This is a genomic window from Helicobacter sp. CLO-3 (assembly GCF_001854545.1).
GTDB lineage: Bacteria > Campylobacterota > Campylobacteria > Campylobacterales > Helicobacteraceae > Helicobacter_B.
Genome location: NZ_MLQN01000009.1, coordinates 1 through 57,671, shown reverse-complemented (window position 1 = coordinate 57,671; position 57,671 = coordinate 1). Strand labels below are relative to the sequence as shown.

At 44.9% G+C, this 57,671-nt stretch carries 49 protein-coding genes and 1 pseudogene (1 of these 50 running past the window's edge); 35 read left to right on the top strand and 15 right to left on the bottom strand.

From position 1 onward, the window contains the following. From BKN38_RS03800 to BKN38_RS03790, 4 genes are all read right to left on the bottom strand, one after another. On the bottom strand, positions 1-291 hold the start of the coding sequence (locus tag BKN38_RS03800) for an MBOAT family protein (protein ID WP_066455475.1). Its footprint begins 1,137 nt before the window's first position; 291 of the gene's 1,428 nt are visible here — the first part of the coding sequence; the start codon lies at positions 289-291; the stop codon falls past the left edge of the window. Positions 292-986: 695 nt separating this feature from the next. Further along, positions 987-4,736 (bottom strand): vacuolating cytotoxin domain-containing protein, encoded by a 3,750-nt coding sequence (locus BKN38_RS03795; protein ID WP_066455473.1) that lies wholly within the window; start codon positions 4,734-4,736, stop codon positions 987-989. A 46-nt stretch (positions 4,737-4,782) separates the two neighbouring features. Next, on the bottom strand, positions 4,783-5,058 hold the full coding sequence (locus tag BKN38_RS10555; protein ID WP_143000196.1) for a hypothetical protein: 276 nt from the start codon (positions 5,056-5,058) through the stop codon (positions 4,783-4,785). Positions 5,059-5,348: 290 nt separating this feature from the next. After that, on the bottom strand, positions 5,349-6,497 hold the full coding sequence (locus tag BKN38_RS03790; protein ID WP_066455471.1) for a hypothetical protein: 1,149 nt from the start codon (positions 6,495-6,497) through the stop codon (positions 5,349-5,351). Positions 6,498-6,664: 167 nt separating this feature from the next. On the opposite strand from BKN38_RS03790, the gene glyS reads away from it, so the two are divergent. The 9 genes from glyS (at position 6,665) to BKN38_RS03745 (ending at position 23,230) form a co-directional block, all read left to right on the top strand. Beyond that, positions 6,665-9,085, top strand: a complete 2,421-nt coding sequence (gene glyS, locus BKN38_RS03785; RefSeq protein WP_066455470.1) for a glycine--tRNA ligase subunit beta — start codon at positions 6,665-6,667, stop codon at positions 9,083-9,085. Between the two features lie 39 nt (positions 9,086-9,124). Beyond that, positions 9,125-11,062: a hypothetical protein gene (locus tag BKN38_RS03780; RefSeq protein WP_066455461.1), complete on the top strand. Its 1,938-nt coding sequence runs from the start codon at positions 9,125-9,127 to the stop codon at positions 11,060-11,062. An 87-nt stretch (positions 11,063-11,149) separates the two neighbouring features. Then, positions 11,150-12,871 carry a TolC family protein gene (locus BKN38_RS03775; RefSeq protein ID WP_233712887.1) on the top strand — a complete coding sequence of 574 codons (1,722 nt, stop codon included), beginning with the start codon at positions 11,150-11,152 and terminating at the stop codon, positions 12,869-12,871. Further along, on the top strand, positions 12,871-14,001 hold the full coding sequence (locus tag BKN38_RS03770; protein WP_176754194.1) for an efflux RND transporter periplasmic adaptor subunit: 1,131 nt from the start codon (positions 12,871-12,873) through the stop codon (positions 13,999-14,001). The genes BKN38_RS03775 and BKN38_RS03770 overlap by 1 nt, the downstream gene beginning before the upstream one ends. Further along, a complete protein-coding gene (locus tag BKN38_RS03765) occupies positions 14,001-17,057 on the top strand; it encodes an efflux RND transporter permease subunit (RefSeq protein ID WP_066455459.1) in 3,057 nt (1,018 codons plus the stop codon). The genes BKN38_RS03770 and BKN38_RS03765 overlap by 1 nt, the downstream gene beginning before the upstream one ends. Before the next feature lie 57 nt (positions 17,058-17,114). Then, positions 17,115-17,414 (top strand): DUF3240 family protein, encoded by a 300-nt coding sequence (locus BKN38_RS03760; RefSeq protein WP_066455456.1) that lies wholly within the window; start codon positions 17,115-17,117, stop codon positions 17,412-17,414. A gap of 483 nt (positions 17,415-17,897) precedes the next feature. After that, positions 17,898-19,511: a glycosyltransferase family 39 protein gene (locus tag BKN38_RS03755; RefSeq protein ID WP_070957693.1), complete on the top strand. Its 1,614-nt coding sequence runs from the start codon at positions 17,898-17,900 to the stop codon at positions 19,509-19,511. 193 nt (positions 19,512-19,704) lie between these two features. Further along, the gene (locus BKN38_RS03750) at positions 19,705-22,137 is read left to right on the top strand and encodes a M99 family carboxypeptidase catalytic domain-containing protein (RefSeq protein WP_233712888.1); all 2,433 of its coding nucleotides are present in this window, start codon (positions 19,705-19,707) and stop codon (positions 22,135-22,137) included. 184 nt (positions 22,138-22,321) lie between these two features. Continuing rightward, the gene (locus tag BKN38_RS03745) at positions 22,322-23,230 is read left to right on the top strand and encodes a DUF815 domain-containing protein (RefSeq protein WP_066455808.1); all 909 of its coding nucleotides are present in this window, start codon (positions 22,322-22,324) and stop codon (positions 23,228-23,230) included. 351 nt (positions 23,231-23,581) lie between these two features. On the opposite strand, the gene BKN38_RS03740 is transcribed toward BKN38_RS03745, so the two are convergent. Then, positions 23,582-24,283 (bottom strand): Bax inhibitor-1/YccA family protein, encoded by a 702-nt coding sequence (locus BKN38_RS03740; RefSeq protein WP_066455810.1) that lies wholly within the window; start codon positions 24,281-24,283, stop codon positions 23,582-23,584. Positions 24,284-24,474: 191 nt separating this feature from the next. Between BKN38_RS03740 and BKN38_RS03735 the strand changes: the two genes are divergently transcribed. Together BKN38_RS03735 and BKN38_RS03730 are read left to right on the top strand one after the other, a co-directional pair. Further along, complete coding sequence (locus BKN38_RS03735) at positions 24,475-25,482, top strand: AraC family transcriptional regulator (RefSeq protein WP_066455812.1); 1,008 nt, start codon at positions 24,475-24,477, stop codon at positions 25,480-25,482. Positions 25,483-25,662: 180 nt separating this feature from the next. After that, positions 25,663-26,529, top strand: a complete 867-nt coding sequence (locus BKN38_RS03730; RefSeq protein ID WP_070957692.1) for an ATP-binding protein — start codon at positions 25,663-25,665, stop codon at positions 26,527-26,529. Between the two features lie 44 nt (positions 26,530-26,573). Here BKN38_RS03730 and BKN38_RS11025 read toward each other — a convergent pair whose 3' ends face one another. From BKN38_RS11025 to BKN38_RS03720, 3 genes are all read right to left on the bottom strand, one after another. Further along, positions 26,574-26,714 (bottom strand): hypothetical protein, encoded by a 141-nt coding sequence (locus BKN38_RS11025; protein ID WP_156528204.1) that lies wholly within the window; start codon positions 26,712-26,714, stop codon positions 26,574-26,576. A 167-nt stretch (positions 26,715-26,881) separates the two neighbouring features. Further along, positions 26,882-28,240 carry an L-serine ammonia-lyase gene (locus BKN38_RS03725; RefSeq protein ID WP_066455818.1) on the bottom strand — a complete coding sequence of 453 codons (1,359 nt, stop codon included), beginning with the start codon at positions 28,238-28,240 and terminating at the stop codon, positions 26,882-26,884. Between the two features lie 262 nt (positions 28,241-28,502). Beyond that, a complete protein-coding gene (locus tag BKN38_RS03720; RefSeq protein ID WP_066455821.1) occupies positions 28,503-29,789 on the bottom strand; it encodes an aromatic amino acid transport family protein in 1,287 nt (428 codons plus the stop codon). A gap of 216 nt (positions 29,790-30,005) precedes the next feature. Between BKN38_RS03720 and fabG the strand changes: the two genes are divergently transcribed. The 4 genes from fabG (at position 30,006) to accA (ending at position 33,510) form a co-directional block, all read left to right on the top strand. Further along, positions 30,006-30,749 carry a 3-oxoacyl-ACP reductase FabG gene (gene fabG / locus BKN38_RS03715; RefSeq protein WP_066455825.1) on the top strand — a complete coding sequence of 248 codons (744 nt, stop codon included), beginning with the start codon at positions 30,006-30,008 and terminating at the stop codon, positions 30,747-30,749. 72 nt (positions 30,750-30,821) lie between these two features. After that, the gene (gene acpP / locus BKN38_RS03710) at positions 30,822-31,055 is read left to right on the top strand and encodes an acyl carrier protein (RefSeq protein ID WP_066455826.1); all 234 of its coding nucleotides are present in this window, start codon (positions 30,822-30,824) and stop codon (positions 31,053-31,055) included. 61 nt (positions 31,056-31,116) lie between these two features. Beyond that, positions 31,117-32,364 carry a beta-ketoacyl-ACP synthase II gene (locus tag BKN38_RS03705; protein ID WP_066455828.1) on the top strand — a complete coding sequence of 416 codons (1,248 nt, stop codon included), beginning with the start codon at positions 31,117-31,119 and terminating at the stop codon, positions 32,362-32,364. 210 nt (positions 32,365-32,574) lie between these two features. After that, the gene (accA, locus tag BKN38_RS03700) at positions 32,575-33,510 is read left to right on the top strand and encodes an acetyl-CoA carboxylase carboxyl transferase subunit alpha (protein WP_066455830.1); all 936 of its coding nucleotides are present in this window, start codon (positions 32,575-32,577) and stop codon (positions 33,508-33,510) included. 72 nt (positions 33,511-33,582) lie between these two features. On the opposite strand, the gene BKN38_RS03695 is transcribed toward accA, so the two are convergent. After that, positions 33,583-34,407, bottom strand: coding sequence for a TSUP family transporter (locus BKN38_RS03695; protein ID WP_082942542.1), 825 nt, complete (start codon positions 34,405-34,407; stop codon positions 33,583-33,585). Between the two features lie 436 nt (positions 34,408-34,843). On the opposite strand from BKN38_RS03695, the gene dndC reads away from it, so the two are divergent. From dndC to BKN38_RS03675, 4 genes are read left to right on the top strand one after another with little or no spacing between them, the layout of a single operon-like run. Next, positions 34,844-36,523, top strand: a complete 1,680-nt coding sequence (gene dndC / locus BKN38_RS03690) for a DNA phosphorothioation system sulfurtransferase DndC (RefSeq protein ID WP_371113550.1) — start codon at positions 34,844-34,846, stop codon at positions 36,521-36,523. Further along, positions 36,523-37,401 carry an AAA family ATPase gene (locus BKN38_RS03685; protein WP_066455832.1) on the top strand — a complete coding sequence of 293 codons (879 nt, stop codon included), beginning with the start codon at positions 36,523-36,525 and terminating at the stop codon, positions 37,399-37,401. The genes dndC and BKN38_RS03685 overlap by 1 nt, the downstream gene beginning before the upstream one ends. Further along, positions 37,377-38,510 (top strand): hypothetical protein, encoded by a 1,134-nt coding sequence (locus BKN38_RS03680; RefSeq protein WP_066455834.1) that lies wholly within the window; start codon positions 37,377-37,379, stop codon positions 38,508-38,510. Before BKN38_RS03685 ends, BKN38_RS03680 begins: the two co-directional genes overlap by 25 nt. Positions 38,511-38,519: 9 nt before the next feature. After that, entirely contained in the window at positions 38,520-40,022 is a 1,503-nt protein-coding gene (locus BKN38_RS03675) for an FtsK/SpoIIIE domain-containing protein (protein WP_066455837.1), read from the top strand. Between the two features lie 53 nt (positions 40,023-40,075). Here BKN38_RS03675 and BKN38_RS03670 read toward each other — a convergent pair whose 3' ends face one another. From BKN38_RS03670 to BKN38_RS03655, 4 genes are all read right to left on the bottom strand, one after another. Then, entirely contained in the window at positions 40,076-40,777 is a 702-nt protein-coding gene (locus BKN38_RS03670; protein ID WP_082942546.1) for an FkbM family methyltransferase, read from the bottom strand. Between the two features lie 268 nt (positions 40,778-41,045). After that, positions 41,046-41,234: a hypothetical protein gene (locus BKN38_RS03665; protein ID WP_070957691.1), complete on the bottom strand. Its 189-nt coding sequence runs from the start codon at positions 41,232-41,234 to the stop codon at positions 41,046-41,048. Between the two features lie 251 nt (positions 41,235-41,485). After that, entirely contained in the window at positions 41,486-42,940 is a 1,455-nt protein-coding gene (locus BKN38_RS03660; RefSeq protein ID WP_066457037.1) for an ATP-binding protein, read from the bottom strand. Further along, positions 42,931-43,596: a response regulator transcription factor gene (locus BKN38_RS03655; RefSeq protein ID WP_066457034.1), complete on the bottom strand. Its 666-nt coding sequence runs from the start codon at positions 43,594-43,596 to the stop codon at positions 42,931-42,933. Before BKN38_RS03655 ends, BKN38_RS03660 begins: the two co-directional genes overlap by 10 nt. 212 nt (positions 43,597-43,808) lie before the next feature. Here BKN38_RS03655 and BKN38_RS11705 point away from each other — a divergent pair, with 212 nt between their 5' ends. The 3 genes from BKN38_RS11705 to BKN38_RS03640 are packed head-to-tail and all read left to right on the top strand — an operon-like array spanning position 43,809 to position 45,223. Further along, positions 43,809-43,937 (top strand): hypothetical protein, encoded by a 129-nt coding sequence (locus BKN38_RS11705; protein ID WP_256325525.1) that lies wholly within the window; start codon positions 43,809-43,811, stop codon positions 43,935-43,937. Next, complete coding sequence (gene hemE / locus BKN38_RS03645; RefSeq protein ID WP_066457025.1) at positions 43,937-44,980, top strand: uroporphyrinogen decarboxylase; 1,044 nt, start codon at positions 43,937-43,939, stop codon at positions 44,978-44,980. Before BKN38_RS11705 ends, hemE begins: the two co-directional genes overlap by 1 nt. A gap of 3 nt (positions 44,981-44,983) precedes the next feature. Then, entirely contained in the window at positions 44,984-45,223 is a 240-nt protein-coding gene (locus tag BKN38_RS03640; protein ID WP_066457021.1) for a hypothetical protein, read from the top strand. A 15-nt stretch (positions 45,224-45,238) separates the two neighbouring features. On the opposite strand, the gene BKN38_RS11015 is transcribed toward BKN38_RS03640, so the two are convergent. Beyond that, positions 45,239-45,415, bottom strand: a complete 177-nt coding sequence (locus tag BKN38_RS11015) for a hypothetical protein (RefSeq protein WP_156528241.1) — start codon at positions 45,413-45,415, stop codon at positions 45,239-45,241. Positions 45,416-45,555: 140 nt separating this feature from the next. On the opposite strand from BKN38_RS11015, the gene rho reads away from it, so the two are divergent. The 8 genes from rho to BKN38_RS03605 all read left to right on the top strand — a co-directional run bounded on the left by rho (position 45,556) and on the right by BKN38_RS03605 (position 52,943). Continuing rightward, positions 45,556-46,875, top strand: coding sequence for a transcription termination factor Rho (gene rho, locus BKN38_RS03635; RefSeq protein WP_066457019.1), 1,320 nt, complete (start codon positions 45,556-45,558; stop codon positions 46,873-46,875). 9 nt (positions 46,876-46,884) lie between these two features. After that, positions 46,885-47,808 (top strand): glutamate racemase, encoded by a 924-nt coding sequence (gene murI, locus BKN38_RS03630; protein ID WP_082942611.1) that lies wholly within the window; start codon positions 46,885-46,887, stop codon positions 47,806-47,808. Positions 47,809-47,960: 152 nt separating this feature from the next. Next, entirely contained in the window at positions 47,961-48,401 is a 441-nt protein-coding gene (gene nikR, locus BKN38_RS03625; protein ID WP_066457018.1) for a nickel-responsive transcriptional regulator NikR, read from the top strand. A gap of 9 nt (positions 48,402-48,410) precedes the next feature. Continuing rightward, on the top strand, positions 48,411-49,313 hold the full coding sequence (gene nadD, locus BKN38_RS03620) for a nicotinate (nicotinamide) nucleotide adenylyltransferase (RefSeq protein ID WP_066457017.1): 903 nt from the start codon (positions 48,411-48,413) through the stop codon (positions 49,311-49,313). Between the two features lie 28 nt (positions 49,314-49,341). Then, complete coding sequence (rsfS, locus tag BKN38_RS03615; RefSeq protein WP_066457016.1) at positions 49,342-49,704, top strand: ribosome silencing factor; 363 nt, start codon at positions 49,342-49,344, stop codon at positions 49,702-49,704. Between the two features lie 8 nt (positions 49,705-49,712). Beyond that, the gene (locus BKN38_RS11010) at positions 49,713-49,919 is read left to right on the top strand and encodes a hypothetical protein (protein WP_176754193.1); all 207 of its coding nucleotides are present in this window, start codon (positions 49,713-49,715) and stop codon (positions 49,917-49,919) included. Further along, positions 49,850-50,725 (top strand): histidinol-phosphatase, encoded by an 876-nt coding sequence (locus BKN38_RS03610; RefSeq protein ID WP_066457013.1) that lies wholly within the window; start codon positions 49,850-49,852, stop codon positions 50,723-50,725. The genes BKN38_RS11010 and BKN38_RS03610 overlap by 70 nt, the downstream gene beginning before the upstream one ends. A gap of 103 nt (positions 50,726-50,828) precedes the next feature. Continuing rightward, positions 50,829-52,943 (top strand): M3 family oligoendopeptidase, encoded by a 2,115-nt coding sequence (locus BKN38_RS03605; protein ID WP_082942610.1) that lies wholly within the window; start codon positions 50,829-50,831, stop codon positions 52,941-52,943. Between the two features lie 39 nt (positions 52,944-52,982). Here the strand turns inward: BKN38_RS03605 and BKN38_RS11005 are convergent, their stop codons facing one another. After that, positions 52,983-53,123, bottom strand: a complete 141-nt coding sequence (locus BKN38_RS11005; RefSeq protein ID WP_156528239.1) for a hypothetical protein — start codon at positions 53,121-53,123, stop codon at positions 52,983-52,985. Between BKN38_RS11005 and BKN38_RS03600 the strand changes: the two genes are divergently transcribed. From BKN38_RS03600 to BKN38_RS03580, 5 genes and pseudogenes are all read left to right on the top strand, one after another. After that, positions 53,117-53,641, top strand: coding sequence for a hypothetical protein (locus tag BKN38_RS03600; RefSeq protein WP_066457011.1), 525 nt, complete (start codon positions 53,117-53,119; stop codon positions 53,639-53,641). The two genes, BKN38_RS11005 and BKN38_RS03600, sit on opposite strands and share 7 nt — an antisense overlap. Positions 53,642-53,712: 71 nt before the next feature. Continuing rightward, positions 53,713-55,434, top strand: coding sequence for a DUF5644 domain-containing protein (locus BKN38_RS03595; protein ID WP_066457008.1), 1,722 nt, complete (start codon positions 53,713-53,715; stop codon positions 55,432-55,434). 9 nt (positions 55,435-55,443) lie between these two features. Then, positions 55,444-55,755 carry a hypothetical protein gene (locus tag BKN38_RS03590; RefSeq protein ID WP_066457002.1) on the top strand — a complete coding sequence of 104 codons (312 nt, stop codon included), beginning with the start codon at positions 55,444-55,446 and terminating at the stop codon, positions 55,753-55,755. A 220-nt stretch (positions 55,756-55,975) separates the two neighbouring features. Then, positions 55,976-57,070 (top strand): TerB family tellurite resistance protein, encoded by a 1,095-nt coding sequence (locus BKN38_RS03585; RefSeq protein WP_082942609.1) that lies wholly within the window; start codon positions 55,976-55,978, stop codon positions 57,068-57,070. A 105-nt stretch (positions 57,071-57,175) separates the two neighbouring features. After that, a pseudogene (locus tag BKN38_RS03580) lies at positions 57,176-57,671 on the top strand (hypothetical protein); the annotation flags it as partial.

The following is a 57,671-nucleotide window of genomic DNA, read 5'->3' as shown; positions in this document are numbered from 1 at the left end:
TTTGAAGCTCGCAAAATATTTGAAAAAGCTAAGATTTAGCACCACAAACGCCACGCAAGCAAGAAACACCGATTTGCTCTCACTCTGTGAAATCGCGTGACTCGCCGCATAGATAAACAGCGTAAAACACGCCAGCACCAGCACAAAATACACGCTGCCAAAATAACACAAAATCGCGTAGTTAAATGCCAGCAATAGCAGGTTTTGCAAGCGGTGATGCGCGCGCAGTAGCCAATACACCACAAAAAACGCCAAAAACGCCAAACCAAACTCTATGGAGAAAAAAAACATCGCTTCCCTAAGTGAAAAAATAAAGCGCATTATACGCAAAAAGTGCTAAAACGCAATAAATAGCTGACATCAAAATGACAAAGTGAGATAAATAAAAGACATTTTGCATTTGATAGCAACGAGCCATAGCTGGCAGGCTGCAAATTAGAATAAGTCCGTCATTACTAAAAAGCTACGTTTTGCTTCGTCAGCCTGTGGCTTCCTCGCAATGACGGAAGGAAAATTGCCACTATTTAGCCAATGCAGCTTAAATAGATTGCTTCGCCTTGCTAGTGCAAGCCTCGCAAGGCGAAGCAATCTATAAAAAAATTAGCGACCAAAAAGCTAGAATCTAAACAGCACAAAATCCACAATTGGCACAAAAATCTACAAATACGCAGAAGTTTAATCCATTTGACAAAATCTATAAAATCATAAATATTTAGATTCTGATATAAATTAAGAATCCAAATAGCGCTTTGTTTGTAGATTGCTTCGCCACTACGTTGCTCGCAATGACAAAAAAATGGGTGTATTGCTAAAGAAGCCCACCTTGCGAATAGCGAAGCGAGTTTCTTTAGCAATGATAAATAAAAATCTGCGTGGCTAAAACATCAAAATCTCTAAACTACTGCTCCATAAACCTAAACCAAAGCAACAAACAATCAAAAAATAAGCGCACAAACACAATCACCAAACAAGCAGACTAAAACCCTCTAAAACACATACCTTGCACCTAGGTTTGCGGTGATGTTTAGGTCTTTGTAGGTAAGTCCTGCGCGTCCGCCTAGCGCGAAATTGACAAATGTCTGTTTGCCTAGCATCACTTCACCCCCAGCTGTGCCTAGCAGATGCGTGTTTAGCATATCGCCTTGTTTGTAGCTTAGTGCGCCATTGCCGATGAAGCGCACTTCTGTCACGCTTCCAGATGAGATAAACAAATCCTTCTGCCCGCCGACATTGACAAACCAATACGAACCTTCAGAAAAATACTGCCTAGTTTCTAGTGTCAGATTTAGCGTCAGCATATTTTGCGTGATTTTTGGGCTTTGTATCGCGGTCTCATTGGTCTCAAAAGTATAGTTTGGATTCCCATACCCTGCGCCGCTAGCGCTCACTGGCGCGCTATCGCCTGTGATGCCTCCCACATGCATCAGATAGTAGCCAAGCCCCACTGCTGGCTTAAACACGAGCGAGCCATTTTTCACGCCAAATACATAGCCATAGCTGGCGTTTAGGTTCATCGTGTGCGTGTTGTAGCGATAGCTTTGGTCTAGCGCGCTTAGCCACACATTTTGGCGGGCGTGGATGTCTTCGTTATTCATGCCTATGGTGTAGCCGATGTTGAGGTCTAGCTCGCTGTTGCCTATGAAGGCTCTTGAGTAGATTCCGGCATTGACATTGTGGCTGTGGTTTTTGATGAGGTCGGCTGTGTATGAGCCATAGCCATACGCGCCAAACGCCCCCACGATGACGCCGCTTTCGCCCACTGGGATAAATCTATCATACCCGGTGTTTATCCCATATAGCGTGCCATGCCCGTTGATGACGAAGCTCGCACTCCCGATAGCAGTCGCCCAGATGTTGTTATTATAGTCGTGTCTGTTGGAAAATTTATACAAAAAAGCCGGGTCTAGCGCGCTAGATTCTGCGTAGTCGCTGGCCACCCCGCTAGTGCTAGCATCATTTGAAGCAAATCGCTTGCCTTTTAGGCTTTTTAGATACTCTGCAAATCTCGTATCGCCTCTATCCATGACATTGCTGCGCGATACTTTGACTAGGCGCTGGATTTTGGCGATGTCAGCGGCTAGGCGCGTGGAGCTTGCCATGCTGGATTTGCGCTCGGTGGAGGCGACTTGCCCTAGTGTGTTGTATAGCTGCGTGGCAGTATCATAGAAAAAGTCAATATCATAGTCCATGATATTAGTGCCAGTCCATGTGATGCCTTTGGAGTGGATGCTTAGGAATTGCATCCAGTCGAAAATATCGGAGTTTGCTACTTCTACCATCACCGCATTGCCATTGCTATCTAGCACTTTTTGCCCGTTTTGTATTTGCTCTATCGTCTCATTGCGCAGGCTTGTGGTTGAGATTCCGGCGATTTTGGATACATATTCATCGCCTCTGGAGGTGCCGCCTTTTTGCCATATATAGTAGCGTATGTCGCCGATGTCGTAGGGGTTGTCCGGATTGTCCGCAAGCGCTTTGATACCTATGGTTGAATAATCGACTACTTTTTCAAATCTTAGTCCAAGGTTGCTTCCTACAGTAGCTAGATCCACGCGCCCAGCGGTGTAGTCGATACTGCCATCGGTGTTAGTCGTCGGATTGACTTTATCGCCTTCATATATAGCTATGGAGTTTTTGATATAGGTGCATTTTTCTAGTGTATCTGCCCCGCCATCGCAGTGAAAAGTGCTTGTCGCGCCGCTTGCTGTAGTGAAAGTATAAGAAATCCCACCGCTTGCAGTGATAAAGCGATGTATTGTGCCAGCTTGTATATTGATATTTGACATATTGGCACCAGCATTCACCACATACAGCAGCGGTGTGCCAAAATTATCCACCGCATTGCCAGATTGTTTGACATCTACGCTGAAGCTTTGCTTGATATTTATCGTGCTATTTACATCCATGACGATAGAGCCGGCATCGATGATATTTAGCTGGTTGAAGTAAGCTTCGGCATCATATTTCAAGACTAGATTCTGTATATTAGTGGTTTCTATGTTGCTAGCGTTTATTGTGGCGAGGTTGTTAAGCGTTACATTTTTTGATGTGAGCGATGAGCCTGCTTTCATCCCGCTTTGGTTAAATCGCAAGCTTGCATTATGTCCGGAGTTATCAGCTCCACCGCCTTGTATGGTTATGGTGTCGATGGTTAGCTTGCTATTTTCTTGCGTGTTTATATCTGTAGTTGGATTCCCGGTAGTCCGGCGCACATAGAGGCTTTTTGCAGCGAAGTCGCTATTGGTGATAAATGTCCCCTTGCGCGCATACAAATCGCCAAGCGACACTTTGCCACTGACATTTGACATATCCACCACCGCGCCCCAAATACCAGAATCTAAAAGTTCCTCGCCAGTGCCCTCGCCATCGCGCCCCACGATTAGTTTGCCAGTATGTGTTAGGCTAGCCCCGCTGAAGTTTAGTCTGCCGCCTTTGCCAGAAGTGCCTAGCTGAATGTTTAGGTTTGTAGTGCCTAGATTTATGCTCCCGCTACTTTTGAAATCAATTTGCGAGTTGGAAGTAGAGGCTCCCGGTGTGGTGGTAATATTGCCTGATTTTATATCGATATTTGCGCCTTCAAATGTCGCGTGGGAGTAAGTCGCTGCTGTTATTAAGTCGAAGTTTAGATTTATTTTGTCAATAGTTAAATTCTCGCTCGCTTTCATATTTAGTGCGCCACTGCCATAATTTATTTTTATATCCGCATTGCCTAGTGTTATATTTTTATCAGAGTTAAAGTTTATATTTGCGTTAGTAGTCAATTCGCCAGAATTTATAACGGTGGTGCCAGCTAGATTTATACTTCCATTAGTTGATTTGAATATTACATTTTCGGTTTTAAAATTTGTAGTTGTAGAAGCATCAAAATTTATATCCCCACCCGTAGAGGTAAAGCTAGTAGTGCTATATACTCCGGCGGTGGAGGAAGTCCCAGTAGAAAGGCTGCCATTTTTTATGTCGATTTCTTTTGCGCTTATGTTTGCATTTATAGATTCTGTAGTGCCGGGCATCGATAGTGTGAATCCATTTGCGCTAAATTTGCCATTTGCCTTGGCTGTAAAATTGGAGTTTGAGCCATCTATGGTAAAGGTGGAGCTGTTTATGGTTATGTCTTTTTTGCTATTTAGCGCTAGCGTCGCACCTTGTGTGTTTGACCAAAAATTGGCATTAAATCCTTGAGTGGTGATATTTTCATTTGCGTTAAATGTCAAACTAGCACCCGCACCCGCACCTGTGTTGTTTCCTGTGGTTAGCGTGCCAGTAAAATAAGCCTCTTTAACATTAAATGTGCCATTAAGATACGCGGTGTGTCCGCCTCCACCACCACTACCAAGATGTATTTGCCCGCTACCTTGCTCCTTTTTGTCGTTTCCAAAGATTAGCGTCCCATTTGTATAATTGGTAGTAAAAGCAAATGTGCCAAATCCTTCGCGATAAGTTTCTCCACTTTTTACATAAAATATATCACTGCTAGAATTGTTGGTGTTTGGCGTGTAATTCCAAGAGCCACAATTTGTAAATGCAATACTGGAATTGTTATATAAGCAATACATATCTTTATTCCATATGTCCGTAGCCGCAACAGCCACGCTAGGAAATGCCAAACCAAGCAAAAGGAGTGATGATGACAGCGCGGCTTTGATAGTTTGCGCGGGCTTGGTGGCTTTGGCGTGCGCGGTATTTTGGGCGTGTCTGGTGCGCGTGATAGCTGGGGCGCTTTGGGCGTGCTTTATCATTGCTCCTCCTTTCGTAGTTTGGTGGTATATCGGCATCATCGCGGTATTATATCGTCATTTTGGATGACATTACGCTGCTTTTTGTCATTGCTAAAACCTCGCCGCGCTCGTTTTTATTTGTCATTGCGAGGAGCAAAGCGACGAAGCAAAGCGTCAGCTTCTTTAGTAATCTATACCAAAAATGGGTTGCCTTAGTAATCCATTTTGGTTTTTTAGATTCTGCTCCACTAAAAAATGCTAGATTGCTTCGTCGCTTCACTCCTCGCAATGACGACAAGAAAGTTTCTTTAGTGATGACGATTTCTTTTGCTCGTGTCTGCAAACGACATTCGGTTTATACTACCATTTTGGTGAATAAATAATAAATAGCGCGCAAAACCGCTCGAAGTTTTGCAAAACTTTGGATTTTAGCGCAATAACCATATATGCAAAAATTAATCCAAACTCGCACGAGGATAATAAATGCCAGAGTATCGCATGGATATGGCTTTGCAGTATCGGGCTGTTCCTTGGTATTTGCAATACAAAATACTAAAATAAGCTTCTAAAGCAAGTCTTGTTTGATTGTCGCTAAATGAAGCAAAATTTAGATTTGGCTATTGCTTAGATTGCTTAGCGGTTAAACATGAGGTTGAAATCCTCAAAGCTGGAGTCGAAGTTGTTGCTGCGCGGGCGTTTGGCGCTCATATCTTCTAGGGGCAATTCTACAAAATCATCCGGTTTTAGCATATCTTTGTAAGTTTCTTGCGGGGCTTTGGGTGTAGGCTTTGGAGTGCTTTTTGGCGGTTGTTTGGCGTTTGGCGCGGGGCTTTGGGTAGATTTTGGCGCGCTTTTTTGTGGATTTTTTTGTGTTTGCGGTGTAGCTTTATTGGCATTGGCGCTGGAACTGCTGGTGCTTTTATTTACTTTGGAGTCATTTACCTTAGAATCCTGCAACGCCCTAAAAGTCTGCTCTACTTGCTTATTTTTATCCGCGACTTCGATAAATGTGCTTTGATTACGCACGCGCGAGTATTTGGGGATATAGGATTCTAGCGCGCGCACTTTTTTGGAAATGCTTTGATAGTAGGATTCTGCTAGCGCGTTGCTGGCGTTATCGCCCTGCCATTTGAAGCCTTTGTTGTAGGATTTGATAATGTTTTTGTAGTTGCCTTTGTGGTGTTTGTGCCAATATATGAGATTATCTAGCGCGATTTGCGAGGCGAGCTTTCTGTCATTTATCAGCAGCTGCCCCATGACATTGCGCGTGAAAGGCGTGTCTTTGTAGCTAGAATAATACTTCAGCACCATCGGAATATGCGCGTGATACAGCCCAGCGGAAGGGTCGGAGAAATTCATCATATACTCGCCAGCGCAGGATTCTTGCCACGCGATAGCTGCCATCGTGTAGCCCATGCCATGCGGCGCGCCGAAATTGTAGGCATAGACTAGGTGGTCTCTTTGGGCTTTGGTGAAGCGCTTTGGGTTGTCGCATTCTACTTGCGGGAAGGTGGCGTTTTTTGGCGAGGTGGAGGCGTGCAAAATGGGCGCTTGTATCGCTTGTATCAAAAGGGCGCAAAGCAAGGCAAAGGCTAGCGCGTGGATTTTGAATTCTGGCGTTTTGGATTCTGTGCTGGAATCTACATCATAAAAATCCACGCCGCAAGAATCCGCTCTACAAAAATCCGCTTTGCAAGAACCCGCTTTGTGAGAATCCGCGCCACGAGAATCTAGCCACGCCGCAGCCGCGCGCAAATAATCATAAATTTTAATATATCGCAATGTTTTATCCTTCATATAAATCTACACAAAGCCATGCAGCCACGCACAAAGCCACACAGCGCAAACTTATCGCACCACAAATCGCCACCCTTGTTTTTTCGCTTCATTTTTTCGCCAGCTAGATTCTGCTATAATCCGCGCCAAACTTTAAATCACAAGGATATTTCGTGAAAACCTCATCATCTAAGCTTTTGGTAGAGATCCTTTGCGAGGAGCTGCCCGCACTCCCGCTTCTCAAAGAGTCTGCCAACTTCTCTGCCAAATGGCAAAACGCGCTAAGTAAGCAAAATCTCGAAGCGCCCGCGCAAATCTACTTCACACCGCGCAGAATCTGCATCTACACGCCCGCCTTCCCCGCGCACACCAAAGAGGTGGTAAATGAGCTTTTCGGTCCGCCAAAAGACATCGCTTTTATCGATGGCGAGCCAAGCAAAGGGCTAAGCAAAGCGGGCGAGGGTTTCATAAAAAAAGCAAATATCGCGCCAAATCAAATACAATTCGCGCAAAAAGATGGAAAAGAGGTGCTATATGCGCGCAGTGTGAAGCCCGGCGTGCCTAGTAGCGAGGTGGTGGCTTTAGCAGTGGAGGATTTTTTGCTTTCACTTCAGTTTGGCAAATCAATGCGCTGGGGCGGCGCAAATGTGGATTCTGTGGCAAATGTGGATTCTGGCGCTATGGATTCTGGTGCAGAATCTAGCGACAAAAGCGGCGCCAAAAATTCCGCGCAAAATACGCAAAATAGCCAAGCTACGCAAACTACACATTTTATCCGCCCGATAAGAAATATATTGATATTGCTAGAATCTAGCGCAGAATCCAAAGCAGATTCTGGCGCGTCGAGCGCAAAAGCAGAATCTAGCGCGTCGGGCGCAAAAGCAGATTCTCGCGCGCAAAACACCAGCGCAAAATCCACCACACTACACATCACCACCAGCGCCTACAGCCAGCCAAGCCGCCAAGCCACGATTTTACACCGCGATTTGATAGATTTGGATTCTGATAGCTCTTTTGAAAAATCTTGGACGCATATCGCTAGCATCGAAGACTATTTCAAAGCCCTAGAATCTGGCGGCGTGGAGCTAGATTTCGTAAAACGCAAAGAAAAAATCCTCACACAAATCAAGCAAATCGAGCAAAAAGAGCGCATAAAGGTTGAGCTAGATTCTGCGCTGCTTGATGAAGTGGGCGCTATCACGGAGTATCCGCGCGCGCTTTTGGGGCGCTTTGATGAGCGCTTTTTGCGCCTGCCAAGCGAGGTTATCATCACTTCGATGAAAGAAAATCAGCGGTATTTCGCGATTTTTAAAGATAATGCGCTTTATAATGGCTTCATCGTTGTTAGCAACTCGATGAGCGAGGATCTCTCACTCATCATCGGCGGGAATGAGCGCGTGCTGAAGGCTCGGCTAAGCGATGCGGAGTTTTTCTATGACAATGACAAAAAATCACCGCTAAACCCAGCACCCCTCGCGCAAGTCGCGTTTGTCGATGGGCTTGGCAGCATGCTTGATAAAACCAAGCGCGAGCAAGATATCGGCGCGTATCTGTGCGAAAAATATGGGCTAGATTCTAGCGCGCGCGAGGTGGTAAAAGAGGCGCTTTGGATTTCCAAAGCGGATTTGCTTAGCGAGATGGTGGGCGAGTTTCCGGAATTGCAAGGGGTGATGGGGTATTATTATGCGATGAGTGAGGGTAAATCGCAAGAACTAGCGCTTGCCATAAAAGAGCAATATCTGCCAAATGGCGAAGCTTCAGCGCTGCCAAGCACCAAAACTAGTGCCATAGTCGCGATGAGTGGGAAGCTTGATAGTCTGCTGGCACTTTTTAGCGTGGGAAAAATCCCAAGCGGTTCCAAAGATCCTTTCGCACTTAGACGCGCGGCAAATGGCGTGCTAAAAATCGCGCTAGAATTTGGACTCGCACTTGATTTGCAAAAGGATTTGGCAGCGCTTGCCAAAGGCTACAAGGCGTTTGATGTGGAGGGTTTGCGCTGGTTTATGCTAGAGCGGCTTGAGGCGATACTGCGCCTTAGCGCGCTGACTTTCCGCAGTGTCTCGCGCGGGCTTAGTAGCGAGGTGCTGCAAATCGCTAGCAATGCCTATGCGCTAGAATCCCTGCAAGAGCGCGAGGATAAAGACGCGCTTATCTCGATATTTAAGCGCGTGGCGAATATCACGAAGGATTTTGCGGTGGAGTCTAAAGGGGTGGATTCTAGCGGGGCGGATTCTGGGGCAGAATCTAAAAATGCGGATTCTGCGGGCAAAGTGGATTCTGGCGACTTGGATTCTAAGGGCGCAGATTCTGCGATAAAAATCGATGAAAGCCTGCTAAAACTTCCGCAAGAAAAGGCGCTTTGGGAGGCGTTTGTAAAGGTGCGAAGTCAAGATAATGGAATAAAAGATAAAACGATAGAGCCAAAAGTGCTTCTAGAAGGGCTTTTTGGGCTGAAAGGCGCGCTAGAGGCGTTTTTTGATAATGTGCTTGTGAATGATGAAAATCCAGCCTTGCGACACAATCGCAAGGCGATTATTTATGCGATTTATGTGGAGTTTAAGAAAATAGGCGATCTCAAAGAGCTTGCGGCGTAAGGCAAACGCGCGCCAAAAGCAAGGCAGATAGGATAAAGCATGTGGCGCGTGGTATATGTAGCCAAAAAATACATTGCGATGTTATGTGCCAAAATGGTGTGCGCTGGGGTGGCGTGCGTAATGCTAGAATCTAGCGTGATAGATGTGTCAGAATCTGCGGTTTTTTCGAATTCTAGTTTGCTAGAATCCAGCCTGCCAGAATCTAGCCTAAAAACCTTCCGCCAAAAGCGCGCGCAAAATTTTGCAGAATCCACAAATAGCCAAAAATCCGCCAATAACGCAGAATCTATAAATGATATAGATTCTATAGACAGCCAAGATTCTACGCCAAAAAATCAAGCGAAATCCGCGCAGGATACTGATTTGGATTCTAAAGCGGATTTTAAAGCAGAATCCGCGCAAGATTTTGATATAGATTCTAGTGCAGAATCCAAACTAGATTCCACCGCGACAAGCGCGCCAAACCAAAGCCAAATTTCCGCGCCAAGTGCTACCGCAGCGCAAAGCCAAATTTCTACACAAAGCACCGCCACACAAAACCACAGCGCGACAAACGCAAGCCAAGCTAGCGCGCCAGAATCTAGAGCGGAATCCAAATCAGATTCTGAAGCAAAATCCACCACAAAATCCACCGCGCCAAACGCAACCCGCGCCAAGCCCAAGCTAAACAGCTTTTTGCGCTTGCAAGAAATTGAGCTTTCAAGCTTTACTTCATTTGCCAACATCCACGCTGCGGGCTTAGTAAATCGTGCAAATCTCGGCTACAGCGGGCTTTTTGCCAGACTCACACTCCAAAGCGCATCATTTAATCTAGGCAAGGCAAATTTGCTTATAGGCTCGAGTGTCTCGGTGTTTGGGCAGATAGCGGATTTTAACCCGCGCCAAACTCCTAATCCAACTAGCCAAAATAACGCGACCCTAAACCAGAATCCACACGCGACCTACGCACCAGAAATCTACTCCTATCTTATCAACAACGACGAAGCCAAAGATGTGCTATTTACGAGCGATTTGGTGCATATTCCAGCGCTTTTTTTGCAGATTGATAGGGAGCTAAAAGGGGGTGATAATATCGGATTCCAAGCGGGGCGATTTGGCGCGGAGTATGAGTGGATAGGCGATTATTTGGAGGGTGCGGAGGTGTTTTATCATCACAAACATGCGCGCTACGCGCTCGGCGGATTCTACCGCCAAAGCTATGCCAACCCCGCAGAAAACACCTCATATCAATACATAAAAGACCTCTATGAAAAACAGCAAGGATACAATCTAGGCGCGCATTTTTACGCTGATGCAAACTATGAGCTAGAGCGTAGCGGCGTGCGCGCATATGCTAATTATTTCCAGAATCTCTATTTTATCACTGGGATAAAATACTATATAAATACGCCAGATAGCGAGCTCAATGAAAACGCGTTTTTAAACTACAAGGGCAAAAGGCATATTTTTGAGAATCTGCATTTGGGATTTTTGATGCATTTTGCTTTTGTGAGTGCGGGCGTGCAGGGCGCTAGATTTTGCGCTGATCCAGAGCGCGCGCAAAAAGCAGGGCTAAACTGCTACCAAAAAGGCAGCTTTGGCAAGCTAAATGGCGGGATGTGGCGACTAGAGGCAAACGCCAACTACAAGCACACGCGCCTCGTGCTAGGCTATGTGGGTAATAGCACCAATGGCGCGACAAACTTGCTACCAATCTATGCAGATAACAACCCGCTAGAATACAACACCTACATCTATAGCGAGGGCGCGCAGACGCTATTTGCGAGGCTTGGCTTTGGTAGCGGGCATTGGGGCGGGTTTGTGGGATATGGGAGAAGTGTGTTTTTTGACCCAAGTGTGCGCTATTCTAACCAAGCGCTATTTGAGCTAGAGGCGCGCACGGGCGTGGTGAATTGGCACTTGACGATGACTTATCTTGATGAGATGGATTCTTATCGGGCGTTTATCTCTAAGCTTTGGTTTGGATATAATTTTTGATTATTAACAAAGCGGTTATTAAAAATGTGTAGAATCTAGCTTTTATTTGATTTGCTTTGGGGGCTTTGTTTGAGGATTGATAGTTTTTTGTCAAAAATTTGTTTGTCTGTGGCGTGTGGCGCGGTGTTTGCTGCGGTGGCGTCTGCCAAGCCTGCGGGCGCGCAAGATGAGACGCAAAAAATCCTGCAAGATATCGCCAAAGACATAGCCAAAATCAACGCGCAAAAAATCGATACGCAAAATAGTGCTGCGAAAAATGATAAGGATGCCAAAAATTCTAAGGCTAAAGATAAGGATTCTAAAAATTCTGGGGGCGCTAAAGATTCTAGCAATACAGCAGAATCTAAAAACGCCAAAGATTCCAAACAAGACACAAAGCAAGATTTGGCGCAAGATTCAAAACAAGATTCTGAAACGAGCGCCAAACTAGATTCTGCAAAAGACTCAAAAAAAGATACCAAAGCAAATGCAAAAGATACCAAAAAATCCGCCAAAGATTCTGCTAGCAAATCCACCTCTAAATCCGACAAGAAATCTGCCAAAAAAGATTCTGCCAGCGCGAGCAACACCAGCACCAACAGCGCCGGCGCACTAGGCGCTAGCAACCACCTTAGTAAGCAGGCGTTTTTTGAAGCGGTGGAGCAAAATACGATTAACCTCGTGAAAAACAAAGCGCAGTTTGATAGCTTGATAGAAGCGCAAAAGGCGATGAATTCTTGGGATTCTCCATATACGGAGATAGAGACAGGATTTGCCAAAAATGCTATTGGCAGAAATGAGCTAGAAGTCACCGCGCTTTTTATGCTAAAGCCAAAGCTGCCGTGGGTGCAAACGCTTTTGCATCAAAGCTTGAAGCTCCAAACCGAGCAATATCAAAAAAGCTATGAGCTTTATAAAAATCTAGCCTTTATCTCTGCCAAACGCCTCTATCTCACCTATGAGCTAACCAAAGAAAAATACAATGTAGCAATCGCTAGAGAAAACAACTTCCTATCCCAGCTCCAAATCGCCAAAGCAAAGCTAGATGCGGGCTCGATGTCTAAAAAAGACTATATAAGCTTCAACAACTCCTACCTTGATGCCAAACTTTTAAAAATGCAGACACAAACGCAGCTGCTTGATTTGCAGCGCATGCTGCATCAGATTCTGGGATTTGTGGATGTGCATACGCAGATAAATCAAAACGACATAGATGCAGAGATTTTAAGCGTAGCGCATGATGTGAAGGTGGATGGCATGGCGTTTGGCTATGCGGATGTGGCGCCGGATTTTGCGCGCGAGTCGCTAGAATCCTCGCCCTATATCTCCATACTAGATTTGCAAGCCAAAAACTACCAAACAAACGCAAAGCTCGCCAATCGCGACAGATTTGACACGCTAGAGCTAGGCGGCGGGCTCGTGCATGCAGAATCTAGCAATGGCGCGCAGCTTAGATTCTCTATCCCCCTGCCTGTGACGCCTAAAAATACGCATCTCAAACGCAAATGGCTAGCACTTCATAGCGGGACTTTGCGCGAGGGCGAGATCACAAAAAACAATCTTTTGGTAAGTATGGATTCTTATCTAGACCAGCTTCATAGCAAAAAAAGCTTCATCGAACTCCAGCAAGAAAATATACAAAACAAAAAAGACCTCGTAGAAATGGGTAAAATCGCCTATGAAGCGCAAAAAATCAGCCTTTTTGAATACCTTGCGTATCAAAATTCTTATATGGATAGCCTCATCACGCTTGCAGATGCGAAGCTAGAATATGTAGGCATACAATCATTGCTAGAAGAAACTTTAGGCTCGATGATAGGAGATAAATGATGAAAAAGCTACTAATATGCGTATTTTGCGCTGTGTGCGCGCTTTTTGCTGCTGATACAAATAGCGCCAAAAATGCTAGCAGCGCCAAAACCGCCCATGCCAACAACGCCGGCTATTCTGAAGTAAAAGTCACGCCCATGCAAGCACAAGGCTTGGGAATCAAAGATGTGCCTATACAAAACCCAGCCATCACGCGCGGCGTGCCATTTAACGCGCTAATCGACTTTGATGACAAAGATTCTACCACGCAAAGCTCGACCTTTGATGTCGTCGTCGTGGCGATTTATATGCGCGAGGGCGAGCAGATAAAAAAGGGTAATGAGATTTGTGAAATAAGCTCTAATGAGCTCAATAATCTTTACTTTGAGATAGAAAACACGCAAAACAAATATCGCGTCGCTGAAGAAATAGCGCAAAAAGACAAAGAGCTTTTTGAAGCGGGCGTCATCTCACAGCGCGAATATCAAGCCAGCTATCTTGCTAGCAAAGAGCTATTTTTGAAGCTAACCCAGCTTAAAAATGTGTTTAAACTTTTTGGGATAGACCCGGATAAGCCGCGTGGCGTGTATGGATTCCGCATTATCGCAAATGACACTGGAATCCTATCTGTCGCACCAAAAAACACCGGCGAGAAAATCCCCGCATTTACCCCCTATGTCAGAATCTCCAAAAACAACAACCTCCTAGCGCGCATCAAGATTCCGCTCTCTATCTCTGATTATGTCCTGCCCGGCTCCAAAGTCTATAGCGAAGGCGGGCAATATGTAGGTGATATCTCTAGCGTGTCTGTAGTCGTAGATAAAAACAACAACTCGATTATGGCGATAGCCGATCTCAAAAAAGGCGTGTTTCGCGTGGGCGAAGTAGCAGATGTGTATATCGAGGGCAAACAGCCAGAAAACACCTTTGCCCTGCCTTCAGAAGCGGTGATAAAAAATGGCAAAGATAATCTCATTTTTGTAAAAACTGCTGGGGGCTATATGCCACGAGTCGTGCAAGTCGTAGAAAAACGCAGCAAATCATTTGTCATAAGCTCCAAAGGTTTCAAAGGCAACGAGCAAATCGCCTCTGGCGCGCTAGTCACGCTAAAAGGCTTAGTCAATAATATTGGCGATAGTGGAGCGCATTAATGCTGGTTAAGATTATAGAACTTTCATTGATGCAGCGCATCATTGTGATGATTTTCGCGTGCGCGCTTTTGCTTTTTGGCGGGTATAGTTTTTTGAGCATTCCTATCGATGCTTTTCCAGATGTCTCTTCTACGCAAGTGCGCGTCGCGGTGAAAGCTCCGGGTATGGCGCCAGAAGAGGTAGAAAATCGCGTCGTGCGTCCGCTAGAACTAGAGCTGCAAGGCTTGCCCGGGCAAAAGCTACTGCGCTCGACTTCTAAATACGCCATAGCTGATATCGTGCTAGATTTTGAAGATAGCGTAGATATCTATCTAGCGCGCCAGATGACAAATGAGCGGCTGGCAAATGTTTTGAGCGATTTGCCAGATGGCGTGGATGTGCGCTTGCAGCCTATTGTCACGCCATTATCAGATATGTTTATGTTCACCATTGAAGGCGATATTTCAGAGCTAGAGAAGCGCCAGCTGCTAGATTTTATCATCCGCCCAGAGATACGCAAGATAAAAGGCGTGGCAGATGTTAGCTCGCTTGGCGGCTTTGCCAAAGCATTTGTAGTCGTGCCGGATTTTAACGATATGGCGCGACTTGGAGTGACTATCACCCAGCTAGAAGATGTGCTAAAAGCAAGCCTCAAAAATGACGGCGCTGGGCGCGTGGATAGAGATGGCGAAAACTTCCTAGTAAAAATCCAAAACGCCGCATTAAGCCCTGAAGAGATAGCCGAGCTTGCGATACAAACGCGCGCTGGATTTGTCAAAATCGGCGATTTTGCCAATGTCACTACGAGCTATCTTACTAGGCTTGGCTTTGTCACCAAAGATGGCGTGGGCGAGACGACGCAAGGCATGGTTTTATCACTCAAAGGTGCAAACTCCAAAGAAACGATTGAAGGTATTTATAAAAAGTTTGATGAACTTACACCCATGCTGCCAGAGGGTGTGAGGCTCAATGTCTTTTATGACAGATCAGACCTCACACAAAAAGCGGTGGATAATGTCACAAAAGTGCTGATAGAGGCTATCGTGCTAATCATTGTGCTTTTATTTTTGTTTTTGGGCGATTTGCGCGCGGCGATTGCTGTGAGTATGATTCTGCCTTGTGCGCTTTCGGTGGCGTTTATCTGTATGCGGCTAAATGGCATGAGCGCAAATCTTATGAGTCTTGGCGGGCTTGCGATTGCTATAGGTATTTTGGTGGATTCTGCGGTGGTGATGGTAGAAAACGCCTATGAAAGGCTAAGCTCAAACACCACCACGACAAAGCTTCACGCCATATATCGCGCGTGCAAAGAGATCTCTGTATCTGTTGTCAGCGGTATCATCATCATCATCGTGTTTTTCGTGCCTATTTTGACGCTGGAGGGCTTGGAAGGCAAGATGTTTGCGCCATTGGCAAAAAGCATCGTTTTTGCGCTTCTTGGCTCGCTGGTGCTATCCATCACAGTGATTCCTGTCATGGCATCGCTAGTGCTAAAGGTATCCGAGCACAAAGAGACGCTTATCACGCGCTTTTTTTACAGAATCTACACGCCAACACTCCATTTTTGCCTAGATCACAGCAAGGCAGTGATTGCATTTGCGGTGGTGTTTTTGGTGGCGAGTCTTAGCATTTTTCCTTTTGTAGGGAAGTCATTTATGCCTTCACTTGATGAAGGTGATGTGGTGCTTATGGTGGAGACTACGCCTTCTATCTCATTGCCACAATCGCGCGACCTTATCTTGCGTATCCAAAAAGCGCTCAAAGATTCTGTCCCAGAGATAAAAGAAATAGTCGCGCGCACCGGGACAGATGAGCTAGGACTTAGCCTTGATGGGCTCAATCAAAGCGATATGTTTATATCATTTATCCCAAAGGATAAATGGCAGGTCAAAAACAAAGAACAGCTAATCGCCAAAATGTCTCATGCGCTCGATGAATTTGTAGGCATAAGCTTTACTTTCACCCAGCCCATAGATATGAGAATCTCTGAAATGCTTACCGGTGTGCGCGGGGATTTGGCGATAAAAATATTTGGCGATGATATAGCGATACTAAATGATCTTAGCAGGCAGATAAAAGAGATTCTGCAAGGTGTGCGCGGCAGCACGGAGGTATTTACCACGCTAAATGAAGGGGTGAATTATCTCTATGTCACGCCAGAAAAGCATATGATGAGTAATGTGGGCGTGAGTGTGGATGAGTTTTCTAAGTTTATGAAATCTTCACTGGAGGGCATCATCGTATCATACATCCCCATAGGCGTGGCGCGCATCCCTGTGCTTGTGCGCCAAGACCCAGAGATAGCTACAGATATTACCAAGCTAGAAGCACTAGAGATGTTTTCATCGCGCGGCTATGTGGTGCCGATTAGCTCTATCGCCGAGATAAAAGAAGTCGATGGGCCTGTGATGATAGTGCGCGAAAACAACCGCCGCATGAGCGTCGTGCGTAGCAATATCGAAAATCGCGACCTAGGCGGCTTCGTCGATGAAGCAAAGGCGAAAATATCCGAACAAGTCAATTTCCCGCCAAACTATTATGTAACCTATGGCGGGCAGTTTGAGAATCAGCAGCGTGCAAATGCGCGTTTTGCGCTGGTTATTCCTATTAGCATAGTCGTGATTTTCTTTATTTTGTATTTTACTTTCAAAAGCGCGCCGCTGGCACTTTTGATACTGCTAAACATCCCTTTTGCTGTCACTGGCGGGCTTATATCGCTATTTTTATCCGGCGAGTATATTTCAGTGCCAGCAAGCATTGGCTTTATTACGCTATTTGGTATCGCGGTGCTTAATGGCGTGGTGATGATAGGGTATTTCAAAGAGCTGATAAAGCAGGGCAAAAGTGTCGATGATGCGGTGGTGATGGGTGCCAAAAGGCGCTTGCGCCCGATACTTATGACAGCATTTATCGCGGCGTTTGGGCTGATACCGATGCTGCTTTCAAGCGGTGTGGGAAGCGAGGTGCAAAAGCCTTTGGCGATAGTCGTCCTAGGAGGGCTTGTGACTTCTAGCTCGCTTACGCTTTTGCTGCTGCCTGCGATGTTTAGAATCATCGCTAAGCGCATACAGATATGATGCGAAACACCTGCCACACCACACGCCACGCACGCGAGCTAAAATCAAGGAGTCATAATGTGTAGCTGCCTACAAATCTATGCAGATATAAAGCTAAAAGATCACATCGTAGATGCGCTTTTGGAGCAGAGATTCAATGACTTTTATTATGAAGACTGCGACAAATACGCGGTGCGAAACCTACTCATAAGCCAGCGCGAGCAGGTGAGCGGGCGCAAGGAATATGGCAAATTTAGCCTTTTTATCGACTATGATAGCGCGGTGGAATTGGTGGAGTTTTTGCACGAAGAGTATGGCAAAGATGATATCAAATGCTATATGATACAAAACATCGAAGAGCTAAAATCTCGAAGCTAAAGGGCTGGAATCTGAAAGCGCTAAAATCTAAAGCTTGCGCGGGAATACGAGAATCTGGATTCTGGAATCTAAAATTTGAGAATCTGACATCTAAGAATTTGCATGAGAGTCTGCAATTTGCACGAGGAATCAAAATTTACATGAGAATCTAATTGCATGAAGTGGCCAAACTTTGCGCGAGAATCCAAGCCTCGCACCAGAATCTAAACTTTTACGCTAGAATCTAAATCTTGGAATCTAATCCTTAAAATCTAGTTTTGAAAATCTAAAACTTTGCGCGAGAATCTAGTTTTCGCGCTAGTATCTATTTTCTCTTCTAGATTTTAGATTTTGGGCTTTAGGCTCTTGGATTTAGATTTTTAGATTTTGGATTTTAGATGCGAGATTTAGATTCTAGCCTTTTATGCTAGCCAGAATCCAAACTTTATAAGATATAATACCAAATCCAAATGCGCTATTTTTACATCCCCATTAGGAGAGACAATGCCCTCACACAAAACAGAATATTTATTTTCTAGAAAGCTCACTTTTTTGGATTTTGCGCTTGCTTTTGTGTTGGCGCTCATTAGCTGCGCTCTTTCTTGCGCGCAGCTATATGATGGACATGGGTGGGGAGGCGATTTTTCTCAATATATCGCGCAAGCTATGGCGATAATAGATGGAAATATAGCAGAACAAATCAAAAATAATACCTTTATGATGCAAAATAGCATCGGATTTGGTCCTTATGTGTATCCATGGGGCTTTCCTGTGCTTTTATCCCCAGCGTATGCGCTATTTGGATTTGATTTGATAGCTTTTAAATATATAGGTATATTGTGTTTTAGTGGCTTTGTATTTGCTTTTTTTATTTTTTGTGCTAAATTTTTGGATAGAAAAGGCGCGCTGATAGCCTCTTTATTTTTTGCGATTAATCCATTATTGACCGATTATGCGGCCAATGAGATTCTATCTGATATCCCTTTTTTATTTTTTAGTTTTTTGGCTGTTATTTTTCTATCTGCATTATTTCAAGCCAAAATACCAAATCAAAAAGATTTGATTGCTTCTAATACTGATGGGGGGGGCAACAAAATATATTTATACTCGATTCTAGGCGGAGTATTTTGCTTTTTTGCTTTTTGCACTAGGTCAAATGGTATTCTTATTTTTCTCACGCTATTTACTTGTCATTTTGCCCTTATTTTATATTTTTTATTGTCTAAATACTTTGATTGCAAGCCTGCCTTGTTGCATAAATTTTATAAATCTTGTGTTTTAAGCCCATTGCCACATATTATTCCTTATATTATTTTTATACTTGGTATTTTATTGCTAAATATTTTTCTAACTACTGGCGGAGAAGGGCACCTTGGGTATTTGTCTAAAATATCATATAAAACAATATTTGGGAATATAATTTATTATATATTTGGCCTTTCAGGTTTTTTTGATCTTAATCTTCGAAAAATATTGGGGCTTGCAATTCTTATATTTTTTGCGCCACTGATATTTATCGGAACAAAAAGGTTTTTGAGTCAGTATTATGGATTAGGCATGTTTATATTAATTTTTATACTTTCCAATTTGGCTTTGCTTATTTTGTGGCCTTTTGTTCAGGGCATTAGATTTACATTCTGTCTATATCCATTTGTAGTGTTTTTTATGGCTATTGGTGGCAAGGCATTGTTTCAAGAATATGTGGGCTATAAATTTTATAAAAAATCTATATTTTACATTGTTATTGGTATTTTTATATTTTTTATTTTTAAAACAGGATGGCATGCCTATAGAGTCCATTCAAGTCCCTATTATAAAGAGCATGAAGCTTTTTCTAATGATGCGCTAGAAATTTATGATTTTATCAAGACAAATACCCTTCAAGATGACAAAATAATATTTTTTAAGCCAAGAGTGCTTTATCTAAATACGCATAGATTATCAGTCGCCACACCAAAACAAGATGAAATACCAGAATATGACTATTTACTATCATATGAATATAGTGGTGGGTGGGTAGAATCTGCCGTTAAACCATATATTGAAAACAACTCATCGCTTGACTTGATTTTGATTTTCAAAAATGAAAATTTTGCCCTTTATAAAATAGCGAAATAAAATATAAATTGATTATTCCGCATTTGATTTGATTGCTCCTATTTTTAGGCGATAGATGCCACATTGGCTTAAAATTGGGTTATATTTTGGCTATAATACCAAACCCAAATGCCAATGCGTTTAGAGGCGCGCCCGCGAGACACACACGCACAAGCGCGCTAAAATTGGCGACAAACACAAGGAATGATGAAAAATGCGATTTTTATGTATAGCATGCATGATGATTTTTGCAAGCACTGCCAGCGCCAAAGAGCTGCGCACGCTAGATTTTGAGGTGGTGAAAAAAGAAGCAAGTGCAAGCGCAACAGCGCAAAAAAGCGCGCCCAAAAACGCGGATTCTGCAAGCCCTGCGCCAGATTCTGCATCAGATTCCACGCCAAACTCCAAGCCAAACTCCGCGCTAGATTCCGCTAGAGAATCCACAGCAAATGCCGCGCCCACGCTTTTGCTTATCGGCGGGATACAAGGCGATGAGCCCGGCGGATTCAACGCTACCAATGTTTTTCTAAACCACTACACCATAAAAAATGGCAGCGTATGGGTGGTGCCCGTGCTAAACCCGCACTCTATGCTAAAAAATCATCGCGGCATCTATGATGATATGAATCGCAAATTCGCCGCCCTCTCGCCAAACGACCCCGAAGCGCCCATAATCGCGAATATCAAAGAACTCATACGCGCCAAAGAAGTAAGCGCGGTGCTGCATTTGCACGATGGCAGCGGGTATTATCGCGCCACTTATGAAAGCGCGCTGCTAAACCCCAATCGCTGGGGGAATTGCACCGTTATCGATCAGACGATGCTAGAAGGTGCGGAGTTTGGCGCGCTAGAAAAACACGCGCAAAACATCATCGATCACATAAACGCACACCTCCTAAAGCCCATCCACCGCTATCATCTGCACAACACCCAAACCGCGCAAAAAGACCCAGAAATGCAAAAAGCGCTCACCTTTTATGCGATAAATCAGGGCAAAGCCGCCTATGCGAATGAAGCGAGCAAGGAGCTAAATGTCGCCGAACGCGTGTATTATCATCTGCTTGCGATAGAATCCATGCTTTCGCAGATGGGGATTGCCTTTGAGCGCGATTTTGGGCTCACGCCCAAAGGCGTGCAAGCCGCGATAAACGACCCCAAACAGCGCTTTTCTATTGAAGGCATGCCGAGTTTTCCTTTGTTTGGACTGCGCGCTTTGCAGGCGTCTTTCCCGCTTCCAAAGGGCAAGGATTATGGGACGATACGCATAGAATCTGACAATAAGATTCTAGGGCTTCTCCCGCGCGAGAATCTGCTCGTGCTAAAATATGGCAATCGCGTGATGAGTAAATTTGCGCCAAATTTCATCGAGTTTGGCGCGCCGCTTGCGCCCATAAATGCGCGCATAGATGGCAAAGAGGCGCGCGTGGCGATGGGCGAAGTCGTGCGCGTGGCACAGCGCATAGAGCTAGAATCCATAGCGCCACAAACCACGCAAAACACGATAGAAAACACCATCGCGCCAAATTCTGCGCCAGCGACAGAGACTATCACCAAATCCGTGCGCGCCAAAGTCGTAGGACTCACAAAGCAAAATCCAAGCGCCATAAGCAAAGCCGCGCTAAACCCAAATGCTAGCATCGATGTGGGCGGGAATCTGTATCGCGTGGAGTTTTATACGCGCACGCAGATTACGCAGACTTTCCCGCGCGAGCCGCTAGAGTCGCCAAAAAAAGATGGGGTGAAAGATGAGGCAGAATCTAGCGCGGAATCTAAAAATGTGGATTCTGGCAAGAGTTTGGATTCTAAAGTGGATTCTAGTGCAGAATCTAGCTCGGATTCTAATGGCGCGCAAACTTCACAAACTACGCAGAATCCACAAACCGCGCAAACAGTGCAAAATACCTCAAGCATTGCCAACATTTTGGCAAACAACCCACAAGCCAAGCCCGCGCGCGTCATCGCTAGCACCGCGCATGTGCGCGCCGCTCCTAGCGTAGATTCTGGTATCGTGGCAAAAGCGCCGCTTGGCAGAGAGCTTTTTATCCTCGGATTTGAGGATTCTAGCATGGGTGCGTGGGCGAAAATCGCCTATGATTTCAAGGGGCGCGACATACAGGGCTACATCCTAGCGCGCTTGCTAAAAGAAATGAGCGCGGCAGATTCCAAACGCTTCATCGCCAGCGCACTAGAATCTAAAAATGCAGAATCTAGCGCAGAATCCAGCAGCACACAAACTACGCAGAATCCACAAATCGCGCAAAATACCTCAAGCATTGCCAACATTTTGGCAAACAACCCACAAGCCAAGCCCGCGCGCGTCATCGCTAGCACCGCGCATGTGCGCGCCGCTCCTAGCGTGGATTCTGGTATCGTGGCAAAAGCGCCGCTTGGCAGAGAGCTTTTTATCTTGGGATTTGAGGATTCTAGCATGGGCGCGTGGGCGAAAATCGCCTATGACTTCAAAGGACGCGACATACAGGGCTACATCCTAGCGCGCTTGCTAAGGTTAAGCGCAGATTCTGCAAAAGCTAGCGCGCAAAGCGGCAAAACAGCGACAAAAGCGCCACTAAAGCCCATCATCAAAACAAGCGCCAAAGAAGAATTTAGCGGTATGATATTGCTAGATTTTACACCAGAATCTAAATAGCCTAAAATTAGTCTATCGCGCCTTATTATGCAAAATTATGCAAATGCAAAGGCGCGCAAGGCGCGTTTTACGCGGATTTGTGAGTTTAGGGTTTAAAGTTTAGATTCTAGAATCCAAATCTTATATTTTACAGCGCGCAAATAGCACATCAAGCCACAAGCCGACAAGCCAAAAAGGGGACAAAATGCCAGAATCTAAAAATCTAGAATCCAACCCAAAATCCAACTTGGCATCAAGCCCAGAATCCAGCATCAATCCCTTTTTTCAAGCGGATTGGCGCACGCACAAAGCATATATTTTACGCACATTTCAGCATCACTGCTATTTGCACGCGATTAGCGAGTTTGGCGAGGCGGGCGCGCTTATAGGCATAGATTCCCAGCGCGCGCAACTAAGTGCCAACACGCAAGCCTTCGCGCAGGGCAAAGACGCGCTGCACGCGCTGCTTTGGGGCGCGCGCGGCTGTGGCAAAAGCTCGCTTATCAAAGCCACGCTTCTGCCCTATCTGACAAGTGGCGATGTGCTGCGTGTGCTAGAAATAGATTCTAAAGACATCGCGCTGCTGCCGATGGTGTTTGATGCTTTGCGCGCGCAGAAGGCGTATCGCTTTGTCGTGTTTTGCGATGATTTGTCGTTTCGCGCGGGCGATAGCACTTACAAAAGCCTAAAAAGCGCGCTTGAAGGCTCGCTAGAATCCCGCGCGCAAAACATCATCGTGTATGCCACCTCAAACATCCGCAAAATCCTAGAATCCGCCGGCGCAGACCACTTGCCAGAGCACAGCATCACGCAAGAAGAGCTTTCACTTAGCGATCGCTTTGGCTTGCAGATTGGATTTTATGATTTGGGCGCGCAGGAGTATCTTTCATATGTAGTGCATTTTTTGCAAGAAAAAATCGCGCTTGCAAACGCGCCCATAATCACTACCAAATACGAGAATCCAATAACCGCTGACATCGCAAAATCTCTGCTAGAAGCAGAGTCGCCAAATGCCTTGCGCCAGCATGCGCTAAACTTTGCCACGCAAATGGGCGGGCGCAATGCGCGCATCGCTAGGGATTTTGTCATATCGCTTTGCAATAATATCGAGTAAGCAGAATCCAGCACAGAATCCGCGTAAAAATTGACGCAAAATTTGCCGGCGCACCAGCAACGCAAAAAAGCAGAATCTAAATCTAAAAAATACAAGAAGCAAAAAGAAGTATAAATCGAGGGGTATGAAGATTTGTAAATTTTGCAAAAATTTGCGAGGATTAAAAAGCTAAATAGAAATAAAAACCCCCTAGAATCCAAATAAAGCTAAAATCTAGATTCTAGAGCCTTAAAAAGACAAAAGCAAAAACTCACATTCAAAAAGCCAAAGCCCGCGCGCAACGCGCAAGCCGACAAGCTAAATCAAGCCCGAGCGAGTCAAAAAAGCAAGTTGAGCCCGAGCCAAAGCCCTTTAGTCGTCTTTGCCAAAAATCCCTATAAGCTGCAAAAGCGAGATGAAAATATTTAGGAAGTCCAAATATAGCGAAATCACCGCCATTATAGGGCTGTCATAGCGCCCGCGGATGATGTTTTGCGTATCATAAGCGGTATAAAGGCTAAAAAGTATCACGCATGCCCCAGAAATCGCTGCCATCATCGGCGTAGAATGCAAGAAAAATACATTCACCAGCGAGCACACGATAACCACGATAAGCGCGATGAAAAGCATTTTGCCCATATTGCCAAGATCAGCCTTTGTTTTGATAGCAAAAATACTCATCGCACCAAACACGATAGTGGTCATGCCAAGTGCCTGCCACACAGCGCTCAAGCCCTGTTTGCTTATCACATAGCCTAGCAAAGGCACAAGTGCCACACCAGTCAAAAATGTAAAAACAAAGAGCAAAGCGACATTTAGCCCCGGTGATGAGCGCAAAAACATAAGCGCCAAAAGTGCGGCAATCTCTGCTACAAAAATCCCGATGCGAACCGCTGGATTGACGACTATCTCAAAATTCATAAGTCCCACAATCGCGCCAATAGTCGCAAGCAGCAAGCTAGCAGCGAAAAATTTATAAGTCGTTTTTACAAATCCAACCAGCGCGCTCTCACTCTCAAACGCCATGTCTTGGGCAATCTCACGCCCTTGATAATTTCTATCATAAAGTCCCATTACAATCTCCTTAAAACAAATTGGGCGTTATTTTATTATAAAAAAGCCAATATCGCATAATTTTTGCGCGCCAAACACGCGGCTATTTTTGCTATAATCACAAACGATGATTAAACGACAATCCAAGCAAGGCACAAATCCCAGCAAGCCCAAATGCAATCTCAAACGCAAACTAAAATTAAAGGCCAAAAATGCTCTACCTCCCAAATGATCTAGGATTTTTCCCAAACTCAAGCGAGCAGAATCTGCAAATCCACACGCTTGGGCGCTGCACTTTCGCGCGCTATCAGCAAAGAGACAGCACGCGGCATTTGCCAGTTTGCATGCAAGAGCATGTGCTTATTTTTGTGCGAAATGGCGAGAAGATTTTCCACAATGGCGCGCAGGAGCTGCACCTAAAAAAGGGCGAATGCACGCTTATAAGGGCTGGGAGCTACACGATTAGCAACATCACTGCGCGCGGGCTTTATGAGGCGTATCTGTTCTTTTTCAACGCGCCGCTTTTGACAGCGCTCGCGCATAAGCATAAGGATCTATTGCCGGCAAATATACTAAATCCGCGCGAGAATCCACACAAGAGCTCAAATGAGAATCCGCGCAAACTGCGTGAGAGTTTGTGTGAGAATCTGCAAGGCAAAATGGCGGATAGCAAAGCGGCGGACAAAACGCCAGATTCTATAAAATCCCTCGCTAGCGATGATAGCGGCAAAATCACCGACCCAGCATTGCAAAACATCATCGAGGGCTTTAGCGCGCATTTTGAGTGCAACACGCGCTATTTGGAGCCTATGATTGAGCTGAAGTTTGAGGAGTTGTTTTTGCATCTCGCACTAAGTGGCAACAAGGCATTTCTAGGCTTTATCCGCGAGCTGTTTGCGACTACGAGGCTTGGGCTTGGCGAGCTGTTTGCGTATTGCGAGCGCGAGTTTTTGAGCGTGGCGGATATGGCGAAGTTTGCGCGGCTGGATAATGCGAGCTTTTGGCGCGAGTTTAAGCAGTATTTCAACATCTCGCCCAAAAAATGGCTTGATGAAAAGCGCCTTTTGAAAGCGCGATTTTTGCTCCAATACGCCGATAAAAATGTGAGCGAGATTTGCAGCGATTGTGGCTTCAGCTCGCCTGCGTGGTTTATCGCACGCTTCAAAGAGCAATTCAACCAAACGCCAAAGCAGTATCAAAAGGCACTGCAGAGAATCTAAACGCAAATCCGCCACGCCATCGCCTCATCGCCGCTCCGCCGCCACTACAAACAACCTTGCAAAAATCCCACAAAAAATTCCTGCAAATCAAAAAACTTGTATTTTTACCCAAATAACTTATACATTTGCCGCGCGCATTTTTCTATACTTCTGGCTCAAATTCATTCCAAAGGAGAAAAAATGAAAACGAAGTTTTTCGCAAATGCGATTCTAGGAGCTGGCTTGTGCTGCGCGCAAGTGCTAGCAAGCGGGCTAAAAAGTAGCGATATAGAAGGGTTTGCGGCGCCGGAGAGCGTGTTTGTGGATTCTAGCTTTATCTATGTCAGCAATATCGGCGCGAAGCCCGAGCCACTGGCAAAAGATGGCGATGGCTTTATCTCAAAGCTTGACAAAAATGGCAACTTCATCGAGCGCGCGTTTATAGAGAATCTAAACGCGCCAAAAGGCATGGCGAGGCTTGATGATCGCCTATTTGTCGTGGATATCGACACGCTTTACGCTTTTGATGTGAGGAGCAAAAAGCAGGCGTTGAAACTTCCCATAAATGGCGCGGTGTTTTTGAATGACATCGCTGTGCTAGATTCTGACACGCTGCTTATAAGCGACACTGGCACTGGGATAATTCATAAAATCAACCTCGCAAACAACGCGATCGAGGAGTTTTACAAGCTTGATATGAGTGAGTTTGGCGGTGGCAATGGACTAGCGATTGATAAGAAAAATAATGCGCTCATCATCGCTGGCTATCACCCAGATGGCGCAAGTGGTGGCAAAGTCATGCGGCTAAATCTAGCGAGCAAAAAGCTTGAAACTTTGCTTGATACAAAAGGCGCGTATGATGGCGTGGCGGTGCTTGAAAATGGCGATGTTTTGGTGAGCTCGTGGGGCGAGAATCTGCAAGGCGTGATTTATCGCATAAATAATGGCAAAGTGAGCGCGCTAGAGCTTCCGTTTATGCAGGGACCGGCGGATTTTTTCGTGGATAAAAACACGCTCTATATCCCAAAAATGCTAGAAAACAAGGTGCAAAAAGTGGAGCTAAAGTAGCTCACCGCTTAAACGCGCTTCTTCATTATGCGCCTATGCGCCTCTCAATGTATTTCTTCCGCGCGCTTTGCGCGGGCACTTCCTCTCATGCACTTTTTCCACACACTTTTTGCATGCGCTTTTTCCGCACGCTTCATCTGCACGCATCCGCTTTGTGCGATGTCGCGCGGTGCTATTGGCAGCATTGAAGTCCTTAAGGCTACCAATGGCGCTAGCTTCTTTAGTAAAACAATAGATATCTGATGCTGTTATTCTCTGCCTTTTTGTTGGAAAAGCAAAACCCTAGGCAACTTTGGTACCTAGGTTTTACGCTTTTAGATTCTGGCGGTTTGTATTTGGCGCTTTTGCGTCCTTAGCACACGCTGGAGAGTGTTTTGGCTAGGCCGCCGAGCGAGGTTTCGCGATATTTGGCATTCATATCTTTGCCGGTTTGATACATCGTCTTTATGACTTCATCAAGGCTTACTATCGGGATGCTTTTGCGCGTCATCGCCATGCGCGCGGCGGATATGGCTTTTATCGCGCCAAAGGCGTTGCGCTCGATACAAGGGATTTGCACGAGTCCGCCCACTGGGTCGCAAGTAAGCCCCAAGTGATGCTCCATAGCCACTTCCGCAGCATTGCACGCTTTGCGCGCTTCCGCACCTAGCACGGTAGCCATTGCAGCGGCTGCCATAGAGCTAGCAGAACCGATTTCGGCTTGACAGCCCGCCTCTGCGCCGCTGATGCTTGCATTTTTCTTGTAAAATGAGCCAATAAGCATCGCAGTCAGCAAAAAGTCAGTAGCTTCTTTGTCGCCAAAGCCTATGGTGTGGTTTTTGAGATAGAGCATCACGGCTGGGATCACCGCGCACGCGCCATTTGTAGGGGCGGTGACGACTTTTGCGCCGCTTGCATTTTCTTCAGCAATAGCGATGGCATATAGCGAGATAAAATCTATTATCCCCATAGGGTCAGTGGTCGCATGCACGCGCTCAAAAAGCCCCTTTGCCCTGCGCCTTAGATGCAATTTGCCGGGCAAATATTCTTGCGTGGGATGCGTGCCATTGTGATAGACTTCTTGCATCACTTGCCAGATTTCTAGACAATACGCCCTTATATCCTCTTCGCTAGCAAACTGCTTTTCATACTCCATAGAAAGCTGGGCGAGGTTGTAGCCCTTCTCATCGCAGAGATAAAGCGCTTTGGTAGAGTCATTTATCATAAAATGCGTAGAATCTGCATCTTCGCTAGAATCTGCACCATTTTCTAGCTCCTCTTCTGTTTTGACAAAGCCGCCACCCACAGAATAATACACGCTAGATTCTAGCTCTTTGCCGCTGCTATCAAAGACTTTGACACAAAGCCCATTTTCATGCAGTGGCAAAAACTCATCGCTAAATACTAAATCCTTGTCATAGTCAAAATCTATCTCTTTTTTGCCACAGAGATTTAGCTTTTTATCTTGCAGGGCGTGCGTGTTTATCGCCTCTTGCAAGTCTGCTTTGAGCCCGCGCGCCTGCACGCCGCTAAGCCCCCAAAGTATCGCTTTGTCCGTCAAATGCCCCCTGCCTGTGAGCGAAAGCGAGCCATAGAGGGTGATTTCTATATGCGTGATTTTATCAAGCAGTGGCGCTATTTTCTCGCAAAACATATTGCCAGCGACAAGCGGTCCTAGCGTGTGTGAAGAGGAGGGTCCTACGCCGATTTTGAAAATGTTTAGGTTACTCATTTTTCTCTCCTTTTGTCTTTTTGTTTATTTTTGTCCTTGAAAAGTCGTTGTTGAAAAGTTGCTGCTGATTTGCTTGCATTGCGCTTGCCAAAAGGCAGAATCTAGAATCTAGCAAGCGTCCAGAATCTAGAAAAAGCCAGAATCCAAAAAACTAGATTCTGCAAAAACTAGATTCTAGCGATTCAAAACTTTTAGATTCTAGCGCGCCAGAATCCAAAGCAAAATCCAAAGCAGAATCCAAACTAGAATCTAAAAACAGATTCTAGTTTAGCAGCCCATGCACCGCCGCAGATACTGCCAAAAGTCCCATGATGACGATGAAAATATCGCTTTTTGGGTTGCGGTATTTTTTCAGCACATCAAAGCGATATATACAATACACCGGCATCAAAAAGAGCAATATCGCAAGCACCGGTCCGCCGATAGATTCTATGATACCTATGACGCTAGGGTTTTTATACGCGACAATCCAAGCGATAAGGAAAGTGATGATTCCAGTGATGATGTTGGCGATGCGCCCGCTGATTTTGCCATTTGAGGCTTTGTATAAAATGCCATTGAGCCCTTCTTGCGAGCCTAGATAATGCCCCAAAAAGCTTTTGCTCATCGCGACAAATGCGACTATGGGCGAGACATAGGCTAGGAAAATCGCCTCTGGGAATTTATTAGCGATGTAGGTTAGGATATTGACATTTTGCGATTTTGCCAGCGCAAAATCTTCAGGTGTGAGGCATAGCGCGCAGGAAAACACGAAAAACATCACCACAATAGTCATCATAATAACCGCATAGCTTATGATAGAAGAAGCCTTCTTCTCTGCGCAGTCGGGGTATTTTTCTTTGCAGTGGCAGGCGAGTGATGAGATGATTGGCGAATGGTTGAAGCTAAACACAAGGATAGGGAAAATAAGCCAAAGCGTCACCAAAAAGCTTTGTCCATTTACTTCGCCAAGAGAGATATTTTCAAACAGCGCGCCATTCCAATGCGGAATCAAAAACAGCGCGATAATCATAAGCGTGATGATAAAAGGAAACACTAGCGCGCTCATCGCTTTTGTCACGATGCTAGAGTCAGATATGGATACAAGCATCAAAACTCCTACGATTAGAAAAGAGCTTAGCAGTCTGTTTGGCGCCTCCCAGCCCAGCTGATGCACGAAAAACTCACTCAAAGTCGTGGTGAGATTGGCACTATACACGAGTAATATTGGCAAAATCGCGAAAAAATATAAAAGCGTCACCAAAAATCCCCCACCTTTGCCAAAGTAAGTCTCTGCCACAAATGTAATATCATCATGTGGCTTAGAACTCCCTAGCACAAACCTACACAGCCCGCGATGCGCGAGATATGTCATCGGATATGCCAGCACCAAAATAACTAATAGCGGGATAAGTCCCCCCATGCCTGCATTGATAGGTAGCAGCAGCACGCCTGCGCCAATAGCTGTCCCAAAAAGACTTAGCACCCAGATGAGATCATCTTTACTCATTTTGGGAATCTGTTGTTTGGGGACTTGTTGCTCTAAGACTTTTTGCTTTTTTTGTGACATCTTAACTCCTTCTTGTGACATTTTGACTCCTTTTTGTCATTAGATGATTTATTATAACAGCATTTATGATAAAAGCTTGATTGTAAATCTAGAATCTCGCAAAAATGAACCAAAACAACACACAAACACAAAATACACGCAAGTATGTTGCGTTTCATAGTTATACATATATAATTTTTGGCTAATATGTCGCCTATTTTAGTTTAAGGAGCAAAAATGAAGTTTAATGGCAAAAATGTGCTAATCACTGGCGCATCAAGAAGTATCGGAGCAGAAATCGCGCGCGTGCTGGCTGGCTATGGGCTAAAAGTGTGGATAAACTATCGCAGCAAGCCAGAAATCGCAGACGCGCTAAAAAGCGAGATAGAATCCAAAGGCGGCAAGGCAGCGGTGGTGTGCTTTGATGCGACGGATGAGGCGGCGTTTATCGAGGGTATCAATGCTATCGTGCAAAGTGATGGCGAGCTAAGCTATCTTGTAAATAACGCTGGAATCACCAATGACAAACTAGCGCTTAGGATGAAAACGGAAGATTTTATGAGCGTGATTGATGCCAATCTAAAATCCTGCTTCATAGGCTGCCGCGAAAGCCTAAAAATCATGAGCAAACAGCGATTTGGCGCGGTGGTAAATATCGCTTCTATCATCGGTGAGCGCGGGAATGCAGGGCAGACAAACTATGCTGCTAGCAAAGGCGGGATGATCGCCATGACAAAAAGCTTTGCCTATGAAGGCGCGCCTAGAAATGTGCGATTTAACTGCGTGACCCCCGGATTTATAAGCACTGATATGACAGATGCGCTAAATGATGAGGTAAAAGATGGATACAAAAAAACCATACCTCTAGCGCGCTTTGGAGAAGCCAAAGAAGTGGCCGAAGCGGTGGCGTTTTTGCTTAGCGATTCATCAAGCTATGTGACTGGCGAAGTGCTTAAGGTAAATGGCGGACTTTATATGTAATTTTCAACTTTTAGTTGATTTAAGCAAAAATTTTGCTAGAATTGCGGATTATCAAAACCCAAAGGAGATAACATGGCATTGTTTGACGAAATCAAAGCAGAGATTGTAAAGCAGCTAAATGTAGAGGCTGACAAGGTAACACCAGAGGCAGAATTTGTAAAAGATCTAAATGCAGATTCTTTGGATGTTGTAGAGCTTATCATGGCGCTTGAAGAGCAGTTTAATGTAGAAATACCAGATGAAGAGGCTAACAAAATCCAAAAAGTTAGCGATGTAGTGACATTCATCGAAAACCACAAAAAATAACCAAGTCTATCTAGCGCGCGCTTAGTCGCGCCAAAACGCGCTTTGTAGTGTAAGGAGTATCATGCGTCGTGTAGTCGTTACAGGCATTGGTATGATCAATGCAGTTGGGCTTAATAAACAAGATTCTTTCAAGGCTATCGTGGAGGGAAAATGTGGCATCAGAGAGATAACCTCTTTTGATGCTAGTGAGTTTCCTGTGCGTATAGCCGCAGAGATAGAGGGATTTGACCCAGAAGAAGTGCTAAACCCCAAAGATGTAAAAAAAGCAGACCGCTTCATACAGCTAGGGCTAAAAGCTAGCAAAGAGGCTATGAATGATAGCGGGATTTTGGGAAGCGATGGGCGCTGCAGCGAGAATCTAGCTGATCGCTTTGGCGTAAGCTCTGCTGCAGGTATCGGCGGGCTAGGCAATATCGAGAAAAACTCTATCACTTGCTTTGAAAAGGGTCCAAAGCGCATCACGCCGTTTTTTATCCCTTCTGCGCTGGTAAATATGCTAGGCGGATTTACTTCTATAGAGTTTGGCATCAAAGGACCAAACCTAGCTAGCGTAACTGCTTGCGCGGCTGGCACGCATGCGATAAGCGAAGCGGCAAAAACCATCATGGTAGGTGGTGCTGATGCGATGCTAGTGATAGGCGCAGAATCTACTATATGCCCTGTAGGCATAGGCGGATTTGCCGCGATGAAAGCACTAAGCGAGCGCAACGATGAACCGCAAAAAGCCTCTCGACCATTTGACAAAGAGCGCAATGGCTTTGTCATGGGAGAGGGCGCTGGCGCGCTAATCTTGGAAGAATACGAAATGGCAAAGGCGCGCGGTGCTAAGATATATGCAGAAGTGGCGGGCTTTGGTGAAAGTGGCGATGCAAACCACATCACCACGCCAGCGCCAGAAGGCGAGGGTGCTGCTAGAGCGATGAATGCAGCACTTCAAATGGCGCAAAAAAGCGGCGCAAAAGTAGGCTATATCAACGCGCATGGCACGAGCACAGCGTATAATGATTTGTTTGAAACCATGGCGCTTAAAAAGGTGTTTGGCGGGCGTGAGAATGTCCCACCGGTGAGTTCGACAAAAGGGCAAATCGGACATTGTCTAGGTGGTGCTGGCGCTATAGAAGCGGTGATTTCTATCATGGCGATGACTGAAGGCGTGCTGCCACCTACGATAAATCAAGAGACAAAAGATCCAGAATGCGACCTAGACTATATACCAAATGTCGCGCGTGAAGCGAAAGTCGATGCAGTGATGAGTAACTCATTTGGCTTTGGCGGGACTAATGGCGTGGTGATTTTCAAAAAGATATAGTTTAGATTCTGCTTTTGCGATTTGTGGTATCGCATATATTTGCGGGTATTGTTAGCAGGTATTATTAGTGGTATCGCTGGGCGCTTGCTGCCTAGAGTTGGTGATTGCCGGGCGCGCTTGTGTTTGGCGCTTATGCTAGGTGCTTAATGTTTAGCGTTTGTATAAATACTTGCGCGCATTGTGATGATGCGCGCGGATCGGGGCTTGTGAATGGCAACTTGTTTGGATTTTGAGCGAGAGCTAAAAAGTATTCAAGATGATATAGAAATGGCGACTATCCGAGGCGATGACGCTGCCAAAAAAATACTCGAAAAAGAATACGCAAAAGAGCTCAAAAAAGTTTATAGCAATATGAGCGACTACCAAAAGCTCCAGCTTGCAAGGCATCCGGACCGCCCTTATGCGCTTGATTATATAGAGCTGATTTTGAAGGATTATTACGAGATTTGTGGTGATAGACATTTCCGCGATGACAAGGCTATCGTGTGTATGATAGGCAAAATCGATGAGCAACCTGTGCTTGTCATCGGTGAAGAAAAGGGGCGCGGGACCAAAAACAAAATCACTAGAAATTTCGGAATGCCAAACCCAGAAGGCTATCGCAAAGCATTGAAAGCTGCCAAGCTAGCCGAGCGCTTCAAAATCCCTATCCTTATGCTAATCGACACAGCGGGCGCGTATCCGGGCATCGGCGCAGAGGAGCGCGGACAAAGCGAGGCGATAGCTAAAAACCTGCAAGATTTCGCCGTGCTAAAAACGCCCACAATAGCCGTCGTCATCGGCGAGGGCGGAAGCGGCGGCGCGCTTGCTATCGCAGTGGCTGATAGGCTAGCGATGATGCAATACTCTATCTTTAGCGTCATCTCGCCGGAGGGCTGTGCGGCGATATTGTGGAATGACCCTTCAAAGATAGAATCCGCCACCAAGGCCATGAAAATCACGCCCGATGAGCTCAAAAAAGCAAATCTCATCGATGATATCATCCCAGAACCCCTAAGCGGCGCGCACAGAGACAAAGAAAGCGCCGCCAAAGCCATCAAACAATACTTCTTACAAAGCCTAAGCGAAATCACCAAAGATAAAAACTACCTCCAAAAACGCTATGATAAAATCATGAAATATGGCGCATTTGAAGAGCGCAAGTAGCGCATAGAATCATAAATCTGCTAGATTCTGCTAGAGAATCTAAAATATTGAGTAAATCCGCGTGGCATACCGCTAAAAATACTGCCTATAGAGCAAATACAAACAAGCGGCGATAGAAGTAAGCGCGACTAGAGGCTTTATGATAGTGATGCCATATTTTATGGCAAGCCTTGAGCCTAGATTTGCGCCGATAAACTGCCCCAGCGCCATGACAAGCCCCAGCGCCCACAAAATCTGCCCGCTAAGCGCAAAAACGAGCAAAGAAGCGATATTTGAAGTGAAATTAAAAAGTTTGGCATGGGCGAGCGCTTTGGTGATGCCAAAGCCACCTAGCGAAATCATCGCTAGCATAAAAAACGAGCCAGTGCCCGGACCAAAAAATCCATCATACGCGCCAATCGCGCCTAACAAAAGAGCAAGGGTTATGCGAGAGACTTTTTGCGCGCTAGATTCTTGCGTGATTTTGGGTGAAAATGCGAAATAAAAGGCAAAAATGATAAGCAAAAATGGGATGCATTTGGCTAGAAAATCCGCGCTAAAAAATTGTATAGCAATCGTGCCAAGTAGCGCAAAAATAAATACACAAAAAATAAAAAATAGATTCTCTCTAATTTTTAGCAAGTCTTTTTGATAAAAATGCAACGCGGCAGAAAAGCTGCCAAAGCAGGCTTGGAGCTTGTTTGTCCCAAGTGCGATGTGCGGAGGGATACCGGTGGCATAAAGTGCGGGGATAGTTATCATCCCGCCACCCCCAGCGATAGAATCTATAAACCCCGCCACAAGTGCTGCCACAAACAAAAACACCACAACACCAGCCGACAAATCAATACCAAAAAAATCAAAAATATTTAAATATTCCAAAAACGCCAAAAACTGGGTAGATTCTGCCGATTGCATATTTTGCTGTTCCTTGTGTGCTTTGTGGGTGGTTTTAGTGGTGCTCGATGCTTTGTGTTTTGGGGTATTTATAATTTTAACTCAATATTTTATAAATATCACAAATAGCCTCGCAAATAACATCAAAATAATAACAAAGCTAAACGCAAAATATATTTTATCTTATTTTGGCTTGGTTTTAAAATAGCACTTGATTATTTTTGTATTTTGCGATGTTTTGGATTCTACGCTAAACTCCTGCGTTGATCCATATATTTTGTTTTAAAAGTCTTGAATTTTGTATTTTTTAATGCTAGAATAACGCGTTTATCTAGAGTAAAAATATCAAAATAAACACAAAAAATTAATACAAGGCGATGTGGAATCATGGATGATGTTCTTGCTACAGGCTTAGGATTATCATTATTGCAAGAAAGGGGGTCTAGATTCTTTTCTTATTTTTGATATCCGTGGCAGGCAAACTTTTGCAGGGGCGCATTTTCCGGGTTCTATAAATGCAAAAGATGAAAAAAGCATCATAGATTTTTATAAAAAATCAAAAGCACAAGGTGATAAACTGCAAAAGCCTTTGCTTATAGTATGTTTTAGCTCTGTAAAATCTAAGAAATCCGCCAATATTTTAAGCAAAGACACAACTTTTGCCAAATTTTATCCACATAAAAATATTTATTATTTAAATTGTGGGATAATGGAGGCATTTGATAGTGGATTTACTCCTGTTAGCTTGCAGGATGAGGGGCCAAAAAATGCCACGCAGATATCCACACAAACATCACAAACTAAGCAAAAGCATCATTCGCACATCGCACAAACACTAGAAATATTGCGCGAAAAATATCTCTCATCAAACAGAATCTGGATAATAGCATTTAGCGGCGGCAAAGATTCTACCTGTATTTTGCAGCTTGTTTATGAGATGATATATTATTTGCCTCCAAACAAACGGCGACAAACTTATGCAATAGCCTCAAATACGCTTGTCGAAGCCCCACATATCGAAAAATTTTTGGTAAGCGTAGTGGATTCTATAAATATGCACGCAAAGCAAAACAATATTCCATTTGAAGTTTTGCAAGTAAGCCCTAGCCTAAAAGATGACTTTTGGGTAAATTTGATTGGCAAGGGCTACCCAAGCCCCACGCGCACTTTTAGGTGGTGCACTGATAGGCTAAAAATTATTCCAGCAAAAGATGAAGTGGCAAAAATTACCAATAAATTTGGCTCGGCACTTTTGATTCTAGGCACTCGCAAAGCAGAATCTAGCAACAGAAAAATCTCCATAGAAAAACGCATTTTAAGCGAAGATGGATATTCTCAACATCAAGATTTTCCAAATACGCTCACCTTTTCTCCTATCGCCGAATGGAGCACTGATGAAGTTTGGGCGTATTTGAGCACGCATAAGCCGCTGTGGGAGAAGGACCATAGCGAGCTATTTTCGCTTTATACAAAAGCTAGTGGCGATGAGTGCCAGTTTATCACAGACATAAATCAAAAAAGCTGCGGTGGCTCGAGGTTTGGCTGCTGGGTTTGCACTGTGGTAAATGAAGATAAATCACTGCAAGGCTTTATAGAATCTGGAGATGAAAATCTAAGATGCCTAAATGATTTTCGCAATTATATCAAGGATTTGTGCGAGGATTATAGTGCTAGGGCGGATTATAAGCGAGATGGCAGGGCGATTTATAAAGTTGGCGGGCGCGGACCATTTTTGAGCCATATCCGCAAAAATATCCTAAAAAAGCTTTTGGATACAGAAAAAAATTTTAAGCAAAATGGTGGCACAGAGCTGATTAGCGATGCGCAGATTCTGGCTATTCAAAAGCAGTGGGATATGGACTTTGACTTTAACAAAAGCGCAATTTTATTAGCAAAGGAGGCTGGCAGAATGGAAGAGTTTAAAATAGAGCAAAGCAAAATTTTGCATAAAGAGATTTTGGATGAGGTGTCTAGCAAGGAGCTAAAGCCAAAAGAGATAGAAGATCTTATTGGCGCTTGTATTGACATTTATAATACGACAGGCTCAAGAGGCAGAGATAATGCATCTATCAAGATCAAAAAAGAGATAGAAAAGCTTTTGGAAGATAAAACTAGCAAGCAAGTGGAGGACGCGTAGTGTTTATTAGCAAGATAACTATTTGCAATCTTTTTGCATATTATGGAGAAATTACCATAGGGTTTAAAGAGCAAAAGGACAAGAATCTCTATTGTATTTATGGTGATAATGGCTTTGGGAAAACCAGCTTTATCCGATGTGCTAAGCTGCTATTTTTGGGTGCTGGCACTAGAGAATCCAATATCCCGCCTGTTATAAAAAGATTCTTCCCAAAAGCTGCAACACCGGCGCAATTCATAAAAGGCACTTCAAATTGGCTTGGGATACTAAACAAAGATGCTATCAATGAGATGAAGCAAGATTTTTTCGTATCATTTGAAGGTAGTCTAGATGGCAAAAGCTTTTATCTAAAGCGCTCTTTTGATAGCTCTGGTGACATTGAACATTTGCTATTTAAGCTTGATGGAGAAACTTTGCACGATGATGAAGCACAAGATAGAATCAATGCAATTTTGCCGCCAAATTTGGTAGAGTTTTTCTTTTTTGATGGTGAAGAGCTTGAGGCATTGAGCGATAATCTACGCACAAAATTGCGCGAAAAGATAGATGAGATTTTGCAAATTAAGCCTCTAGATATTTTAGTCAAGCAAATTGGCAAATATAAAGACGAATTAAAAGCAAATGAAATTGCCAATGAGGAACTGCAATTAAAACTAAAAAACGCAAAGCGCTCAAAAGAAAGCAAAGAAGATGAAATAAAACATCTAGTAGAAATGCTTGGGAATGCTGAAAAATTTATAGAGGAAAAGGCTGTTGAGATAGAAACTACGCGAAAGAGTATTGATAAACTAGAAGCAGATTTTAGCAAAGAAAGAGCAGGGCTTATTGATGAAAAAATAAGTTTGAAAAGGAGTTGCAAGGCTTCAAAGAAAGGCTAAAAGAAAGCATAAAAGGTGTGATTTTTGCGAGCAATGAGGCATTGCTGCAAGGAGTTAGAAACGAGATAGAAACCATAGAAAATAATCAATCAAAAAATGATATAGAAGTGCTAAGAAAGCTGCTTCCAGATATCAAAAAGAGCATTAGTGAAAGTATTGCAGAAAGCGAGAATCTAAAAGAGCTGGAGTTTGAAAGCCTCGAAGGCATCCTAGACAATCTGCCAAACAAATTAGAATCTAAAAGCTTTGCAGGGTCTTTCATACCGCAAAATCTGCTAATGCCACTTAGAGAAAGTTTGGTTCGAGTCGAAAAGTCGCAACTAGAAGGCGACATAAGAAATATCAAAGATCTAAGATCTAAGCTAAAGCGCCTCGCTAGTCTCTTGAATGCACTAAATACCGATGACTCCACCAAAGAAAGAAGAGAGATGCTAGAAGAGGAGCTAAAAAATCTCATAGATGCCAAAACAAAAAAAGATCAAGATAAAGATAGCCTAAAAGATAAGCTTAAGACTGCAGAACAAGAAAGGGTAGATATAGAAAAAGAAATTTATAATTTGGAACAAGGCATAAACACAGAAAGGATAGACAATAAGCTAAAGATTCTAGATGCTTTGCAAAAAAGCGTGCAGCAGTATAAAGATAAGCTTATTGAAAAGCTAAAAGATGAACTTCGCAAGCAAATTTTGGATAACTATCGGAAACTTTTGCTAAGTGACAATGTTAGCGATTTGGAAATCGATGAAAGTTTTGCGATAGGACTGAGAGATGAATATAGCCATCCTGTCATTGTAGAAAATCAAAGCAGCGGGCAAAAGCAGATTCTAGCTATCTCGATTTTTTGGGCTTTGAGTAAGCTTTCGCATTCTCGCTTGCCACTCATCATCGACACACCGCTAAGCAGGATAGATGCCACAAATAGGGCAAATATCATACAAAACTATTATGCCGGCGATTCTCAAGTGATTATTTTGCCACATAGTGGAGAGATGACACAAAGAGAATATGAGTATGCTAAGCCGCATTTAGCTGGACTATACAAGATAGAAAACCAAAGCAATAGACGACATGCCACTATAAAAGAGGCTAGAATCGAAGAAATTCTTTAAGGAAGCGACATGGCAGATTTTAATACAAATAATCACGAAGAAATGCTGATAGATAGAGTCAGGAAAAATGGCTTTGGAGTTGGCGATGATGGCGAGTTTCACAAATATTTTGTGCTAAGAGTAGCGATAGCTAGAGCGCTGAATGCCCCATTGTTTGCATTATCATCTCCAGACTGGGAAGGCAAAAGGCTGCAAGGCGATAAGGGCAAAGAATATAATTTGGAGCAAATCACAGGCAAGGGCAAGGATAAAAAAGATGATTTTGATCTTTTGATACGCTCTTTGCTCTATGTCAAACATAAAAAAGAACTAGATGGTGCCCAGATAGATATTTTTAATGATGATAAAGAATATCTAGGCATTTTGACGCGCTATATCCAAAGAGGGCTTTATGAGATAGAAACTACATGGAAAAGTAGCGATGATTTTTATCAGTGGTGTTTAGATCACTTGCAGCTTTCTCCCACACCAAGCGTGCAAGCAAGTCAAACCGCCAAAAATGATGGCGAGCTTGGCTATTTTGATAGATTGTATAGTTTCTTTAAAGAACGAGCGATAGATATTAGTCGTGTTAGTGAAATGGATTCTTATCGTCACCACATTTGCAAAATCGAGCTAAAAGATTCTGAGAAAATTTCAGCTTTCAACCAAGAAAAAAAGTGGCTTGATGAGTTTATGGGGGAGAATGTTTATGTAGAATCTTGCAAGGGTTTAAGCAAGATTTATGATATCCAAATAGCAAAACCGCAAGAAGAGTGGCAATATCTTGGCAAGAGCGAATTTGATGAGGGATTGTTGTATTTGAGTAAGCAAAATTACGCGCTTGGTATTTTTGCAGGAAAAAGCGTCAATAAAGAGCCATTTTGCTTTGATTTAAAAGACACGCCACATTTATTTGTAGCTGGGACGACAGGAAGTGGCAAAAGCGTTTTTCTAAAAGCACTTATACTTTGCTTGCTGCAAAATGATAATGTCGCAATCGACATCATAGACCCAAAGCATGGTGTGAGCTTCAAGGAGTTTGAGAATGTCGAGCGAATCAATATTATCAAGGATTCTCAAAGTGCTGTGCAGTGCGTGGAGAATCTAGTCGATCAAATGGAGGAGCGATTTAGTCGAGTGGATAGTGGCGATAGCTTTGACAATATGCCCTACAAAGTTTTGATCGTCGATGAGCTAAATGACTTGATAGATGAAAAACAAGACATAAAAAAATCCCTAAAAAGGCTAGCCCAAAAGGCAAGAGAAGCCAAAATACATCTAGTGCTCGGCACCCAAAGACCAGATGGCACGATTTTGAAAGGGCTAAAAGGAAATATACCAAGTAGCGTTGCTTTGCAAACCAAAAACAGCAATGAATCCAAGGTTATTTTGGATGAAGAGGGTGCGGAAAAGCTTCTTGGCAAGGGCGATATGCTGGTGCATTTATCAAGCGGCATTAAGCAAAGGGTGCTTGGCGTGTTTTTATCACCTCAAGAGATAGGCGCATACCTTCAAAATTTGCGCAATTAATGCTTTGTTTTTGGTAGAATCACGCAGCGTGCAACTTGCAAATATCGCAAAAATCATACTACTTCACAAAACAAGGCGGTTTCTTCAGAAATGCTTCCCTCACAAGGATGGTAAATATAAAATTTATATCCCAGATTCCAAGATTCTAGCAATGGCTTAATATCAAAAAAGTCACTCGCTTGATGATAGATGCTTATAAGCATAGCAGGCTTTTGGGTGCAAATCGTCTCTTTTGCACCTTTGATAAACTCCATCTCAAAGCCCTCTATATCGACCTTGATAAACCCAACTTCGACATTATTTTCTTTGACATAGCTATCAAGGGTTATGATTTCGACAGCTTCTTTTGTTTGTCCATAATTTATGACCATGCTGGACCCTATCCCTTGTATATTTATTTCTGCCATAGAGGGCACACTGCCAAGCGCCTTTTTGACAGGTTTTATACGCGTTGCATTATTTAGCTCAAGCGTTTTTAGCAATAGTTCATAATGACTGCTTACTGCCTCAAATGTATGGATAGTCTTATTAGTAAATTCTTGAAACACGATAGCGCTATCACCTATGAAACCGCCCACATCGATAATATCTTTTTGCTTGATTTTATCTAGCGTGCGAAGTGTATGCATTCCATGTTTGTAGAGAAATACAGATGTTTCAAATTGATTAGCTGGCAAAAAATAACCATTGTAATAATAAACATTTGGCGATAGTTCATATATTTTTGTCCGAAAGTCTTTTATTGTTTCTAGCATTTGGATTTCCTTTTCTGTCACATTAAAGTATTTAGCGCAGAATGGATTGGAAAAATATTCTTTGGTGCGATGTATTATTTTATATACTGTTTCTATGCTATCTTTATCTAAGCCTTCGCATAAAATTTTGGTTTTTTCTAGGATAACATTAGGATCTTTGGGAAATGTGCTTGCTAGAAGCCAATTGCGCCTAAGACTTGGCAACTGCTCTATTTTCTTATATCGATAAGTCTTAAAAAACGGAATCCCGCAAAATCGAAAGACAAAATCATTTTGCCCCCCCCCCCCTCAGAAGAATAGTATATTTTTTTCTTTGAAGCACGGGAATGCCAGCGATTAGCAATGTCAAAACATTATCCTTTTTTACGAGCGGTATACCAAAAATACCTCGTGTGCGCACACCACCTTTATAATCATCAAAGCGAATCGCCTTAAAAACCTTTTTCAAAATTCCCATTTTTTACTCCTTTTGAAATTTAAATTCTAAAGTTTTGCATCGTTTAGGTAGAATCTAAAAGCCACTTAGACCAATACCAAAATCCTACCCTTATGATGATGCAAATAACAAGCGCGTATTATAGCATTATTTTGCATTTTTTTTGAAATTTGTGCCCAGTCGCGCAAAATTAAAACGCAAAAAACAAAGCCACCAAATCAAAATACCATCAAAATACCATCAAAGCGCCATTAAAGCGCTATCAAACATCATCAAAACACCATGCAAAAGCAGTGCTGGCCTTGCTGGTAGTCATGCGTCAGCTTGTAGTTGTGTAGCAAAAGTATGTCATTTACGATAGAGAGCCCAAGTCCATGTCCTTGTATGCGCTCATGCTGCTCGTCGCGGAAAAATGGCTCGGTATAAAAATGCATCGGATGGCTTAGTGGCGCGCCTTTGCTCCACACGCATATCGTGTTTTTGGGCGTTTGTGGTGTTTTGCTAGTTTTGTCGCTTTGCGGTGTGATTTGCTGCGCACTGATGCGCACGCGCCCGCTTTCATCATATTTTAGCGCGTTTTCTATGAGGTTGCGAAGCGCTAAGCTTAGGAGCGCAAGATCGCCTTGTATGGGGAAGTTTTCGCCTATTTCTAGCGCGATATTGCCACTATCTTCAAACGACCTAAGCGTCTCAAATATCAGCGTCTCTACCAAAAATCGCTGCTCGATGGGCTTGATTTTCCCGCTGCTTAGCCGCTCAAAATTTAGCACATTTTCGATAAGCTTTTGCAAATCAGAAAGATAGAGCAAAATCTTATCGAGTGGCTTATTTATAGCCGGATTTTGCGCCTTCTCCACCTCGATAAAAAGGCGGATTTTGGTAAGCGGGGTTTTGAGCTCATGGCCTATGCTTTTTAGGATGAGTTCCCTTGCTTTTAGCATCTTGCTTATCTGCTCGCTCATCGTGTTAAAAGCGCCGATAAGCTCGCCTATCTCATCTTTTCTTTTGGTGCTTATTTGCAGGATTTTATCGCTATTTTGCGCTTGCGAGGAGAAATGCACCAGCGAGTCGCGCAGGGATTTTAGCGGATAGACGAGGCGCAGCGTGATAGCGCCCAGCAGCACGATTATCCCCATGAAAAACGCCAAAAACACCCAAAACTGCCTATTGGCAAAGCCATATTGTATCGGGCGCTTGGCGATTAGCTGGTAGTCTTCATAGATTATTTGGAATCCTATCTCATCTTTGGTGGTGAAAATGAGCGCGCGGATAGGGCTAGAATCCACAGAGCGCGCGTTATTGGCGCCCGCGCTGCTAGAATCTGCACCAGAATCTACATTTGCGCTAGATTCTGCGCCGCCAGAATCCAAAACACCAGAATCCGCGCCCTTAGATTCTGTATCACTAGAATCCACGCCCGCGCCAGAATCCAAAGCGCTCACACCAGATTCCACACCGCCAGAATCCACATTTGGCGTGCGATACAGCACTTCATAATCCTTTGGCAAAGAAGGGATTATTGAGAATCCAAACTGATCGCTAGCTAGGTTTGCAGAGACGAGGTTTCCCATCACTAGGTTTGGCGTGATGGTGGAGATGAGATAGATTATCTCGCTTTTGCGTATCGTGCTTGAAAGCTGATAAGAAAACACCACCGCTATCAAAATAGCACAGACAAAAATAATAACAAGCCTAAAATACAGGCTTTTTAGCAGGTTTAGAGACAAAATTTATACCCTATCCCCCAGACAGATTGCAAAAACTTCGGCTCTTTGGCGTTGTCGTTGAGCTTTATGCGAAGGTTGCGGATATGTGTATCGACGCTGCGAAGCGAGCTGTCATCGTGTATGGCGGATATGGTGTTGGCGATAGATTCTCGCGATATGGGATGCAGGCGGTTTTCTATGAGAAGCGCTAGGATGTCAAACTCTGTGTTGGTAAGCTCTAGCGGGCTATCATCCAAATATACCTGCCTTTTATCTATATCTATGCGGAGATTTTCAAACACGCTTTCTTTTGGCTTGATGCGCCTTAGCATCGCATTTATCCGCGCGATGAGTTCAGCCGGCTCATAAGGCTTAGAGAGATAGTCATCCGCGCCCTTGTCAAAGCCCTGCACTTTGTTGTAAATATCTGCGCGCGCGGAGGAGATGATGATAGGGATTTTGCTAGCTTGGCGGATTTTTTTACACAGCTCAAGCCCATCCATCTGCGGCAGCCCCAAATCTAGGATGATGAGATCTATATCATTGCGATTTTTGATGAGTTCTAGGCTTTCACTCGGCAGGCTAGAAGTGATGACTTCAAAGCCCGCTTGCGCGAGGTAGATTTTGATAAGTCCTTGAATCTCTGCATCATCTTCTATAAGCAAAATCCGCGTCATTGATGCGCTCCTTTTGGCTTTTGCGCTTTGTTTTGGGTTTGTGGCGCGCGTTGGCGTTTATTTGGTGTTTCTATGCAAACTCTATTAAGCTCTATCGTGCGCGCAATTTTAGCAATATTTTTATGAAAAAATATTTAGCCAGCAAATGCAAAACTAGATTCTGGCTAATTAAATTAATCTACCTTTGAAATTAATATACTTTGGCTACAATCTTGAGCTTGAAACTAGAGCGCGCAAGGCACAAAGCCAGCACAAAGCACAACACCAAGCGCAACATCAAGCGAGTTTGGGGGCTTTGGCTTTGTCGCGACTTTACCAAAGATATGCCAAAGGATTTGTGATGATTTTTGTCGATGCAGCATTGAGAAAGCCCACGCCCTACACGCCTACATGGCTTATGCGCCAAGCCGGACGCTATCTTAGCGAATACAAAGCCACGCGCGCCAAAGCCGGCAGTTTCCTAGACCTCTGCCAAAATGTCGCCCTGGCCACTGAAGTCACGCTCCAGCCTATCGAGATTCTCGATGTGGATGCGGCGATTTTGTTTAGTGATATTTTGGTGGTGCCGCTTGCTATGGGGCTAGAGCTTGAGTTTGTCGCGGGCGAGGGGCCTAGATTTTTATCCACCGCGCGCGACACGCTTAGCATAAACGCGCTAAAAGTAGGCGCATACCAGAATCTAAACTATGTCTATGACACCATCTCTAGCGTGCGCGCGAAGCTTGCCAAAGACAAAGCGCTCATCGGATTCTGCGGGGCGCCTTGGACGCTGGCTACTTATATGATAGAGGGCGAGGGCAGCAAATCTTACGCGCATAGCAAAAAGATGCTTTATTCTGATCCAAACCTCCTGCATAGCCTGCTTGGCAAAATCACGCAAGAGCTCATCGGCTACCTTGATATGCAGATAAAAGCGGGCGCGAATGCGGTGCAGATATTTGACTCATGGGCGGGCGCGCTCTCGCCTCGCGCGTATGTGGAGTTTGGCTGGCGCTATATGCTAGAGATAGCCAAAGCGTTGCGCCAAAAGCATCGCAACATCCCTATCATGCTTTTTCCCAAAGGTGTGGGCGCGTTTTTAGAAGAGCTAAGGCATGAGGCGGATATTTATGGTAGCGGATTTGATGTGTTTGGCGTGGATTGGGGCGTGAGTATGTCGCGTGCCAAACAGATTCTAGGTGATAAATATGTGCTGCAGGGGAACCTCGAGCCAGCCGCGCTGTATTCTTATGCGGCGATGGAGGAGGGAGTGGATGAGATACTGCGCGTGATGGGTAATCGCGAGGGGCATATATTTAACCTAGGGCATGGGATGATGCCCGATCTACCTCGCGAAAATGCGATAAAACTCGTGCAAATGATAAAAGACAAGACAAAAAGATAGCGTGTGGAATCTGCGCAGAATCTGCTTGAAATCTGCGCCAAAAGTGGATTCTGCGTAATGGATTTTTGCGCGCGCAAAGCAGAATCTAGTTTGGATTCTCGCACAAATGGATTCTTGGATTCTGACAAAGTAGATTCTAGGCGCGCTAAATCCGCGCACAAAAAAGATTTGGCACCAGAATCTAGCCCGCGCCAAAAGTTGCAAAGCCCGCACAAACCCACGCCAAACGCGCACCAAAAGTAGATTCTGCGCCAGAATCTAGCCACCACAAGCCACCCGCACCAAACACCGCGCAAGCCCCAGCGCCAAAACACTCACCAAACCGCGCAAACTCCACACAACAACCCATGCCAAACCCGCGCCAAAAGCAGATTCTACACCAGAATCTAATCCACCCCCAAACCAAAATCCCAAAACAAACGCTTGATTTTTCATTATTTTTTGCTACAATCGCATTTCTACTTTTACTTTACTTCATCTTGCTTGCGTCATCATGAGAGTATCAGCCTTAATAGATTCTCCTTTTTTGGCAGATTTCGCTAGTGCGCTTACAAGTATTACTTTAAGGAATCAAAATGGCTTCAGAACAGCAAAACAACCACAGCTCGGGCAAACGCATGCAGCACATCCCTGTAGAAGGGCATACCATCGAGGAGCTAAACCTAAAACCCATAAGCGAGCTTATCAAAATCGCTTTGAGCCTAAATATCGAGAATCCGCAAGAATTCAAGCGCCAAGATTTGGCATTTGAGATACTAAAAGCGCAAGTCTCACAAGGCGGATACATCCTATTTACCGGGATTTTAGAGATAGCACCAGATGGCTATGGCTTTTTGCGTGGCATCGATGAGACATTTACCGATGGCAAAAACAACACCTATGTAAGCCAAAGCCAAATCTATCGCTTCGCGCTAAGAAATGGCGACATAGTCACTGGGCAAGTGCGCCTGCCGCGCGAGCAAGAGCGCTACTATGCGTTGCTAAAAATCGAGGCGGTGAATTATAAATCACTAGAAGAGATGAAAAATCGCCCACTTTTTGACAATCTCACGCCACTTTTCCCCACAGAGCAGCTAAAGCTAGAATACAATCCCACAAAAGTAACCGGCAGGATGCTAGATCTTTTCAGCCCCATAGGCAAGGGACAGCGCGCGCTCATCGTAGCCCCACCGCGCACAGGTAAAACAGAGCTTATGAAAGAGCTAGCGCATGGTATCAGCCACAATCACCCAGAAGTAGAGCTTATGGTGCTGCTTGTAGATGAGCGCCCAGAGGAAGTGACTGATATGCAGCGAAGCGTGAAGGGCAGAGTGTTTAGCTCGACATTTGATTTGCCCTCAATCAATCACATCCGCGTAGCCGAGCTTGTGCTAGAGCGCGCCAAACGCGAAGTAGAAAGCGGCAAAGATGTCGTGATTTTGCTAGATTCTATCACGCGTCTAGCGCGCGCGTATAATGCAGTAACCCCGCCAAGTGGCAAGGTGCTAAGTGGTGGTGTCGATGCAAATGCGCTGCATAAGCCAAAGCGATTTTTTGGTGCGGCGCGAAATATCGAGCAAGGCGGCAGTCTGACTATCATCGCCACTGCGCTTATAGAGACTGGCTCGCGCATGGATGAGGTGATATTTGAAGAGTTTAAAGGCACGGGAAATGCTGAAATCGTGCTAGCGCGCAACATCGCTGATCGCAGAATCTACCCTGCCTTTGACATCCTCAAATCCGGCACGCGCAAAGATGAGCTGCTGCTTGGCAAAGACAAGCTTACCAAAGTGTGGATGCTTCGTAGCGTGATGCAGCAAATGGATGACATCGAGGCGCTCACCTTCATCTACTCCAAAATGCAAAAAACAAAAGACAATGAAGAATTCCTAAACAAAATGAATGAGAAAGAATAAGCAAACGCCATGAAACGCGCTCATGCAAAAAAGAATTTTGACGCTTTAGATTCTGTGCGAGAATCTAAGGACGCGCAAAAAGCCAAAAAAGGCGCGCGCCAAATCCCAGAATCTAAAAATGCATTAGAATCCAAATCCGCGCCAAAGTCTCTAAAACTCGGCATTTTTGATAGCGGCGTGGGCGGGCTAAGCGTGGCAAAAAGCGTGCTAGAATCTAGGATTTTTTCCGAAGTCGTGTATTATGGCGACACCGCGCGCGTGCCTTATGGTGTCAAAGACGCACAGACTATCATCAGATTTTCCCTCGAAGCGCTGGACTTTTTCAAAGAACAGCGCGTAGATATGCTAATCGTTGCTTGCAACACCGCAAGCGCCTACGCGCTAGATGCGCTTAAAAATAGCGCGCCTTTTCCAGTCATCGGCGTGGTGGAGCCGGGCGTGCTAGCGCGGATAAATGCCTGCAAAAACAAAGAATCCACCACGCTCATCCTTGGCACCAAAGCCACCATAACTTCTGGTGTGTATCAGCATCTGCTAAAAGAGGCGGGATTTAGCCGACTATGCGCCGTGCCTACAGGGCTGCTTGTGCCAATAGTCGAGGAGGGCTTGTATAAAAGCCACTCGGGCGCTAAGATTTTGCGCGCGAGTTTGGAGCACTATCTTGCACCCTTTTTGCGCTGCATAGAGCTGGATAATCGCGCACCTGACACGATAATCCTAGGCTGCACGCATTTTCCATTTATCGCTAAAGAGATAGGCGAATTTTTTGGCGAGAAATCTATCCTTATCCATTCTGGCGATGCGATAGTGGAGTATCTAGAATCCACGCACGCGCTGCAAACCTCGCGCTTTGGGCAGACAAGTATAGAGTTTTTTGCCTCTAGTGATGTGGAGGGACTCAAAGCTAGGGCGGCGCTGTGGCTTGAGATGTAATTGGATTCTAGATTTTGCGCTTCGAGATTTTGTGTTTTTGGCGGGCGCGCTAGATTTTTGATTTTTGCGCGTTTTAGATTCTCAATCGCGCCAAAATCCAAAATTTAGCAGAATCCAAAATCCAAAAACCAAAGCTTTCTTAAGGAGTTTTGATGAAAAAAGATGAAAATAAAGTGGTGCGATTTTCCATATCACTAGAGCCAAACCTGCTTGCCCTCCTAGACACGCGCTTTTTACACAAAGGCTACTCATCGCGCTCCGAGCTTGTGCGCGACCTCATCCGCCAGCGGCTTGTCGAGGAGCAGTGGAAGGACAAAAACGAGATACAAAACGCCGTGCTAGTCATCGTCTATGACCACCACCAGCGCGAGCTAAACCAGCGCATCATCGACATCCAGCACAAAGCCGGGCATGAGGGGCTAGAAATCCTCTGCTCTACGCATGTGCATATCGATCTTTGCAACTGCCTAGAGACTATCATTTTGCGCGGGATGGCGCAGCAAATCGAGCAGTTTGCGCTGGATTTGGCGGGGCTTAGGGGCGTGAAGTTTAGCAAGCTTACGCGCGCTAGCAAGTTTAGCGATACGATTTAGGGCTGGTGCGTGGCTTTGGCTAGATGGGCGGGTGGCGTGGAATCTGAAGCGGAATCTAGTTTTTTAGATTCTAGCAGATTGGCTGGCGATTTGGATTCTAGCTTAGATTTTGATTTGGATTCTAGCGCGGTGGATTCTGGCGCGGATGCGAGATTAGATTCTGGCGTGCGATCGCGCATTTTGCCTATCGTGCTTTTTGGCGGGAGCTTTGATCCGCCGCATTTAGGGCATGTGAAAATCATAAAGGCACTTTGTGAGAATCCTAGCATAGTGCGCGTTATCATTATCCCAGCATTTTGCAATCCTTTTAAATCCGCGCCGATTGCGCCCATCGCTAAGCGTATAGAATGGCTTAAGCGCGCGTGTGAGGGGCTAGCAAAAGCGCAAGTGAGTGACATCGAGCAAAGGCGCGCCAAAATGATGTATGCGATAGAGTGGATAGAGCATTTTCGCGCGGAGTTTGGCGCGAAGGCGGATGAGAAAATCATTTTGGCGCTTGGCGCGGATGCGCTCGCAAGTTTGCATAAATGGAAAGATGCGGATAAAATCGCCAAGCTTGCCTGCGTGCTGCCTATCACTAGAGAATCTGCGTTTCTAGATTCTAGGATTTTAGATTCTGGCGACATCATCGCAAGCGCGCAAAAAAAAGGCTTCATCTGTCTAAAGCCTTTAGATATAGATGCGCCTATCTCATCTAGCGAATTGCGCGCGGCTATCAAATCATATAAGACAAGCGAAGCGCAAAAAGCAAACAAAGCGCGCCCAGAATCTAAAAATATAGAATCTAAAAATATAGAATCCAAAAGCGCGGAATCTAAAAACGCAGATTCTGCCAAATTAGAATCCAGCGCAGATTCTATCACCAAATGGCTCATCCCCAATATCGCAGCAGAAATACTAAAAATATACTAAAATACCACATCACAAACAAAGGAAAAAAATGGATACATCGCTAAAAAAGCGCACGCAAGACATAATCGATGCGCTAGATGAGAAAAAGGCGCAGGATATCGCGGTGTTTGATTTGCAAGCGCGCGATTATATCACCGATAGCGTCATCATCGCTACTGCTATGGCTGGCAAGCATTCTTTCGCGCTGCTAGATCATCTAAAAACGACTTTTAAGCCAAAGGGCGAGGTGTTTTATAGCACGGATGAGGAGAGCGAGGATTGGCTGATTGCGGATTTGGGCGAGATTATGGTGCATATTTTTACAGAAAATACGCGCAAAAGGTTTAATCTCGAGGAGTTTTTGGAGCAGTATTTTTTGAATGATAAAAATAAGGGGCAAAACGCGGATTAGATTCTGGATTGGATTCTAGGCATGCCAAAATTTGGGCGCGATTATGCGCGGGCAAAATCCTGCAAAAACTAGAATCTAAAAACGCAAAATCTAAAACCGCGCCAAACACAAAACCGCGCCACCACCGCCAAATCAAAGGAAAAATATGCGTATCGATTTGCATAACCACACGCCAAGATGCAACCACGCCAGCGGCACGCCCGCCCTCTATCTAGCGCGCGCTAGGGAGCTAGGCATAGATGTGTATGGCTTTGCTTGCCATGCGCCTATGGCGTTTGATGAAAAATATCGCATGAAGCTAGATGAGCTAGAATCCTATATCGCAGAAATCCGCGCACTGCAAAAGCAATATGAGGCAAGCGACAGCGCGCAAAAAGAGCAAGGCACACAAAAAGAGCGAGACACGCAAAGCGCGCCAAAAGAGTCAAAAGATAAAAGCGCGCATGATATGAAGGTGCTTTGCGGGCTGGAGGTGGATTTTATCGATGGCAGGGAGGATTTGATAGAGCCTAGTGTATTGAGTGCGGATTTGGATTATCTCGTGGGTTCGGTGCATTTTCTAGGCGAATGGGGATTTGACAATCCAGAATTCATCGGCGAATATGCCAAAAGAGATATGCATGCGTGCTGGGAAGACTATCTAAACGCTATCCAGAAAATGGCAGAATCTGGGCTTTTCCAGATAGTAGGGCATATGGATTTGCTAAAGATTTTTGGCAACAAAATGCCAGACTCGCTCGCCCCGCGCCTTGATGCCGCGCTAGAATCCATCGCGCGCGCAAAGATGAGTATCGAGATAAACTCCGCGGGGCTTCGCAAACAGGTGCGAGAAATCTATCCTAGCAAGGCGATTTTGCAAAAGGCGTTTGCACTAGGCATACCCATCACTTTTGGCTCGGACGCACACAGCCTCGAGCAGGTGGGCTATGGCTATGATAAATGCGTCGCACTTGCCAAATCAGTGGGTTACACGCACTGCAACATATATGAGAAAAAGCGCGCGATAAGCGTGGCGATATAGTGCTTTTGCGCGCGATTTTATCGTGCGATATTTTTGCGCATGGTGCGCCAAGCGCGTAAATTTATGCTAGAATATGGGCGTAAATTTAATAAAAAGGCGCAAAATGTCAGAAAATCAAAAAAAGCCACTCAAATCTAGCACAAAAACCGCGACAAAAACAAGCAAAACTACCAGCGCAAAAACCATAAGCACAAAAGCCAAATCCGCAGCAACGCCCGCCAAAGCCAACGCAAAATCCAAAGCCGCGAGCGCAAAAGTAGATTCTGCTAAAAGTGCTAGCAAAAGCGCAAAAGCTGGCAAAAAAGCAGAATCTAGCGCAAAAGCGCCCGCAAAAGCGAGCAAAACAGCCAGCACAAAATCTGCCACAAAAACCACCACAAAATCCCCTGCTAGCCACACTCGCCACACTTGGAATCTAAAACCACTTTTCGCTTCAAACAAAGCCCTAGAATCCTACACCACCGAGACCAAAACGCTTGTAGCAAAGTTTGAAAAACGCTATGCAGGCAAGCTAAAATCGCTAGATTCTGGCGCATTTTTGGCTTCTTTGAAAGAATACGAGAATCTCATCGAGCGCATCTCGCGTGTGATGACTTACGCGTTTTTGGTGTTTGCCGAGGATACGAGCAAGGGCGGATTTTATAGCGGATATGAAAGCAAGTGCAATGAAATCTATGAGTCGCTGGTGTTTTATGAGCTGGAGTTTGTGGGGCTTGACTCTGCGCTGCAAAAGGCATTTATCAAAGATTCTGGTGCGTATAGCTTTTTCTTGCAAAATCTCGTGGCAAAAAAGGCGCATCATTTGGATTTGAGCGCAGAAAAGGTGCTGGTGGCGACTTCTAGCGTGGGTGTGGGCGCGTTTTCTAGGCTGTTTGATGAGTATTTGGCGAGGCTAAAAATAGGTGCTGAGCAAAAAAGCGAAGAAGAGATTCTAGCCCTGCTTCATCACGCCGATCGCAAAATCCGCAAAAAAGCGCAAAAAGAGTTTAGCGCCACGCTGCAAAATGACGCCAGCAGCCTGCTTTTGCCCTATGTGCTAAATATGGTGCGAAAAGATCTAAGCATCAGCACAAAGCTTAGAAAATATGAAAACAAAGAATCTTTCCGCCACATCGCCAACCAAACCACGCAAAAAAGTGTGGATGCAATGATAGATAGCGTGAATAGGCATTTTCACATCGTGCATGACTACTACACGATAAAATCAAGCATCCTAGGCTACAAGCTAAAAGACTATGACAGATATGCGCCAATTTTTGCCGGCGTGCAAGAATCTAAAAAAGCAGAATCTAGCGCCAAAAATGCAGACGCCAAATCCGCCAGCGCAATAAGCAGCAATGATATGGATTATGAAAGCGCATTGGAACTCGTGATAGAGACTTATAGCGAGTTTAGCGCGCCATTTGGCGAGATCATCAAAAAAGCCGCCAAAGAAGGCTGGGTGAGCTCACATCCCATGCCAAATAAGCGCGGCGGCGCGTTTAGCCATGGTAGCGTGCCAAGCGCGCATCCCTTTGTGCTGCTAAACTGGACGGGCAATCGCCGCGATGCTTTCACGCTCGCCCATGAGTTTGGACACGCGATACACCAAGAGCTAAGCAAACGCGTAGGCTGTCTCAACCACGACACACCGCTTACAACCGCCGAGACTGCATCGGTGTTTGGCGAGATGCTGCTTTTTGACTATCTCAAACCCCGCCTCGCGCGCAAAGAGCTGCTAGGAATCTATGCGGCAAAGCTAGAGGATATTTTCTCGACACTTTTTCGCCAAGTGGTGATGACAAATTTTGAGCGCGCGATACATGCAAGCGAGGAGGAGCTAAGTTTGCAGGATTTTGATAGAATCTGGCGCGCAGAAAATGAAAAAATGTTTGGCAAAAGCCTAAAACTCACCAAAAAATATAATCGCTGGTGGAGCTATATCCCGCATTTCATACATTCGCCATTTTATTGCTATGCGTATAGCTTCGGGCAGCTGCTAGTGCTGGCACTCTTTGGGCTGTATAAAAGTGGCAAATGCAAAAATTTCGTCGCGCTTTATACGCAGTTTTTGAGTGCTGGGGGGAGCAAATCGCCAAAAGAGCTTATCAAAAGCTTTGGCTTTAATATCGAGGATAAGGAGTTTTGGGCGATAGGGCTAAAAGAGGTGCAAAATATGCTAAAAGAGTTTAAAACGCTATTAGATTCTGAAGGCATCAAATACGCGGGCAAAAGATAAAAAATAAAGCAGAATCTAAAAGTGCGCAAAAGGCAGAATCTAAAGCGCGTTAAAATCCAAAGCGTGATGAAAGCTAGAATCTAAAGGCGCGCTAAAACCAAAAAGCCAGAATCTAAACACCAAAATCCACCAAACACAAAAACTTAAAAACGCAAAACCAAAAAGGAGCAAAAATGCCACGATACACGCCAAGCCAAGCGCATGAGAGCGCTTATGATGGTCTTTGCATACAGCTTTTGAGTATTTATCGGCAGGTTGGCAGGCATTTTTCTATCATTTGCGATATGCAAAAAGCGACTTTTGACCCCCCGCTTTCTATGGAAAATATGCGACAATTTGGCAGTATGAGCCATTTTATCATCTCTGGGGCGACATTTGAGAGCTTTGAGCTGTATAAAGACCCGCTGGAGCGGTATTGGGCGCAGTTTTTGGTGGGGCTTGGCGCTAGTGGCGAAAGCGTGCGTGTGCGCGTGCGGATAAGCGGAATCTATCAGATAATCCTCCACATACAAGGCAGAGAGATAGCGACTTTTACGCGCATAGATTCTGCGGCGGTGTTTGGCGAGGCAAGCGGGATACCAAAAGATGCGCGCGCTAAAGAGGCGGATTTTAGCGATGATGAGAAAGAATCACTGCGCGCGATACTCTCCAGCACGCACAATCGCAATGTTTTTGAGAATCTAAAGCCCAAACCATAGAATTTTTGATACAATCCTAGATTTAGATTATGTGTATGTGTTTTTGTGGATTTATATTTTAGGAGGTGGCTATGCGCTCGGTAAATTTGCAGATTTTTCGCTTTTGCGCGACTAAGGATTATGAATACTACTTCCAGCGCATAAACTTGCCCTATGATGAGCGCATGATGCTTTTTGGCGCGCTAGAATCTATAAGCAACGCTAGCAACACTGGCGATGCTTTGGGCTTTGACAAATCGCTTGGCTTGCGCGTAAATGGGCTATGTGTGCTAGAAGATGTGGGCGTGGCGGATTTGGTGCGCGATTTTGGCGAGGATCTGCTCCTAGAGCCGCTAAGCCAAAAATACGCGACAAAGGATTTGATCCTTGATAAAGAAGCGATGTTTGCGCAATATGATGAGTTTTTTGCCGCGCATGATTTTATAAAACCTAGCCATCGGTATGATTTGCATAGATTTTTGTATGCCAATACCTTGTCTTCGCAGAGCAATCCGTCGTATTTGGGCGATGGATTTTTCTTATACATCCGCTGGCTTTTGGAGCTGTATCCTACGCATTTTGACGCGCTACTAGAATCTATCGCGCACCCGCAAAATGGCGTGATGAGCTATGCGCCGCTAGATAGGCTCATCTATGCGCCAAGCGGCAAGGGCGCGCAAATCACCAAAGAGATAAATGAACTCATAAGGCATGTCGCGCGCTTTGGGCGGCATGAAGGGCAGGAAGGGCGCGCGTGGCTTAGTGCTATCTCAAAGCTTTATAGTAAGCCAAAGGGGCTGGAATCTAGCGCGGATTTGAGCGGTGTGGTGGAAAATGCTGAAGCGCCAAAAAATAGCGCGGATTCTGCGCGCAAATATATGGTGTTTGACGCGTATGAGATAAAAGAGGCGAAATCTTTGGTGCTAAGCACCAAAGCCCTTTTGCGCGCGCTTGATTTGTCATTGTGCGAAGAAGGCGCAGCGGGCGCAAATACAGAATCTAAAAAGGCGGATTCTAAAAAAATAGATTCTGGCACTTTGCTCCCACTGCTAGGCTATTTTGGCGAGATTTTGGATGATGAGGCTTGCGCGCGCGTGATAGCGCATAATCTTAGCGTGGCGTTAGATTGTGGCGCGGTTTTGGTGTTTGGCGATTTGGATAGCTTTTTGCGCGTAGAATCTATGCTGCAAAACATTTCACAAAAGCGCATAAATGCCTGCTTCCAAGCCCTGCTAGCGCGCCACTCGCTAGAATCCATCGCCAAAAGCTTTTGCTACATTGGCGATATTATTTATAACAATCGCGAGAGATTTGCCAGCGCGCCAAAGGCAGAATGCCTGCAAAGCGCGCATTTTGTGCTTTATCCTAGCTATACGCCAAATGTGGCGACACAAGCAAAAGCTAGCAAGAATACAGACAAAAGCGCAAGCAAAAATAAAGAAGTCGCAACTTACGCGCGCGCCTTATCGCAAGGGTTTTTAGCCGCTATCACTAGCGCAAAATGGCTCAATATCGCAGAATCTAGGCAGGATTTTTCGCATTTGGAGCCTTACAATAGCGAATATTATTTAAAAGAATCTGCTAGAATGCGCTTTTGTGGAATCGATGTCGGCGCTAGCGCGCTGGTGGTGGCTAGCATCGCGCTTTTTAGGGCGTTTGACACGCAAGCGCACAAGGCTTCAAAAGCGCTTGGGCGCGATACAGACGCGACGCCAGCGCTGTTTTTGCCACAAGTGGCACTGCTAGCACTTGGGATAAATGACGCCAAAGCGCTTGGCTTGCAGTATCACAAACTCGCATTTAAGGTATTTTAGGATCGCTGCGTGAAGACTTTTCTAAAGATTTTGCTAGCTTCTTTGATAGCGGGCGTGTGGCATCAGATAGATAGCAGCTCGGGTGGCGTGGCTATCGCGCTGTTTCTTTTCACGCTCGCAGTGCTTCTCATGAGCCCCGTAAAGTTTCAATCGCCCGAAAAACGCGAGGAATACATACAGCAGCTGCGCGACAAAAAAGAGCGCAAAATGGCAATCGCGCTCAAGCAAAAAGAGGAGCGCGCGCGGCTAAGGAAAGAGAAGCAGGATAGGGAAGAGCAGGAGAAAAAGGAATTTCAAGAGCGCATGAAAAAGAATAAATAGCGGCGAGTTTGCGCTAAATGCGCGCCCAAAGTGTGTGTCAAGTGCCGTGTCAAAGCATGCGCTAAATATACGCCAAATATGCACTAAGGCGCGGCTAGATTCTGGATTCTAAGCGAGAATCTAGAATCGAGAATCTAGCCGATGCAATGTGACACATAGCAAAGCGCCAAAGCGCGCAAATCTAAATAAATCTCAAATCTAAGCTTAAAGGAAGTAACACATGATGAGTATAGTATTGATGATATTAGCGGGCGTGGTGGTGTATTATCTCTACCAGACGCTGCAAGAATACCTCAAAAACCCGCACGCAAGCAACCCCCAGCCAAACACCTACCCAGAATACACTATCGATGATATGGGCGAGAATCCTTACTATGCGCAAAGCCCGCTAGAAAAGCTCAAAAACTCCTATGCAGGCGCTAGCGTGGCGATGCTAGCGAAGCTTTTGCAAGCAGGGATCGTGTCGGATTCTGCGAAAATCGTCGAGAAAGTGGGCGAAAAGGCGGGCGCGGAATCTAGCGTGGCAGAATCTGTGAGTGCTGTGGATTCTGTCGCAAAAGTAGATTCTAGCGCAAAATCTAACCAAAGCCAAAACGCACCAGAATCCACCGCCGCCGCCAAAACAATAGCAAATAAAACCACCATAAGCCTTTTGCAACAAGCCATCATCTATGATTTTATAAAAACCATCGCCACCTCGCCAAAACAAGAAGCCGAGCTGTTTAGTCTGCTTTGCCAATACGCGCCAAAAGATGTCATATCTAGCACAATAATCGCGCAAGAAAATACCCAAAACAAAGCCAAATCAAGCGATATGGATTCTAGGGATGTAGATTCTGGAGATACAAGCGCCAGCGCATACACCAATGACACAAGCGCAGACGACGCAGATTCTAGCGAGTCTATCGCAAAGCTAGCAGAAATTTTCCTAGATAACACCTATGGCGAGTATAAAAAGCGCTTGTATTTCGTGGGCGTGCTGCTGGAGCTTGCGTGGAGCGATGGCGAGCTGAATACCAAGGAGCAGGATATTATCCTAGATATCGCGGCGTTTTTGGATATTGAAAATGATGATTTCAACGCGCTTTATGATAGCTTCGAGCGGCTTGATGTGGGCGCGCGCGATGATGAGGCGGTGGCGGCGTTTAAGCAGGCGTTGCAAAGCGCAGAATCTAGCAAGATAAAAACGCCACAAGATGCCTTCATATCCCAAGTCGCCAAGCTAAGCGCCAAAGCGCGCTCCAAAGACACGCCACAATCCGAGCTTCTAGCAAACCTCTGGAATCTCCAAAAGGCATATGGTGAAATCGCATAAGCAAATCGCGCCAAGTGCGAAGCGGCCAAATAGGTGCATAAGCGCAAATGCTAAAAGTTGCAAATCTTGCAATTTTATTTAACCCAAAAAATTTAAGGAATTTTAATGCTTTTTACAAGTTATGCTTTTATCGCGCTTGTTGTTATCACCTTTGGGCTGTATTATCTAAATGTGTTGCGGCGCGCGCAGGTGTGGATTCTAATCATTGCTAGTTTTATTTTTTATGCTTACGGACAGCCGATTTTATTAGCACTTCTTTTTATTTCCGCTTCGATTAATGCAATCGCTAGCTATCAAGTCACTTTCGCGCCGAGCTTAGCGCGCAAAAGGCTTTATGCGTGGCTTGGCGTGGGGGTAAATCTCGCGGTGCTGGCGTTTTTCAAATACAGCCCGCTTTTTGGTAGAGCGATAGAATCTTTTACCAGCGCGCAAGGCATCGGCGAATTTCTCATAAACATCCCGTTACCTGTGGGAATCTCATTTTACACCTTTCAAGGCATTAGCTTGGTGGTGGATTTGTATAGAGATAGCACCAAAACATCATGTGCCACGCAAGCCGCCACAAGCGCCAGCCCTAGCCCTAACATAGTGGGGGGGCTGT

Coding starts and splice junctions, on each gene's coding strand:
- BKN38_RS03795 (WP_066455473.1), bottom strand. CDS start 4,736: ATGATAAAGCACGCCCAAAGCGCCCCAGCTATCACGCGCACCAGACAC.
- BKN38_RS03780 (WP_066455461.1), top strand. CDS start 9,125: ATGTGGCGCGTGGTATATGTAGCCAAAAAATACATTGCGATGTTATGT.
- BKN38_RS03770 (WP_176754194.1), top strand. CDS start 12,871: ATGAAAAAGCTACTAATATGCGTATTTTGCGCTGTGTGCGCGCTTTTT.
- BKN38_RS03765 (WP_066455459.1), top strand. CDS start 14,001: ATGCTGGTTAAGATTATAGAACTTTCATTGATGCAGCGCATCATTGTG.
- BKN38_RS03760 (WP_066455456.1), top strand. CDS start 17,115: ATGTGTAGCTGCCTACAAATCTATGCAGATATAAAGCTAAAAGATCAC.
- BKN38_RS03755 (WP_070957693.1), top strand. CDS start 17,898: ATGCCCTCACACAAAACAGAATATTTATTTTCTAGAAAGCTCACTTTT.
- BKN38_RS03750 (WP_233712888.1), top strand. CDS start 19,705: ATGCGATTTTTATGTATAGCATGCATGATGATTTTTGCAAGCACTGCC.
- BKN38_RS03745 (WP_066455808.1), top strand. CDS start 22,322: ATGCCAGAATCTAAAAATCTAGAATCCAACCCAAAATCCAACTTGGCA.
- BKN38_RS03740 (WP_066455810.1), bottom strand. CDS start 24,283: ATGGGACTTTATGATAGAAATTATCAAGGGCGTGAGATTGCCCAAGAC.
- BKN38_RS03735 (WP_066455812.1), top strand. CDS start 24,475: ATGCTCTACCTCCCAAATGATCTAGGATTTTTCCCAAACTCAAGCGAG.
- BKN38_RS03730 (WP_070957692.1), top strand. CDS start 25,663: ATGAAAACGAAGTTTTTCGCAAATGCGATTCTAGGAGCTGGCTTGTGC.
- BKN38_RS11025 (WP_156528204.1), bottom strand. CDS start 26,714: ATGCTGCCAATAGCACCGCGCGACATCGCACAAAGCGGATGCGTGCAG.
- BKN38_RS03725 (WP_066455818.1), bottom strand. CDS start 28,240: ATGAGTAACCTAAACATTTTCAAAATCGGCGTAGGACCCTCCTCTTCA.
- BKN38_RS03720 (WP_066455821.1), bottom strand. CDS start 29,789: ATGTCACAAAAAAAGCAAAAAGTCTTAGAGCAACAAGTCCCCAAACAA.
- fabG (WP_066455825.1), top strand. CDS start 30,006: ATGAAGTTTAATGGCAAAAATGTGCTAATCACTGGCGCATCAAGAAGT.
- acpP (WP_066455826.1), top strand. CDS start 30,822: ATGGCATTGTTTGACGAAATCAAAGCAGAGATTGTAAAGCAGCTAAAT.
- BKN38_RS03705 (WP_066455828.1), top strand. CDS start 31,117: ATGCGTCGTGTAGTCGTTACAGGCATTGGTATGATCAATGCAGTTGGG.
- accA (WP_066455830.1), top strand. CDS start 32,575: ATGGCAACTTGTTTGGATTTTGAGCGAGAGCTAAAAAGTATTCAAGAT.
- BKN38_RS03695 (WP_082942542.1), bottom strand. CDS start 34,407: ATGCAATCGGCAGAATCTACCCAGTTTTTGGCGTTTTTGGAATATTTA.
- BKN38_RS03675 (WP_066455837.1), top strand. CDS start 38,520: ATGGCAGATTTTAATACAAATAATCACGAAGAAATGCTGATAGATAGA.
- BKN38_RS03670 (WP_082942546.1), bottom strand. CDS start 40,777: ATGCTAGAAACAATAAAAGACTTTCGGACAAAAATATATGAACTATCG.
- BKN38_RS03665 (WP_070957691.1), bottom strand. CDS start 41,234: ATGGGAATTTTGAAAAAGGTTTTTAAGGCGATTCGCTTTGATGATTAT.
- BKN38_RS03655 (WP_066457034.1), bottom strand. CDS start 43,596: ATGACGCGGATTTTGCTTATAGAAGATGATGCAGAGATTCAAGGACTT.
- hemE (WP_066457025.1), top strand. CDS start 43,937: ATGATTTTTGTCGATGCAGCATTGAGAAAGCCCACGCCCTACACGCCT.
- BKN38_RS11015 (WP_156528241.1), bottom strand. CDS start 45,415: ATGAAAAATCAAGCGTTTGTTTTGGGATTTTGGTTTGGGGGTGGATTA.
- rho (WP_066457019.1), top strand. CDS start 45,556: ATGGCTTCAGAACAGCAAAACAACCACAGCTCGGGCAAACGCATGCAG.
- murI (WP_082942611.1), top strand. CDS start 46,885: ATGAAACGCGCTCATGCAAAAAAGAATTTTGACGCTTTAGATTCTGTG.
- nikR (WP_066457018.1), top strand. CDS start 47,961: ATGAAAAAAGATGAAAATAAAGTGGTGCGATTTTCCATATCACTAGAG.
- rsfS (WP_066457016.1), top strand. CDS start 49,342: ATGGATACATCGCTAAAAAAGCGCACGCAAGACATAATCGATGCGCTA.
- BKN38_RS03610 (WP_066457013.1), top strand. CDS start 49,850: ATGCGTATCGATTTGCATAACCACACGCCAAGATGCAACCACGCCAGC.
- BKN38_RS03605 (WP_082942610.1), top strand. CDS start 50,829: ATGTCAGAAAATCAAAAAAAGCCACTCAAATCTAGCACAAAAACCGCG.
- BKN38_RS03600 (WP_066457011.1), top strand. CDS start 53,117: ATGCCACGATACACGCCAAGCCAAGCGCATGAGAGCGCTTATGATGGT.
- BKN38_RS03595 (WP_066457008.1), top strand. CDS start 53,713: ATGCGCTCGGTAAATTTGCAGATTTTTCGCTTTTGCGCGACTAAGGAT.
- BKN38_RS03585 (WP_082942609.1), top strand. CDS start 55,976: ATGATGAGTATAGTATTGATGATATTAGCGGGCGTGGTGGTGTATTAT.